This window comes from Enterobacter sp. 4974935, assembly GCF_058661735.1.
Map to the genome: position 1 here is coordinate 223870 of NZ_JBZWGT010000003.1, position 57671 is coordinate 281540.

Consider the following 57671-nt stretch of genomic DNA (forward strand, 5'->3'; position numbering starts at 1 on the left):
AGGGCTTTGTCTTTATCGGAAACCTTTTGTTGCAGTGGAGGCAGGACATTACTCAGTGACTGGCCCTGCTCGATAACCTGCTCAACGGCCTGAGCCGCCATAGTGCGTAGATTTTGTCTTTTCATAACCGTAAAAATAAAAATGCCCGGAAACACCGGGCCTTAAGAATAAATTTGTTCAGGCAAGGCGATTGCCAGGGATGAACCATTCACGACGAGAATTTAATAGATCCTGCGCGCTCATTGCCTTTTTACCGGCCGGTTGCAGCGATTCAAGATTCAGTATCCCTTCTCCGGTCGCAACCTGGATACCGTTTTTGCTGGCGTCGATAATCGTACCGGGCTCTGCCGATGCATTGCCGTTAATAACTGAAGCTTTCCAGACTTTCACTGGCTGCTCATCAATCATCAACCAGCTCATCGGCCATGGATTAAAGGCGCGAATGCAGCGTTCGAGTTGAGCTGCTGACAGAGACCAGTCGATCCGGGCTTCTTCTTTACTCAGTTTCTCAGCATAGGTCACCTGTGCCTCATCCTGCACTTCAGGTGTCGCTGTATTGTCAGCAAGCTGTTGCAGCGTCTCAATCAGCCCCTGCGGGCCGAGATCCGCCAGCTTGTCATACAGCGTGGCGCTGGTATCTTCTGCGGTGATGGGACACGCCAGTTTATACAGCATGTCGCCCGTGTCTAAACCTACGTCCATCTTCATGATTGTCACGCCAGTTTCAGCATCGCCTGCCCACAGAGCGCGCTGAATAGGGGCTGCACCACGCCAGCGTGGGAGCAAAGAACCATGAACGTTAACACAGCCCAGGCGGGGCATATCAAGTACTGCTTTCGGCAGAATGAGGCCGTAAGCCACAACTACCATCACGTCCGCGTTCAGGTCTGCCACTAACTTCTGGTTTTCCTCAGGTCGTAATGACGCAGGCTGGAAAACCGGTAAACCATGTGTTTCTGCCAGTACCTTAACCGGGCCAGGCATCAGTTTTTTACCGCGGCCAGCCGGACGGTCCGGCTGAGTAAATACGCCAACAATCTGATGGCCAGACGTTAACAGCGCGTCGAGATGACGCGCTGCAAAATCAGGGGTACCCGCGAAGATTATACGTAGTGATGTAGACACGTTATTCCTTGTATCCGGGGGCGTTAAGCGCGAGAACGCAAACGATCCAGTTTCTCAACTTTCTGACGAATACGCTGTTGCTTCAGAGGTGAGAGGTAATCGATAAACAGTTTACCGACCAGGTGATCCATCTCATGCTGAATGCAAATCGCCAGCAGATCGTCGGCTTCCAGCTCAAACGGATTGCCGTCACGATCCAGTGCGCGGATTTTAACTTTTTCGGCACGTGGCACCAAAGCGCGCTGTTCAGGGATAGACAGACAGCCTTCCTCAATACCTGTTTCGCCGCTTTTTTCCAGCAGCTCAGGGTTGATCAGCACCAGGCGCTCATCACGATTTTCAGAAACGTCGATCACAATAATACGTTTGTGAATGTCTACCTGGGTCGCGGCAAGGCCAATGCCTTCTTCAGCGTACATGGTATCGAACATATCATCGACGATACGCTGAATTTCTGCATTCACTTCTTTAACCGGTTCCGCGACGATGCGAAGGCGCTCGTCAGGAATATGTAACACTTGCAAAACTGCCATAAATTTCCAGAGTCGTGTTCAGGAGTTGATAAGAATATTACTTCTATTCTAGACAAATCCCCGGTCGATTGACAGCATCAGTGACCAATCGCAAAGATTGCTGAGGCTGCTTATGGCAGGGAAAAGGATGACGTCCACAGAGATATGGTTACGGCTTATAAACATCGGGTCGTTATACGGTGATGCGATGCTGGAGATTGCGCAGAGGCTGCTTCGCCAGGCAACCGTCGATGCTGAAGCTGTCAACGCGTCAGGGCTTTCGCCCAAACATGCCGTAAAGTTTTTTTCGTTCAGCGAGAGTGAGCTTGAACATAGTCTGGAATGGCTGGAACACGCCGACAACCACCTTCTCACGGCGGATGATCCTCGCTTCCCGCCATTGTTGCGTTCTATCCCTGATTTTCCCGGGGCGCTATTTGTGCGAGGCCGCGTTGGCGTGCTTAATAGCATGCAGCTTGCGGTTGTGGGCAGCCGTGCGCCCTCGTGGTATGGCGAGCGTTGGGGGAAAATGCTGAGTGAACAGCTGTCCCAATGTGGCTTTACGATCACCAGTGGCCTGGCTTGCGGCATCGACGGTGTAGCACATCATGCGGCGTTGTCCGCAAAAGGGCGAAGTGTCGCCGTGCTTGGCAATGGTCTTTTTAGTCTCTATCCGCGTCGTCATCATATTCTGGCTGAGCAACTTATTGCTTCAGAGGGGGCAATAGTGTCTGAGTTTTCACTCTCAACACCGCCCAGACCGGGTAACTTTCCACGGCGTAACCGGATCATTAGTGGGTTAAGCCAGGGCGTGCTGGTGGTCGAAGCTGCGATTCGGAGTGGGTCGCTGGTTACCGCAAGGTGCGCACTGGAGCAGGGGCGTGAAGTTTTTGCGCTGCCCGGCCCGTTGGGGAACCCCGGCTGCGAAGGCCCTCACTGGCTGATAAAACAGGGGGCGACGCTGGTGACCTGCAAAGAAGATATCCTTGAAAATTTGCAGTATGGACTGCATTGGTTGCAGGATGATCTCCAAAAGCGACATATTTCATCGGATCAGGAGGCAGTAGCATTGCCATTTCCCAAGCTCCTGGCTAACGTAGGAGATGAGGTAACACCTGTTGACGTTGTCGCTGAACGTGCCGGCCAACCTGTGCCAGTAACGGTAGCACAGCTACTCGAACTGGAGTTAGCAGGGTGGATCGCAGCTGTACCCGGCGGCTATGTCCGATTAAGGAGGGCATGCCATGTTCGACGTACTGATGTATTTGTTTGAGACTTACATCCACAACGAAGCAGAAATGCAGGTGGATCAGGACAAATTAACACGGGATCTGACCGACGCAGGTTTTGAGCGGGAAGATATATATAATGCGTTGATGTGGCTGGATAAGTTGGCTGATTATCAGGACGGCCTCGCCGAACCGATGCAGCTTGCTTCTGACCCATTGTCTGTGCGCATCTATACAGCTGAAGAGTGTGAAAGGCTGGATGCCAGCTGCCGGGGATTCATTTTATTCCTCGAGCAGATTCAGGTGCTAAACCTCGAAACGAGAGAGATGGTGATAGAGCGCGTCATGGCGCTGGATACTGCTGAGTTTGAACTGGAAGATCTGAAATGGGTGATCCTGATGGTTCTGTTCAACATTCCAGGCTGTGAAAATGCCTATCAGCAAATGGAAGAATTACTCTTTGAAGTGAATGAAGGTATGCTGCATTAATTCTATGTGCAACAACAAGAGTTGTTATGGCCAAATCAGCACTCTTCACGGTGCATAAAAACGAGCCCTGCCCACAGTGCGGGGCAGAACTTGTTATTCGGTCCGGGAAACACGGTCCGTTTCTCGGTTGTTCACACTATCCGGAATGTGATTATGTCCGTCCCCTGAAAAGCCAGGCGGATGGACATATCGTCAAAATTCTGGAGGGACAGCTTTGTCCTCTCTGTGGCGGTGAACTGGCGCTGCGGCAGGGGCGGTTCGGGATGTTTATCGGATGCAGCCGCTACCCGGAGTGTGAACATACGGAACAAATTGATAAGCCAGATGAAACGGCAATTGCCTGCCCTCAGTGCCAGCGTGGCCAATTGGTGCAGCGGCGCTCTCGTTATGGCAAGACCTTCCATTCGTGCGATCGCTATCCTGAATGCCAGTTCGTCATCAATTTCAAACCAGTAGCGGGCGTCTGCTCTCATTGCGATTATCCGTTACTTATAGAGAAGAAAACCGCGCAAGGCTTGAAACGCTTTTGCGCCAGTAAACAATGTGGAAAGCCGGTTTCGGCGGATCAAATCAGTGAATAATAACCTGCCATCAGGCTCCATCGCGCAGGCGGTGGAAATCCTGAAAAAAGAAGAAGTCATCGCCTATCCAACAGAAGCCGTTTTCGGGGTCGGGTGTGATCCTGACAGCGAAGTCGCCGTTAACCGTCTGCTGGCGCTAAAACAGCGGCCTGTCGAAAAAGGATTGATTTTGATCGCTGCGAACTACGAGCAGCTTAAGCCTTATATTGATGATTCCATGCTGACACCTGCACAGCGGGAAACCATTTTCTCTGCGTGGCCTGGTCCCGTGACGTTTGTTTTTCCTGCACAGCCGACAACGCCGCGCTGGTTAACCGGGCGTTTCGATTCACTCGCGGTACGTGTCACCGACCATCCGCTGGTGGTGGAGTTATGCCAGGCATTTGGTAAACCTCTGGTTTCAACCAGCGCCAACCTGACCGGGCTTCCCCCTTGTCGGACAACCGAAGAAGTTCTGGCGCAGTTCGGGAATGATTTCCCTGTTGCCGTGGGTGAAACCGGTGGTCGTCTTAACCCGTCAGAAATTCGCGATGCCTTGACCGGCGAACGTTTTCGCCAGGGATAATGTGATGGAAACCTATGCTGTTTTTGGTAACCCGATCGCGCACAGCAAGTCGCCTCTGATCCATCGGCTGTTTGCGGAGCAATTGCATATAGATCACCCGTATGGTCGGGTTCTTGCGCCTGTTGATGCATTTATACCGACGCTGAATAGCTTTTTTGATGCGGGTGGTAAAGGTGCGAACGTCACGGTGCCTTTTAAAGAAGAGGTTTTCGGGCGCGCGGATGAACTGACCGAACGTGCGTCGCTCGCTGGCGCCGTCAATACTCTTAAGCGGCTTGAAGATGGTCGCCTTCTGGGCGATAACACCGATGGGATTGGTTTACTCAGCGATCTGGAGCGATTGTCGTTTATTAAACCAGGCTTTCGGATCCTGCTGATCGGCGCGGGTGGCGCCTCGCGCGGCGTATTGCTTCCTCTTCTTTCGCTGGATTGTGCGGTGACAATCACCAACCGTACTTTCTCCAGAGCAGAAGAGCTGGCGGCGTTGTTCGCACACACAGGCAGCGTAGCTGCGGTAGCACCTGACGATCTCGCGCGTCACGAATTTGATCTTGTGATTAATGCCACCTCAAGCGGTATTAATGGAGAGATCCCGGCGATTCCTGCATCCCTGATTCATTCCCACATCTACGCCTATGACATGTTTTATCAAAAAGGGAAAACGCCCTTTCTGACCTGGTGCGAACAACAGGGGGCAAAACACGTGGCTGATGGTCTGGGAATGCTGGTGGGGCAGGCGGCTCATGCGGTGCTACTCTGGCATGGCGTGTTACCCGCTGTAGAACCGGTGATTGAAAAGCTGAAACAGGAACTGACGGCGTGAATCAGGCGATTCATTTTCCCGACAGAGAAATCTGGGATGAAAACAAGCAAGCGGTTTGTTTCCCGGTGTTGGTGCATGGAATGCAGCTCACCTGTGCGATTAAAGGGGAAACGTTGCTTCAGCGCTTTGGGGGGGCAGATCCGTTAGCGGTCTTTTGCGAAAATCGCTGGGACCTGGAAGAGGATGCCAGCGATTTGATCCGCGATCAGCAGGAAGACGATCAGGGTTGGATCTGGTTATCCTGATCCAGATAGTCATTTTTCCATTTAACGTAATTGTTCGCTGAGTATTTCAATCCTTCGATCTCCGTCTCTTTTAGGGGGCGGATCTGTTTAACCGGGCTGCCTAAATAGAGATACCCACTTTCAAGACGCTTGTTTTGCGGAACAAGACTCCCTGCGCCAATCATTACGTCATCTTCTACAATGACGCCATCCAGCAAAATCGATCCCATCCCAACGAGAACCCTGTTACCGATCGTGCAGCCGTGGAGCATCACTTTATGGCCGACGGTAACATCTTCCCCAATAATGAGCGGGTTGCCCTCAGGGTTATAAGATGACTTATGAGTCACATGCAACACGCTGCCGTCCTGAATATTGGTGCGTGCACCGATTGCAACGTAGTTAACATCGCCCCGGATCGCGACAAGTGGCCAGATGCTGACATCATCGGCCATGCGAACATCACCAATGACCACGCTGCTGGCATCGATCATCACGCGATCGCCTTTTTGGGGGAACAGATCTTTATAAGGACGTAATACTGCAAACATATCTACCTCGATACAGATGAGCGTTATTAAAGAAGACTTTGATCGTATTCCTGGAGCGAGGCAAGGCAAAATGCGTCAATTTTTAAGCGGATCGGGTGGGTTTTCAGCGAAAAGCACGGAAAATCATCAGTTGGAAAAAAAGATCTAAAAAATACTTGTGCTAAAAACTGGGATCCCTATAATGCGCCTCCATCGACACGGCAGATGTGAATCACTTCACAGACAACCCGGTCGGTTGAAGAGAAAAATCCTGAAATAACGGGTTGACTCTGAAAGAGGAAAGCGTAATATACGCCACCTCGCGACAGAGCGCTGAAGCGCGTCGCAACTGCTCTTTAACAATTTATCAGACAATCTGTGTGGGCACTCAAAGTGACATGGATTCTTAATGTCCTCGGACACTAAATGAATACCAAGTCTCAACGAGTGAACACGTAATTCATTACGAAGTTTAATTCATTGAGCATCAAACTTTTAAATTGAAGAGTTTGATCATGGCTCAGATTGAACGCTGGCGGCAGGCCTAACACATGCAAGTCGAACGGTAACAGGAAGCAGCTTGCTGCTTCGCTGACGAGTGGCGGACGGGTGAGTAATGTCTGGGAAACTGCCTGATGGAGGGGGATAACTACTGGAAACGGTAGCTAATACCGCATAACGTCGCAAGACCAAAGAGGGGGACCTTCGGGCCTCTTGCCATCGGATGTGCCCAGATGGGATTAGCTAGTAGGTGGGGTAACGGCTCACCTAGGCGACGATCCCTAGCTGGTCTGAGAGGATGACCAGCCACACTGGAACTGAGACACGGTCCAGACTCCTACGGGAGGCAGCAGTGGGGAATATTGCACAATGGGCGCAAGCCTGATGCAGCCATGCCGCGTGTATGAAGAAGGCCTTCGGGTTGTAAAGTACTTTCAGCGGGGAGGAAGGCGACAGGGTTAATAACCCTGTCGATTGACGTTACCCGCAGAAGAAGCACCGGCTAACTCCGTGCCAGCAGCCGCGGTAATACGGAGGGTGCAAGCGTTAATCGGAATTACTGGGCGTAAAGCGCACGCAGGCGGTCTGTCAAGTCGGATGTGAAATCCCCGGGCTCAACCTGGGAACTGCATTCGAAACTGGCAGGCTAGAGTCTTGTAGAGGGGGGTAGAATTCCAGGTGTAGCGGTGAAATGCGTAGAGATCTGGAGGAATACCGGTGGCGAAGGCGGCCCCCTGGACAAAGACTGACGCTCAGGTGCGAAAGCGTGGGGAGCAAACAGGATTAGATACCCTGGTAGTCCACGCCGTAAACGATGTCGACTTGGAGGTTGTGCCCTTGAGGCGTGGCTTCCGGAGCTAACGCGTTAAGTCGACCGCCTGGGGAGTACGGCCGCAAGGTTAAAACTCAAATGAATTGACGGGGGCCCGCACAAGCGGTGGAGCATGTGGTTTAATTCGATGCAACGCGAAGAACCTTACCTACTCTTGACATCCAGAGAACTTTCCAGAGATGGATTGGTGCCTTCGGGAACTCTGAGACAGGTGCTGCATGGCTGTCGTCAGCTCGTGTTGTGAAATGTTGGGTTAAGTCCCGCAACGAGCGCAACCCTTATCCTTTGTTGCCAGCGGTCCGGCCGGGAACTCAAAGGAGACTGCCAGTGATAAACTGGAGGAAGGTGGGGATGACGTCAAGTCATCATGGCCCTTACGAGTAGGGCTACACACGTGCTACAATGGCGCATACAAAGAGAAGCGACCTCGCGAGAGCAAGCGGACCTCATAAAGTGCGTCGTAGTCCGGATTGGAGTCTGCAACTCGACTCCATGAAGTCGGAATCGCTAGTAATCGTGGATCAGAATGCCACGGTGAATACGTTCCCGGGCCTTGTACACACCGCCCGTCACACCATGGGAGTGGGTTGCAAAAGAAGTAGGTAGCTTAACCTTCGGGAGGGCGCTTACCACTTTGTGATTCATGACTGGGGTGAAGTCGTAACAAGGTAACCGTAGGGGAACCTGCGGTTGGATCACCTCCTTACCTTAAAGAACCTGCCTTTGCAGTGCTCACACAGATTGTCTGATGAAAAGTAAATAGCAAGGCGTCTTGCGATTGAGACTGTACGTCCCCTTCGTCTAGAGGCCCAGGACACCGCCCTTTCACGGCGGTAACAGGGGTTCGAATCCCCTAGGGGACGCCACTTGCTGGTTCGTGAGTGAAAGTCACCTGCCGTCATATCTCAAAACTGACTTGCGAGTCATGTTTGAGATATTTGCTCTTTAAAAATCTGGATCAAGCTGAAAATTGAAACGACACACAGCTCATGTGTGTTCGAGTCTCTCAAATTTTCGCAATCAGAAGTGAAACATCTTCGGGTTGTGAGGTTAAGCGACTAAGCGTACACGGTGGATGCCCTGGCAGTCAGAGGCGATGAAGGACGTGCTAATCTGCGAAAAGCGCCGGCGAGGTGATATGAACCTTTGACCCGGCGATGTCCGAATGGGGAAACCCAGTGCAATCCGTTGCACTATCGTTAACTGAATACATAGGTTAACGAGGCGAACCGGGGGAACTGAAACATCTAAGTACCCCGAGGAAAAGAAATCAACCGAGATTCCCCCAGTAGCGGCGAGCGAACGGGGAGCAGCCCGGAGTCTGAATCAGCTTGTGTGTTAGTGGAACGGTCTGGAAAGTCCGACGGTACAGGGTGATAGTCCCGTACACGAAAGCACACATGCTGTGAACTCGAAGAGTAGGGCGGGACACGTGGTATCCTGTCTGAATATGGGGGGACCATCCTCCAAGGCTAAATACTCCTGACTGACCGATAGTGAACCAGTACCGTGAGGGAAAGGCGAAAAGAACCCCGGCGAGGGGAGTGAAAAAGAACCTGAAACCGTGTACGTACAAGCAGTGGGAGCCTCTTTATGGGGTGACTGCGTACCTTTTGTATAATGGGTCAGCGACTTATATTCTGTAGCAAGGTTAACCGTATAGGGGAGCCGAAGGGAAACCGAGTCTTAACTGGGCGTTAAGTTGCAGGGTATAGACCCGAAACCCGGTGATCTAGCCATGGGCAGGTTGAAGGTTGGGTAACACTAACTGGAGGACCGAACCGACTAATGTTGAAAAATTAGCGGATGACCTGTGGCTGGGGGTGAAAGGCCAATCAAACCGGGAGATAGCTGGTTCTCCCCGAAAGCTATTTAGGTAGCGCCTCGTGAATTCATCTTCGGGGGTAGAGCACTGTTTCGGCTAGGGGGCCATCCCGGCTTACCAACCCGATGCAAACTACGAATACCGAAGAATGTTATCACGGGAGACACACGGCGGGTGCTAACGTCCGTCGTGAAGAGGGAAACAACCCAGACCGCCAGCTAAGGTCCCAAAGTCATGGTTAAGTGGGAAACGATGTGGGAAGGCACAGACAGCCAGGATGTTGGCTTAGAAGCAGCCATCATTTAAAGAAAGCGTAATAGCTCACTGGTCGAGTCGGCCTGCGCGGAAGATGTAACGGGGCTAAACCATGCACCGAAGCTGCGGCAGCGACACTATGTGTTGTTGGGTAGGGGAGCGTTCTGTAAGCCGTTGAAGGTGTCCTGTGAGGGGTGCTGGAGGTATCAGAAGTGCGAATGCTGACATAAGTAACGATAAAGCGGGTGAAAAGCCCGCTCGCCGGAAGACCAAGGGTTCCTGTCCAACGTTAATCGGGGCAGGGTGAGTCGACCCCTAAGGCGAGGCCGAAAGGCGTAGTCGATGGGAAACAGGTTAATATTCCTGTACTTGGTGTTACTGCGAAGGGGGGACGGAGAAGGCTATGTCAGCCGGGCGACGGTTGTCCCGGTTTAAGCATGTAGGCGGAGGTTCCAGGTAAATCCGGTACCTTATTAACGCTGAGGTGTGATGACGAGGCACTACGGTGCTGAAGTGATAAATGCCCTGCTTCCAGGAAAAGCCTCTAAGCATCAGGTAACACGAAATCGTACCCCAAACCGACACAGGTGGTCAGGTAGAGAATACCAAGGCGCTTGAGAGAACTCGGGTGAAGGAACTAGGCAAAATGGTGCCGTAACTTCGGGAGAAGGCACGCTGATGTGTAGGTGAAGTCCCTGCGGACGGAGCTGAAATCAGTCGAAGATACCAGCTGGCTGCAACTGTTTATTAAAAACACAGCACTGTGCAAACACGAAAGTGGACGTATACGGTGTGACGCCTGCCCGGTGCCGGAAGGTTAATTGATGGGGTTAGCGGCAACGCGAAGCTCTTGATCGAAGCCCCGGTAAACGGCGGCCGTAACTATAACGGTCCTAAGGTAGCGAAATTCCTTGTCGGGTAAGTTCCGACCTGCACGAATGGCGTAATGATGGCCAGGCTGTCTCCACCCGAGACTCAGTGAAATTGAACTCGCTGTGAAGATGCAGTGTACCCGCGGCAAGACGGAAAGACCCCGTGAACCTTTACTATAGCTTGACACTGAACACTGGTCCTTGATGTGTAGGATAGGTGGGAGGCTTTGAAGCGTGGACGCCAGTCTGCGTGGAGCCAACCTTGAAATACCACCCTTTAATGGCTGGTGTTCTAACGTAGACCCGTAATCCGGGTTGCGGACAGTGTCTGGTGGGTAGTTTGACTGGGGCGGTCTCCTCCCAAAGAGTAACGGAGGAGCACGAAGGTTGGCTAATCCTGGTCGGACATCAGGAGGTTAGTGCAATGGCATAAGCCAGCTTGACTGCGAGCGTGACGGCGCGAGCAGGTGCGAAAGCAGGTCATAGTGATCCGGTGGTTCTGAATGGAAGGGCCATCGCTCAACGGATAAAAGGTACTCCGGGGATAACAGGCTGATACCGCCCAAGAGTTCATATCGACGGCGGTGTTTGGCACCTCGATGTCGGCTCATCACATCCTGGGGCTGAAGTAGGTCCCAAGGGTATGGCTGTTCGCCATTTAAAGTGGTACGCGAGCTGGGTTTAGAACGTCGTGAGACAGTTCGGTCCCTATCTGCCGTGGGCGCTGGAGAATTGAGGGGGGCTGCTCCTAGTACGAGAGGACCGGAGTGGACGCATCACTGGTGTTCGGGTTGTCATGCCAATGGCACTGCCCGGTAGCTAAATGCGGAAAAGATAAGTGCTGAAAGCATCTAAGCACGAAACTTGCCCCGAGATGAGTTCTCCCTGAGACTTTAAGTCTCCTGAAGGAACGTTGAAGACTACGACGTTGATAGGTCGGGTGTGTAAGCGCAGCGATGCGTTGAGCTAACCGATACTAATGAACCGTGAGGCTTAACCTTACAACGCCGAAGCTGTTTTGGCGAAGAGACAGACACGATTTTCAGCCTGATACAGATTAACAGAATTTGCCTGGCGGCTTTAGCGCGGTGGTCCCACCTGACCCCATGCCGAACTCAGAAGTGAAACGCCGTAGCGCCGATGGTAGTGTGGGGTCTCCCCATGTGAGAGTAGGGAACTGCCAGGCATCAAATTTAGCGTGCTGATATGGCTCAGTTGGTAGAGCGCACCCTTGGTAAGGGTGAGGTCCCCAGTTCGACTCTGGGTATCAGCACCACTTTATACTTAGGTTAAAGTTCGGCAAGAAGTAAAAGAATTTGTCTGGCGGCTTTAGCGCGGTGGTCCCACCTGACCCCATGCCGAACTCAGAAGTGAAACGCCGTAGCGCCGATGGTAGTGTGGGGTCTCCCCATGTGAGAGTAGGGAACTGCCAGACATCAAACAAGTAGAAAGGCCATCCGAAAGGATGGCCTTTTTGCGTTATGCCCTCAGCTAAACCAATTTCCTTATCAGATATTCCAACGAGTGCCGTTAATACCTTACTTGACGTATTAAAGCGTCTTAACCCAGCTATAAATGAATTCACGGAATGCATAATGCTTACTCGCAGCAGCGTTAAATCAATTCAGTGATTCAGACGGAGGTTGTATGGGTAAGGAAATAGGGCTATAAAAAAAACAGGATACTGAATCTAAAAATTATCTGATGATATCTGAGAGGGGAAATATACATCCCTTTGATTAGATAAAATAAAAGCGCGGCGATGGCCGCGCTTTTAAAAGGATTATTTAGTCAGGGCGACAATACCGAGAGTCAGGCCAGCTATTGCTGCGGCGCCACCGGCAATCGCACCTGCTGTTTCCCAGTTATCCTGGGTAGTCCCCTTCATACAGGTATTGGTGTGAACCAGTCGCCCCTGATCGTCGTATACCGGTACACAGGGAGAGTCGTGCGCGCAACCCGCAAGCAGCGCAGCGAGGAGTGCAACGGAAAGGAATCTTTTCATGATGTTACCTCAATATGATCGCTTATTCGCTTAAGAGCCGATGCGGCAATTTACGAATTGATGATTATTTTACCACCGCACTAATACCATACAGCACGGGGAATAATCTCAAATTGTGTGGATTGTAAAAATCATGGAGAAAAAAGAGGGGCGTTGATTATTTATGGAGGAAATGTGAAGAGATGTCTTTTTATTAGAATGCTGACAGGAAATTAAAAAGGCACCAGAGGTGCCTTTATGATTTTCATTAATCCTTATGCTTTGTAAACCGTCTCCGGACAACAACGAAGAAAACAGGAACAAAGAAAATGGCCAGCAGAGTGGCTGACAGCATCCCGCCCATCACGCCCGTCCCGACAGCGTTTTGTGCCCCACTACCTGCGCCACTACTGATGACCAGAGGCATCACACCAAGGATAAATGCCAGAGAGGTCATCAGGATAGGGCGCAGACGCATACGTGAGGCTTCCAGCGTGGCTTCAATAATCCCTTTGCCTTCTTTATCCATAAGATCCTTGGCGAACTCAACGATCAGTATCGCGTTTTTGGCTGATAAACCAATTGTCGTAAGCAGACCAACCTGGAAGTAAACGTCATTGTTCAGCCCACGTATTGATGCAGCCAGAAGCGCGCCGATCACCCCCAGGGGCACAACCAGCATGACCGAGAATGGAATTGACCAGCTTTCATAGAGAGCCGCCAGACACAGGAACACCACAATCAGTGAAATGGCATACAGTGCTGGAGCCTGATTTCCGGAAAGACGTTCCTGATAAGACATCCCCGTCCAGTCGTAGCCAATTCCGGAAGGCAGTTTCGACGCAAGGCTTTCCATCATCTCCATTGCCTCACCGGTACTTTTGCCTGGCGCAGACTCACCGAGGATCTCCATTGATGGCATCCCATTGTAACGTTCCAGACGAGGTGAGCCGTACACCCAGTGAGAGCTGCTAAAGGCAGAGAAAGGCACCATTTCGCCGTTAGCACTACGCACATACAGGTCGTTAATATCTCCTGGTAACATACGGAAGCGAGCATCAGCCTGGACATAAACTTTTTTCACGCGTCCATGATCGATAAAGTCGTTCACATAAGTGCCACCCAATGCTGTTGAGATGGTCTGATTGACATCAGATATGCTCACACCCAGCGCCTGGGCCTTCTCCTGGTCGACATCCAGTTTGTACTGTGGCGTATCTTCCAGTCCGTTAGGACGCACGCGGACCAGTAAGTCAGGATGTTCCCTTACCATGCCAAGCAGTTGGTTACGTGCCTGCGTGAGCTGCGTATGTCCCAGGTTTGCCTGGTCAATCAGTTCAAAGTCAAAGCCTGTTGCGGTACCCAGTTCAATAATGGCAGGGAGGTTAAACGGAAATACAAGACCATCTTTGATCTGGCTAAACGCTTTCGTTGCGCGGCTGACAATCGCCTCAACGCCGTTTTCCTTGCCCGGGCGTTCTTCCCATGGCTTCAGGCTGACGAAAGCGATACCGGAGTTCTGCCCCTGCCCGCTAAAGCTAAATCCGTTTACGGTAAAGACCGATTCAACGTTCGCTTTCTCTTTCGTCAGATAATAGTCCTGAACCTGATCGAGTACCTGCTGGGTACGCATCTGCGTCGCCCCTGCCGGCAGCTGAACCATCGTCATAAACACCCCCTGATCCTCTTCCGGCAGGAAGGAGGAAGGCAGGCGCAGGAACAGTATTGCCATGCCGCCGACGATGATGACGTAAACCAGCAGATAGCGTCCGGTCTTACGTAAAATGCCGCTCACGCTGTTGCTGTAGTGCTCCACGCTCTTATCAAAAAGCGCGTTAAACCAGCCGAAGAATCCACCTTTCTTTTCATGATGGTCGCTGGAAACCGGTTTGAGCAGCGTTGCACATAAAGCAGGCGTTAATATCAACGCCACCAGCACCGATAAGGCCATCGCGGAGACAATGGTCAGCGAGAACTGGCGATAGATAGCCCCGGTTGAACCTCCAAAAAATGCCATCGGAATAAACACCGCTGAAAGCACCATGGCAATGCCCACCAGAGCGCCCTGGATTTGCTCCATCGACTTCTGGGTCGCCTCTTTTGGCGGCAGCTTGTCCTCAACCATGACGCGTTCTACGTTCTCAACCACCACGATGGCATCATCGACGAGCAAACCTATCGCCAATACCATCCCGAACATCGTCAGGGTGTTAATGGAGAAACCAAACGCAGCCAGTACCGCGAAGGTACCCAGTAGCACCACGGGCACGGCAATAGTCGGAATAAGGGTCGCCCGCAGGTTTTGCAGGAACAAGTACATCACCAGGAACACGAGAACGATCGCTTCAAACAGCGTCTTCACCACTTCATGGATTGAGATCTTCACGAAAGGTGTGGTGTCGTACGGATAAACGACTTTCAGGCCCTGAGGGAAGAAGGGCTGCAACTGCGCCAGTTTACTCTTAATGGCGGCAGCGGTATCCAGCGCGTTTGCGCCAGTCGCCAGCTTGATCCCGAGCCCCGTTGCTGCCTGGCCATTGATTTTGGTGACCATGTTGTAGTTTTCGCCACCCAGCTCAATGCGGGCCACATCTTTCAGGTGGACCATTGAACCGTCCTGGTTCACCTTCAGCGTCACACGGCCAAACTCCTCCGGTGATTTCAGGCGCGTTTGAGCAATAATTGAGGCGTTCAGTTGCTGCCCTGGTACGGACGGCGTTCCTCCCAACTGGCCCGCAGCAATCTGGTCGTTCTGCGTTTTCAGTTGGTTAATGACATCCAACGGCGTGAGCTGATATTTATTCATCGCGTTGCTGTCCAGCCAGATGCGCATTGCATACTGCGCACCGAACAGCTGCACATCACCGACGCCGGAAGTACGGCTGATCGCATCTTTTACGTTAGAAGCGACATAGTCGGAGATATCATCCTGAGTGAGGTTTTTATTATCCGACACAAATCCCGCGACCAGCAGGAAGCTGCTGCTGGATTTTTCCACGCCGATCCCCTGTTGCTGTACTTCTTGCGGTAGCAGCGGCATAGCGAGCTGGAGTTTGTTCTGAACCTGCACCTGCGCGATGTCAGGATCCGTACCCGACTCGAACGTCAGGGTGATGGTGACGTTACCGGCAGAATCACTGGTGGACGACATGTACATCAGATTGTCGATTCCGTTCATGTTCTGTTCGATAACCTGCGTCACGGTATCCTGGACCGTCTGGGCATCAGCGCCAGGGTAGGTCGCTGTCACCGCAACTGCTGGCGGCGCAATGGTTGGATATTGCGCCACCGGCAGTTTTAAAATGGCCAGCCCGCCCGCAATCATCAGAATGATGGAGAGCACCCAGGCGAAAACAGGCCGTTGAATAAAGAAATTAGCCATCTCGTTATCCCTTAACTGGCTGGAGTCGCGGCGGTATCAGGAATAGCCACGGCGGTGACGCCAGGGCGAACTTTTTGCAGGCCGCTGATAATGACGCGGTCGCCATTTTTCAGACCTTCCGTGATCAACCACCGATCGCCAATCGCCTGCGGTGCAACGACAGTGCGAGATTCCACCTGGTTTTTATCGTTTACCACAAGCACGGTTGCATCACCGCGAGGTGTACGGGTTACCCCCTGCTGGGGAACAAGGATGGCATCAGGCTGTGTGCCTTCGTCAATGCGTGCACGGACAAACATACCCGGTAACAGCATATGCTGAGGGTTAGGGAAGAGAGCGCGAAGGGTGATTGAGCCGGTACTTTCATCTACCGTGACATCAGAGAACTGGAGCGTTCCTTTCAGCGGATAAGGCTGGCCATTTTCCATCAGCAACTCAACGCTGCTGGTGTCTCCCTTTTGCAGGCTCGTCTGCTGCTTTAGACGCATAAAATCGCTGCTGGATTGCGTTACATCGACATAAATGGGATCGAGCTGCTGAACTGTCGCCAGTGCGGTTGACTGACCATTAGTGACTAACGCCCCTTCAGTGACGCTGGATTTGCCAATGCGCCCGTTGATTGGCGATGTGACTTTCGTATAAGCAAGATTGATCCGCGCGCTTTCAACGCCAGCTTTCGCGGCAACGACGCTTGCATCCGCCTGCTGGGCGGTTGCCACCGCCTGATCATACTCCTGCTTGCTCACATATTGCGTACCGACCAGCGGAAGGTAACGTTTTACCGTCAGATGGGCTATGTTTGCCGCAGCCTGCGCTTTTACCAGTTCACCTTTCGCATTGTCGTAGGCTGCCTGATAGGTGGCCGGATCGATCTGATAAAGTGATTCACCCGCTTTGACGTCGCTGCCTTCGGTAAAATTACGGTGCAGAATGATACCACTTACCTGGGGACGAACCTCCGCTACACGATAAGCGTCAGTTCTGCCTGGCAATTCCGTCGTTACGGCCAGTGGCGCGCTTTTGACAATATGAACACTGACCTGAGGAGCTTGCCCATGCTGCTGTGGGTTTTCTTGCCCATCGCACCCGGCGAGCAGTGCAGCACAGACAATGAAACCGGATAAGGGTAAGCGTCTGAAGTGATTCGTCATTACTGTTCCTTAAACTACCCTTGAACCGATATATGCCATAAGTCGGTGAAAGGGTGTGAGGCAAAAAAAGAAATGTAGCTGCGTATAATAATGAGGGTATTCAAGGTTTTTTAATTTATAAGTGCTGATGGAGGCAATAAAAAGCAAAATCAGATTCTGAACCAGTGTATTCGAAATCCGGCTTCTGTCAGGATAATCAACGGAATACTTATGAGTAAATACAAACTATTTATTTAATGAATTTGATTCGCTCAATTTATTCGTATGAATTATAAATTAAATGAATTGACTTTTTTTGTGCAAAACTAAAACGGGTTATGGTGAATACTTTGACTTACACGACCCTTTAATAACGTTTGATGTCGTATCAACCGTATAAGTAATGAGTAGCAGGCTATGGCGCGTAAAAAGAAAGAAGAGGCTCAAAAGACCCGGCAGCAGCTGATTGAAGCCGCTATCGGGCTATTCGCGACACGTGGCGTGGCTAATACCACGCTTACCGACATCGCCGATGCTGCTCAACTTACTCGCGGGGCGGTTTACTGGCATTTTTCGAGTAAAGCGGAAATATTTAACGCCATCCGGGAACAGCAATTGCCGCTGCGTGAAATGATTCGTGACAGGTTAATACTTTCTGAAAAAGATGACCCTTTGTTAATGCTTCGTGAACAGTTTATTGTCGCGCTGCAATATATTGCGAGCGAGCCACGTCAGTATGCTCTTTTACAAATTCTGTATCATAAGTGTGAATTTCATGACGATGTGATTTCAGAATGTGAAATACGCAAGCGGATCGGTTTAAACGATACTTATCTTCGCAGGACGTTGAGACAATGCGTTGCGCGTAGCATTATTTCTTCCCAAACTAATATTGAACTGGCGCTGATTGTTTTCCACGCATTTTTTAGCGGAGTCATTAAAAACTGGTTAATGGATAGCAACAGTTTTAATCTGTACAAACAGGCGCCGGCGCTGGTGGATAATATTCTTGCGACACTAAATATCACTCGAGTGGCGCCAGTGTTCTACGATACAGCCTCATGATTGCATACGGGATGGTGACATCTCCCCGTGCTGGCACTGTTCCATAATAGCCTGCGCGGTAATCGGTTTGCCCAGCAGATAACCCTGTAGCGTATTGCATCCCAGTTCTGTCAGAAAGGTCTGCTGCGCTGCGGTTTCGACCCCTTCTGCCACGACCTTCAGATTCAGCGTTTTTGCCAGGGCAATAATCGCCGAGACGATCGTCGCATCTTCACTCTCTCCACTTAACTCTTTTACAAAAGCACGATCGATTTTCAACTCGCAGGCAGGGAGTCGCTTAAGATAAAGAAGGCTTGAATAACCTGTACCAAAATCGTCTATCGAGGCTTTTACGCCCGCATCCGTCAGCGCTGTCAGGACACGAACGCTTTCGTCCGGATTGCTCATCGCCGTGGTTTCGGTCACCTCCAGGATCAACATGCCGGGCGGTACGCTATGGCGCGTCAGACAATCGAGAACCGTTTTAACCAGCGACGGCTGTTCGAACTGCAACGTAGAAAGATTCACCGCCATTGACCAGTCCGTGTGGCCCTGAAGGTGCCATTCTCGAAGCTGGCGGCAGGCCTCGTCGATTACCCAGTTTCCAATTGGAATAATCAGCCCGGTTTTCTCTGCAAGCGGTAGAAACAGGTCGGGGGGCAGTAATCCCTGTTTGGGATGCTGCCAGCGTAACAGCGCTTCGAATCCGATGACCGGCCCGGCAGGGGCGTGGAATTTAGGTTGATAAAGCAGACGTAACTCATTACGGTCGATGGCCTGCCACAGATCATTCATCAGCTGAAGATGCGTCTGCGCCAGCGTATTCATTGACGGCTGAAAGAAGTGATAACCGTTACGACCCATATGTTTCGTGTGGTACATCGCAGCATCAGCGTTAAACATCAGTTCACGATCGGTTTTGCCATCGTGTGGATAGAGCGCAATGCCAATGCTCAGGGTGACCATCAATTCGTAAGGATCGAGATGGAACGGGCTATCAATGACGCGTACCAGTGAATTTGCCAGTGAGGCAGCATCATCCGGGGTAGTGGTTTCGGCCAGCAGGACAAATTCATCCCCACCGATACGCGCCAGCGTGTACTGACCTTTCAACTGCAACAGCAAACGCTGAGTCACCGCAACCAGAAGATTGTCACCGACATCATGGCCATAGGCATCGTTGACGGTTTTAAAGCCATCAAGATCCATAAACATCAGCGCGAAAGGGCTTCCTTCGCGATCGGCCTTGCTGATGGCCTGATCGAGGCGATCCTCAAGCAGAATACGATTGGGTAAGCGCGTCAGCGTATCATGCAACGCCAGCTGTGCGAGTTCACGGTTAGCTTCTGCCAGGGATGAGGCCAGCAGCGAGGTACGAGCCTGAAGGCGGGCATCGAACATCGACACCAGCAGCGTAATCCCCAGAATAGCGAGCGCGACCACGCTAACCAGTATCGCCAGCCAGCTCCCGTTAATACCATGATGGTGGACCATCGTCGACATTGGAAATTGTGCTGCTTCCATGCCGGCGTAATGCATGCCAGCGATAGCGATGCCCATGGTGATCGCCGCCCCCAGACGCATCAACGCCATTCGTGCAGCTTCCTGACGTAAACGGAACGTCAGCCAAAGAGCGGCCAGTGAAGCGGAAAGGGCTATGCCCACAGAGATAGCCATCCACGTTTTATCCCAGACAATACCCGGAGTGACCTCCAGGGCAGCCATACCGGTGTAGTGCATGGTAACTATGCCTGCACCCATCACGACGGCGCCAGGCAGCAGTCGGCGCAAATGTAGCTGCTCGCCGCTAACGAGCCACAGGGCGAACATTGACGAGCTGATGGCGATAATCATCGAAAGCACGGTCAGGGTCGCGTTGTAACTCATGCTCATGGAAAGATCCATCGCCAGCATACCGATGAAATGCATCGCCCACACGCCAATCCCCATCGAAACACCGCCACCTGCCAGCCAGACGCGTGCAGCGACGCCCTGGCTTCCGGCAACGCGCGCAGCCATATTCAGCGCGGTATAGGCGGCAAGAATGGCGACAATAAAGGAGATGACGACGAGGATTTGGTTGTATTGGCTAACCAGCATGGTCTGTTCACTCGTTGTGAGACGTTAAGCAAGAGCGGTTGGAAAGGGCACAGACATTATCATCGTCAGGAAATGACGAAAAGTGATTTAAGTCCCTGTTTTTATTGGGTGATAACAGAGGGGTACAGGATGGAAGAGGCTAGTCCAGCTCTGAGCAGTTGACCAGTTTTAGCGGGTTCACGGAATTCATATTGCGACATTTATCGGTTTCGGTGCTCATCAGTTCAATCCACTGCATCAGCAGCGCATCGAAAATGAAAACAGAGACAGCAAAAACGACCAGCCACCAGTATTTACGAATCATGTGTCATTCCGCGAAAAGAGAGCCTGTAAGGTGGTGGAAATATACACGAAAAGCGGGCGTTGAAAAGTGGGGAAGGAGAAGGTTTACAAAGCGTTGACGGTCGCTCATCCGGGCAATAAAAAAGGCGCTTCCCCATGCCGAAGAGCGCCTTTTTAAACAAGCATTTAACTGATTAGTATCAGTTCATGCCGTATTTTTTCAATTTCTTACGCAGGGTACCACGGTTGATGCCCATCATCAGGGCAGCGCGGGTTTGATTACCACGGGTGTATTGCATCACCATGTCCAACAGTGGCTGTTCAACTTCAGCCAGTACCAGCTCATACAGGTCATTAACATCCTGACCGTTCAGTTGAGCAAAATAGTTCTTCAGTGCCTGTTTAACCGAGTCACGCAGGGGCTTTTGAGTCACCTGATCCTGAGAGTTAACGGTAGAAACGGTCAGTACGTCAGAATTTACGCGTTGTTCGAACATAGTTCTGTCAGCTCTTTATTTCATTACGCAAGATTTTCGAAGTATGCCTCCAACGCCTCCAGCTGTTCGCTGGCATTCTCAATGGCGTTGAATGTGCGCCGAAACTGGTCATTTGGAGCGTGCTCCTGGAGATACCAGGATACGTGTTTACGCGCAATTCGGTACCCTTTTGCCTGGCCGTAGTGGTCATGCAGTTCCCGAACATGCGAACAAAGCAAGCGCTTAACCTCTGCCAGAGGCAGCGGGGCAAGCAGCTCCCCAGTGTCCAGATAATGCTGGATTTCCCGAAAGATCCAGGGTCTTCCCTGAGCGGCACGTCCTATCATCAGAGCATCAGCTCCCGTATAGTCGAGCACAGCTCTGGCTTTAAGCGGGTCAGTTATGTCGCCATTCGCGATAATCGGAATGGAAACTTTCTGCTTAACTGCCCGAATGCTGTCGTATTCAGCTTCACCGTTGAACAAACAGGCGCGAGTGCGTCCATGAATGGTCAGGGCCTGAATGCCACAGTCTTCGGCCAGTTGGGCAATCTCTACACAGTTACGGTGTTCCGGCGACCAACCCGTGCGAATCTTCAACGTAACAGGAACGTCCACTGCGCTGACAACCGCCGTCAGGATTGACTTCACCTGGTCGGGGTATTGCAGAAGGGCTGAACCTGCAAGCTTGCGATTCACCTTTTTGGCCGGGCAACCCATATTGATATCAATAATCTGGGCGCCACTTTCCACGTTAATACGCGCGGCATCTGCCATCTCTTCAGGCACGCTTCCGGCAATTTGCACGGTGCGGATACCTGGCTCATCCACGTGCACCATCCGAAGGCGGGACTTGTCGCTTTCCCAAACCTGCGGGTTAGACGACATCATCTCGGAAACGGTTAATCCTGCTCCCATCTCGTAGCACAGCGTCCTGAACGGCCGGTCGGTAATACCTGCCATTGGGGCTGCGATCAGGCGATTTCTAAGCTGGTGGTGTCCGATGCGCATGAGTTAAGAAATGACCATACTGTGACTGCAAGGCGGCGTATATTACGCATTTTTTGCACGAGATGAAAGGCCAAACTTTGAACAATCCTCTGTTGTAGATCAAGGAATCGCCAGTCATTCTTTTCGGATAAGATTATTCGCTATTTAAATCATTGTGTTATGAAGAAATGAACATTTTGTGGGCGCTTACAATTTCCCGTAACTTCTCATCATTTCTGAATAAATGAATCAATTGGCCGGGATAATCTGCTGCGATATGCAGCAGATTATGGCGCTTCTTTGCGATCTGCGTCGCATTTCAGCACAGGATATCAGCGCAAAAAATCGGCTTATTCAACAACCAGACGGCCATGAAGCGGCTGAACCGGGCGGCTGTTTTCGTGGTGCATAGTGTGAGTGAATTTTTGCAGCTGTTCAGCAGAGACGGTCAGCGGATGCTTGAGCACCAACCATGTCACCCCTTCTGAGCACGGTGGCGTGGTCAGGGAGCCGCTAAAACGCCAGTAGGTTTTATCCGCAGGCAGTAATTTATTCATATCGAGGGTTGGCTTAATTGTAACGTTCTGGTCAACCTGTCCTGGCATCACGCCCCAGAGTTTATCCAGTGCAGCGTTTGCCGCGCCCTGATCGAACATAACGGCAACGACCGTCAGTTCGCCGTCAGCGTTTTTATGGACCAGATGCATTTCCATTGCGTATTTTTTACCGTGCACCGTGTTTTCGGAAGGCGCATGGAAATGGAACTGCTGTAATGTCCAGGTCTGTTTATCAAGCGTGATGCTGTCGCGTGTATCGGCATTTTCACTCGCCTGGATAGTATGGCCGTTGTTTGTCAGTGTGACCGGGCCGTCGATATAGTGCGTTTCCAGCGGAGAGATGTGAGCTTTGACCGTATTATCAATGTTAACCGGCGACTGATACATCCCGCTTTTACACGTCTTGTACGCCTCGTCCAGTTCGCCCCAGTGTTCCGGTGCGCCTTCTCCTTGATAGCTCCAGTGTGAGGCGTAAGTTGAAGCCGAAATCACGCTCAGCGCCAGCAGCGCTGCCTTGCCTGAAATGTGTTTCATCGTATTCTTCCTGTGAATTTTATTATCCAAATCAATGATTAACATTGTGATTTGTGTGGTTATTTTATCGAAGAAAGGATGAAGGGGGGAGAAAAAACCGAAGGAAAAAGGCGTGGTCAGACGACCACGCCAAAGGCTTATTTTTTACGACCGGTGATGCGACACCACTCTTCTTTCTCGACAACCGGGTCGAGCGCAAAGAGATCGGCGTAGGCTTCACAGACGCTGTCTGCCTGGCTGGCAAGGATACCGGACAGGCCCAGCAGACCGCCTTCAACCGGCAGCACGCTGATTAACGGCGCCAGCTCGCGTAACGGGCCAGCCAGGATATTCGCGACCACCACATCGGCTTTCATGGCCTCTGGCTGTGCATCAGGCAGATACAGTTCAAGGCGATCGGAAACGCCATTACGCTCGGCGTTATCACGGCTGGCCTGAATCGCCTGCGGATCGATGTCGATCCCGATGGCTTTTGCCGCGCCCAGTTTCAGCGCCGCGATAGCGAGGATCCCGGATCCGCAACCGAAGTCGATCACGGTTTTGCCTTCCAGATCCAGGCCATCCAGCCATTGCAGGCACAGGGAGGTTGTCGGGTGGGTACCGGTGCCGAACGCCAGACCCGGATCCAGCATTACGTTGACCGCATTTTCATCGGGAACGTCGCGCCAGCTTGGGCAGATCCACAGACGCTGACCAAACTGCATCGGATGGAAGTTGTCCATCCACTCGCGTTCCCAGTCTTTGTCTTCCAGCTGTTCGATTTTATGCGCGAAACCCGCGCCCAGCAGCGGATGGTTTTCCAGAATCGCCACGACCTCTTTCATGTCGGTTTCTGCATCGAACAGGCCGATAACGTCCGTATCACCCCACAGGCGCGTTTCGCCTGGTAGCGGCTCAAAGACCGGCGTGTCATGCGTGTCCTGGAACGTGATAGAGACCGAACCGGCCTCCATCAGCGCATCACTCAGTTCTTCGGCGTTCGCGCCGGTTGTGTTCAGTTTCAATTGGATCCACGGCATGGCAAAACTCTTTATTTATCAGTAGAAATCAGGGTGGCGGGTGGAACGGGACGGCCAAAACGGTTACCCACCACAAACGCCAGTAAACTTAACAGTAACGAAGGCACGATCGGGTGAAAGCCAAGATACTGAATTTTCAACGTGGCGAGAACGGCATACAGGACGCCCCCGACAATCATGCCGCTTAATGCACCCGCGGCATTCGCGCGTTCCCAGTACAGCCCCAGCACCAGCGGCCACAGGAAAACGGCTTCCAGCCCGCCAAAGGCGAGCAGGTTCAACCAGATGATCATCTCCGGTGGACGCCACGCGGCCAGCAGCAGCAACGCCCCCAGCACCAGGGTAATCACCGCCGACATGCGCTTGAGGCGTCGCTCATTTTCGACCTGTTCAGGGCGCAAATTCAGATAGAGATCTTTAATGATCGTAGCGGAACTTTGCAGCAACTGAGCGTTGATGGTCGACATAATGGCCGCCATGGGTGCGGCGAGGAAAATTCCGGCGGCAAACGGCGGAAGTACTTTCACCATCAGGGTTGGAATGACCAGATCCGGTACGGTAAGGTCAGGGATCACCGCGCGTCCCAGCGCGCCCGCCAGGTGCATACCAAACATCAGGATTGCCACCACAATTGTCCCGATAATAATCCCGCGGTGTACCGCTTTGCTGTCTTTATATGAGATGCAGCGCACGGCGGTATGCGGCAGGCCAATCACGCCAAAGCACACCAGCACCCAGAACGAGGTCATAAAGGTTGGAGAGAGGATGTCATCCGCCCCCTGCGGCGAGACCAGTTTCGGATCGATCGCTTCCAGGGTTTCAACCGCATGGCTCAGGCCCCCTGCGGCATGCACGATACCCACCAGCAGAACGAGAGTGCCAATAAGCATCACCATTCCCTGCATCGTATCGTTCAGAACGCTGGCACGGAACCCGCCAAACGCGGTGTACAGCGCGATACTCACACCGAAAATGACCAGACCCGTCTCGTAGGGGATCCCGGCTGCCGTTTCCAGCAGACGTGCGCCGCCGATAAACTGCACCGTCATCGCACCAATAAACGCCACCAGCAGACTCAGGCTTGCCAGCCATACCAGCAAGCGACTCTGATAGCGGGCAAACAGCATATCGTTCAGCGTCACGGCATTGTAGCGACGGGCCAGAATGGCAAACTTTTTACCCAGTATGCCCAGAGAGAGCCAGATGGCAGGCAGCTGGATCATGGCCAGCAGTACCCAGCCCAGTCCGTACTTATAAGCGGCGCCCGGGCCACCGATAAACGAGCTGGCGCTGATGTAAGTAGCGGTCAGCGTCATGGCCAGCACGACGCCACCCATTGAGCGGCTCCCGAGGAAATACTCGTTCAGAAAGGTGCCGGTCGAACGTTTACGCATCGCATAAACCGACAGGCCAAACACCAGGAACAGGTAAGCGACAAGCGGCAGAATGACTTCAAGCTGCATCATCGTCCTCCAGGGAGATATCGCGATAGATGAATTTCACCATCGCCCAGCACAGCACAATAAACACCAGCGGCAGCAGCAGGCAGGCCATTTCAAACCAGTGCGGGAGGCCGGTAATGCCAATCGCTGAATCAGGTAAGTAAGCAGTTACTAACCATGCAGCGAGATAGAGAAGGGTCAGCCACAGCGCCCAGCGCGCTTCTTTATGGGCCTGAACAAAACGTTTGTCCATTTTTTGTCCCTTGTGGATGAAGAAAGCGGGGATTGTACATGATGGGGCTTTGCGATCCCCAGAAATAAAAAAGGCCGGATAATCCGGCCTTTTAGCATCACTGATCTCTTACTTCTCGTTCAGACCGAGTTTTTTCTCCAGGTAGTGGATGTTAGTACCACCATTCTGGAAGTGCTCGTCGCTCATGATGCGCATCTGGAGATCTACGTTGGTTTTGATCCCGTCGATGATCAGCTCCTGAAGGGCGTTCTTCATGCGGGCAATGGCCACGTCACGGTTTTCGCCGTAGCAGATCAGCTTACCGATCATTGAGTCATAATACGGCGGTACGGTGTAACCGGCGTAAATATGGGACTCCCAGCGCACACCAAAGCCACCCGGCGCGTGGAAACGCGTGATTTTACCCGGGCTTGGCAGGAAGGTGTTCGGGTCTTCGGCGTTGATACGGCACTCTACCGCATGGCCTTTAACCACAACTTCTTCCTGTTTGATGGACAGCGGCTGACCGGCTGCGATACGCAGCTGTTCTTTGATCAGGTCAACGCCGGTGATCATTTCGGTAACCGGGTGTTCAACCTGAATACGGGTGTTCATCTCAATGAAGTAGAACTCGCCGTTTTCGAACAGGAACTCAAAGGTACCCGCCCCGCGATAGCCGATATCGACACACGCTTTGGCGCAACGCTCACCGATGTAGCGACGCAGTTCCGGCGTAATGCCCGGCGCTGGCGCTTCTTCGACGACTTTCTGGTGACGACGCTGCATGGAGCAGTCACGTTCAGCCAGATAGATCGCGTTGCCCTGACCGTCAGCCAGCACCTGAATTTCGATGTGGCGTGGGTTTTCCAGGTATTTTTCCATGTACACCATGTCATTGCTGAAAGCCGCTTTCGCTTCCGCTTTGGTCATGGAGATGGACTGCGCCAGTTCAGCATCGCTGCGTACAACGCGCATACCGCGACCGCCGCCGCCGCCAGACGCCTTGATGATAACCGGGTAGCCAATGCGTTTAGCATGGGCGCGGTTAGCATCCATATCGTCGGTCAGCGGGCCGTCAGAGCCCGGTACGGTTGGCACGCCGGCTTTTTTCATCGCGGTGATGGCAGACACTTTGTCACCCATCAGGCGAATGGTGTCGGCTTTCGGGCCAATGAAGATAAAGCCAGAGCGTTCAACCTGCTCAGCAAAGTTGGCGTTCTCAGAGAGGAAACCATAACCCGGGTGAATCGCGACCGCGCCAGTGATTTCGGCGGCGCTGATGATCGCCGGGATGTTCAGATAGCTTTTTACGGACGGAGCCGGACCGATACAGACCGTCTCATCCGCCAGCAATACGTGTTTTAAATCGCGATCCGCGCTTGAGTGCACGGCCACGGTCTTGATGCCCAGTTCTTTACAGGCACGAAGAATACGCAGTGCAATCTCGCCACGGTTGGCGATAACAATTTTATCCAGCATGTTCGCCTCGTTACTCGATGACGACCAGCGGCTCGTCAAATTCTACCGGCTGACCACTTTCGACCAGAATCGCTTTCACAGTACCTGATTTGTCTGCTTCGATCTGGTTCATCATTTTCATGGCTTCAACGATGCACAGGGTATCGCCTACGTTGACTTTCTGACCCACTTCGATGAACGCTTTCGCGTCCGGGCTCGGGGTGCGGTAGAAAGTACCAACCATTGGGGAACGTACGATGTGACCACTGATTTCTGCAGCTGCTGCAGGTGCGGCTTCTGCTGCTGGTGCAACGGCTGCGGAGAGCGCAGGCTGCTGCACTGGCGCAGCATAAGCTTGCTGCATTACCGGGAAGCTAGCGGCTGGGGCTGCACGGCTGATGCGTACAGACTCTTCGCCTTCAGAAATTTCCAGTTCGGAGATGCCTGATTCTTCAACCAGCTCGATCAGTTTTTTAATCTTACGAATATCCATGAGTGGGTTCCGTACTCTTGTTTAGTGTGATTGTGACAAGCGTTTTACCGCTGTCTGTAAAGCGTATGAATAGCCGTCTGCACCCAGCCCACATATCACGCCAGCGGCGATATCTGACAAGTAGGAATGGTGGCGGAACGGCTCTCGGGCGTGCACGTTACTCAGATGGATCTCGATAAACGGGATACTCACCGCGAGCAGTGCGTCGCGTATAGCAACACTGGTGTGCGTAAACGCGGCCGGATTGATCAGGATATAGTCCACAGTGTCTTTAGCCTGATGAATACGGTCGATGATTGCGTACTCCGCGTTTGACTGAAAATGGTCCAAATCCACATTCAGCGAGGCTGCTTCCGTACCCAGACGGTTAACAATTTCGCTCAATGTCAGCGTGCCGTACTTCTCTGGCTCACGGGTGCCGAGCATGTTCAGGTTCGGTCCGTTCAATACTAAAATTTGGAATTTGTCAGCCATTGTGCCGCTATCTCCTGCGATTTTCGGGTAAAAAACAACATATACCCTCAACACGCAATTGTCACCCTTTCAGAGGCCAAAAACCCCTGTCCGGAAAACCGAAGTCGCACATTATAACGATTTCGTAGCATTTGGCAGCTAAATACTGGTCTTATCAGGGAAGATTATCAACCGCTATCCGAAAAAGATTCGCGGCTGATAAATAATCTGCGGGAAAACGCACAGTTTCGTGGACTATCGTACCCACTGGCGGAACTTCTTATAACGCCATGCTAAAAGGGCCAATGCCAGCAGGGTGTAGATGACCGGCTGAGGAGATAATATCTTCACCGACCACAGGTAATGGATGGGCGCGAGGATCGCGGCAAGATAGACGAAGTTGTGCAGCAGTTGCCAGCGCCGTCCCATTTTTCGCTGCGCGTACTGCGTGGATGTCAGCGTCAGCGCCAGTAAAACCAGCCAGCTTACGATACCCAGCGTCAGATAAGGACGCGTAACCAGTTCGCTGCCAAGGAGTGCCAGGTTGTTAATGCCCAGTTCCAGCAGGGCGTAACTGGTGAGATGCAGCGTCGCCCAGGCAAAACACCATAGCCCCAAAAGCCGACGGGTACGTATTAGCAATGGCTGTTTAGCGTAGCGCGCAAGCGGTGAGACGAGCAAGGTCGCCAGCAAAAATTTCAGAGCCATCCGACCCGTAAAATGCTGAATATCTTTAGCCGGATCGGCACTGAACTGTCCCTGGCTGGCTGCCCAAAAGAGCCAGATAAAGGGGAGCAATCCGGCTAAATGCAGGAGTACCTTCAGCCAGGTTATCTGCTTTGCCGTTAAACGCACTTAGAAGTTCTCCCGTAAATTCAGCCCACGATAGAGGGATGCCACCTCATCTGCATAGCCGTTAAACAGCAGCGTTGGCTGGCGTTTAACATCCAGCGCGCCGCCGGAACCGATAAAACGTTCCGTCGCCTGCGACCAGCGTGGATGATCAACGTGCGGGTTAACGTTGGCAAAAAAACCATACTCATCTGGCGCTGCGAGGTTCCAGGTGGTGGGTGGGCGTTCACGGGTGAGCTTAATGCTGACGATCGATTTGATGCCCTTGAAACCGTATTTCCACGGTACGGTCAGGCGAATGGGCGCCCCGTTTTGCGGCGGCAGCGCTTTGCCGTAAACCCCGACGGTGAGCAGCGTAAGCGGATGCATGGCTTCGTCGAGACGTAAACCTTCAACGTAGGGATACTCCAGCCCGCCGCCGATAAACCGATCCTTCTGGCCTGGCATCTCGTCCGGGGCATAGCGCGTCTGGAAGGAAACATACTTCGCGTTGCTGGTGGGCTCAACCAGCGCCAGCAGTTTATGCAAAGGGAAACCTACCCACGGCACCACCATCGACCAGGCTTCCACACAGCGCATACGGTAAATGCGTTCTTCAAGTGGGAAGCGGGTGGTGAGGTCATGATGATCCAGCGTCAGCGGCTTTGCCACTTCGCCATCAATCTTCAGCGTCCAGGGATCGGTTTTCATGCTCCCGGCGTTGGCGGCAGGATCGGCCTTATCGAGGCCAAACTCATAGAAGTTGTTATAGCCGGTGACTTTATCTTCCGGCGTCAACGTCAGTTTATTCTGCCACTGCGCCGGTTTCGTGAAGTTAAGCGGTGCGCCAGAGGGGGCTTTCGGGCGGTCGTTGCCCTTAAACCAGTCGAGCAGATCGGCGTGGGCCGCAGGGGTGAGCGTCAGGGCAGTGGCGCTGATGCCAAGCATTTTCAGGATCTGGCGACGCTGTAGCATAAAGACAGACTCGGACGTTACGTCTGCTTCCGTCAGTTTTCGGGTTTTCATGGCATCCTCCGTCAGGCGTTTTTCTAAGCATGACGGAGGAGGAGGGTTAGCGCGAATATGTCACGAAAATTTGAAGATTAGGCGATTTTAACCAGCGCACGACCGTGGAACTGGTTGTCCATGATTTTATTGGCGTACTCTGGCGCCTGGCTCAGGGTAATCTCAGTGGCGCTCTGCTTATAGAATGAGGCTGGCAGATCCCGCGCCAGACGTTCCCAGGCCTCAGCCCGCCGCTCGGCTGGGGTCATGACCGAATCGACACCCTGAAGACGCACGTTACGCAGAATAAATGGCATCACCGTCGTCGGCAGGGCAAAACCACCCGCCAGACCACAGGCCGCCACGCAGCCACCGTAATTCATTTGCGCCAGTACCTTCGCCAGCACTTTGTCGCCGACGGTATCTACAGCGCCAGCCCAGACCTGTTTTTCCAGCGGACGGGTCTCGGCGAATTCGTCGCGGCTCAGAATACGGCTTGCGCCCAACTGACGTAGATAATCATGCGTACTTTCGCGGCCAGAGACGGCGGCGACCTGGTACCCCAGCTTGTGCAGCAGCGTGACGGCCGTGCTGCCCACGCCACCGCTGGCGCCGGTCACGACAATTTCGCCAGAGTCAGGACGGATCCCGGCCTCTTCCAGCGCCATCACGCAGAGCATGGCGGTGAAACCTGCCGTGCCGACGATCATCGCCTTACGGCCGTCCAGGCCTTTCGGCATCGGGACCAGCCAGTCACCTTTTACGCGCGCCTGCGCTGCCAGTCCTCCCCAGTGGTTTTCACCTACGCCCCAGCCGGTGAGCAGCACCTGCTGTCCGGCGTGAAAACGCGGATCTTCACTGGTATGCACGCGGCCAGCCAAGTCGATGCCTGGCACCATTGGGAAATTTCGGATGATTTTACCTTTTCCCGTAATGGCCAGTGCATCTTTATAGTTCAGGCTTGACCAGTCGATATCTACGGTCACGTCGCCCTCCGGCAGGCGGCTCTCGTCAATGGCTTGCACCGAGGCAACGGTTTTGCCGTCCTGCTGTTCTAAGATCAAAGCCTGCATACAGGGTCCTCACTAGGATTGATGATGGGAAAATATGTACTGAAGACTATACTCGCTCAATGAAACGCATTGCCGATTTAACGCAATAAATTGCCAGATACACCAGGTTTGGTAGTATGCCGCATTTGAAATGCAAGTTAGCGCTCACTTGCGACCCCTTCAACCCACGGAGTAATCTCAAGGATGCGATTAACGACGAAGTTCTCAGCTTTTATCACCTTGCTGACGGGACTGACCATATTTGTCACGCTAATCGGCTGCTCGCTGAGCTTTTATAATGCCATCCAGGATAAGCTGGTTAACCGGGTAGAATCGGTTGCATCGGTTATCGACACTCGCCTGATTACAACCTCTTTCCCGGCACTTTCGCGTGAACTGGATGAGTTAATGGTGCCTGTGGATATCGTGCAGATCGACATTAAACAGGGGAAGCAGACCGTTTTCAGCCATACCCGTCAGGGCAGCTACCGTCCTGCCGGCACGGTAGATCAGTATCGGGACATAACGGTACGCTCACTTAAACATCCGGGTATGACAATCCATCTGATGTACCAGGATCCGATGAGCAACTATTTACGCTCGCTCATGACCACCGCGCCCTTAACCATCGCCGTTGCCTTGATCGTCCTGCTGATTTTCCTCGCCGTTCGCTGGCAGCGTCGTCAACTTTCCGGCCAGGAACTGCTGGAAACACGCTCGGTGCGAATACTGAATGGCGAGCGGGGTCCGCAGGTACGGGGATCGGTTTATGAATGGCCATCACGTACCAGTAGCGCCCTGGACGTGCTGCTCTCCGAAATCCAGTTTGCCAGCGATCAGCGTAGCCGTATGGACACGTTGATTCGCTCCTACGCCGCGCAGGATAACAAAACGGGCCTTAACAACCGTCTCTTCTTTGATAATCAGCTGGCTACGCTTCTTGATGATCCCGAAAAGGTGGGGACGCATGGCGTGGTAATGATGATTCGCCTGCCCGACTTCGATCTGCTCCGTGATACCTGGGGCCAGCGCGTGGCGGAAGAGAACCTCTTCACGCTGATTAACCTGCTATCCACCTTTATTATGCGTTACCCCGGCGCGTTACTGGCACGCTACCACCGCAGCGATTTTGCCGTCTTGCTGCCGCATCGCACCTTAAAGGAGTCCGAGAGTATCGCCAGCCAGCTGCTGAAAGCCGTCGATGCGCTGCCCCAGAGCAAAATGCTCGACAGAGACGATATGGTGCATATGGGCATCTGTGCCTGGCGCGGCGGTCAGTCGACGGAGCAGGTGATGGAACATGCGGAAGCGGCCACGCGTAACGCCGTATTGCAGGGGGCGAACGGCTGGGCAGTCTATGATGATACGCTGCCGGAGAAAGGGCGCGGCAACGTGCGCTGGCGAACCCTGATTGAACAGATGCTGAGCCGGGGCGGACCGCGCATCTATCAAAAACCGGCGGTCATGAAGAATGGTCATGTTCATCATCGTGAGCTGATGTGCCGTATTTTTGATGGCACTGAAGAGGTTATCTCCGCGGAATATCTGCCCATGGTGTTGCAATTCGGATTGTCCGAAGAGTATGACCGCCAGCAAATCACCCGCCTCATTCCGTTTTTATCGTACTGGCCTGAAGAAAATCTGGCTTTACAGGTGACCGTCGAATCGCTGATCCGTCCGCGTTTTCAGCGTTGGTTACGTGACACGTTAATGCAATGCGAAAAATCGCAACGCAAACGCATTATTTTTGAACTTGCAGAGGCAGATGTAGGTCAACACATCAGCCGGTTGCGCTCGGTTGTGCGGTTAATCAATGCGCTTGGGGCTCGCGTGGCGGTAACACAGGCGGGTCTTACCCTGGTCAGCACCAGCTGGATCAAAGAGCTGGATGTCGAATTATTGAAGCTGCATCCGGGTCTGGTAAGGAATATCGAAAAGCGCACGGAAAACCAGCTGCTGGTACAAAGCCTGGTGGAGGCGTGCAAAGGAACGCAAACGCAAGTATTTGCCGCAGGCGTACGTTCACGCAGTGAATGGCAGATGTTGACAGAGCGCGGCGTGACGGGCGGTCAGGGGGATTTTTTTGCCGCCTCTCAGCCGCTTGACACCAATGTGAAAAAATATTTGCAAAGATACTCTGTTTGACCTGCCGTTTACTTTGTTTTCACGTAGAATATCGCGCCTGTAGCTTTGAGTAAGACGAGCATAAAAGCCAGTGAACGACCTTTTATAGGTTACAAGTGAAAGTGAGGGACGCTGCTGTTTACTCAGCCCTGAGGGATTCAGGGGATGAATTTGTAACAAAGGAAACGTGCTGCACTAATTTTCACCGTAGCAGACGATTTTTGCGCCTTGTCGCTGCTGCGTGTGGTTGGTAAAGTAAGCGGATTTTGTTTTCCGCCCCAGCTTTCAGGATTATCCCTTAGTATGTTGAAAAAATTTCGTGGCATGTTTTCCAATGACCTGTCCATTGACCTGGGTACCGCGAATACCCTTATCTATGTAAAAGGACAAGGCATCGTATTGAATGAGCCTTCCGTTGTGGCCATTCGTCAGGATCGTGCTGGCTCGCCAAAAAGCGTGGCCGCAGTAGGCCATGATGCGAAGCAGATGCTGGGCCGTACGCCGGGCAACATTGCCGCGATCCGCCCAATGAAAGATGGCGTTATTGCTGACTTCTTCGTGACCGAAAAAATGCTTCAGCACTTCATCAAGCAGGTTCACAGCAACAGCTTCATGCGCCCAAGCCCGCGCGTACTGGTGTGTGTGCCGGTTGGCGCAACCCAGGTTGAACGCCGTGCAATCCGTGAATCCGCTCAGGGTGCCGGTGCGCGTGAAGTGTTCCTGATTGAAGAACCGATGGCTGCGGCAATTGGTGCGGGTCTGCCGGTTTCTGAAGCAACCGGTTCTATGGTGGTGGATATCGGTGGCGGTACCACTGAAGTGGCCGTTATCTCCCTGAACGGCGTGGTGTACTCCTCTTCCGTGCGTATCGGCGGCGACCGTTTCGACGAAGCCATCATTAATTACGTTCGCCGTAACTACGGCTCTCTGATCGGTGAAGCGACCGCAGAGCGCATCAAGCATGAAATCGGTTCTGCCTATCCGGGTGATGAAGTTCGCGAGATCGAAGTTCGCGGTCGTAACCTGGCAGAAGGCGTGCCACGCGGATTCACCCTGAACTCCAACGAAATCCTGGAAGCGTTGCAGGAGCCGCTGACCGGCATCGTGAGCGCGGTGATGGTAGCGCTGGAACAGTGCCCGCCAGAGCTGGCCTCCGATATCTCCGAGCGCGGTATGGTTCTGACCGGTGGTGGTGCGCTGCTGCGTAACCTCGACCGCCTGTTAATGGAAGAGACAGGTATTCCTGTCGTAGTTGCAGAAGATCCACTGACTTGCGTCGCCCGTGGTGGTGGCAAGGCGCTGGAAATGATCGACATGCACGGCGGCGACTTGTTTAGCGAAGAGTAGTCGGGTGTGAGAGGGTAGCAAATGGCTACCCTTTCTCTCTGACGCGAGAATACGCATAGCCTATGAAGCCAATTTTTAGCCGTGGCCCGTCGCTACAGTTTCGCCTGATCCTGGCGGTTCTGGTGGCGCTCGGGGTCATTATTGCCGATAGCCGCCTCGGTACGTTCAGCCAGATCCGAACGTACATGGATACCGCCGTCAGTCCTTTCTACTTTATTTCAAATGGTCCCCGTGAACTGCTCGACTCCGTGTCGCAAACGCTTTCATCGCGTGACCAGCTCGAACTCGAAAACCGTGCATTACGCCAGGAACTGCTGCTGAAAAACAGCGAGCTACTGATGCTGGGGCAATATAAGCAGGAAAACGCGCGTCTGCGGGAACTGCTTGGCTCGCCGCTGCGCCAGGATGAACAGAAAATGGTCACCCAGGTGATCTCCACCGTAAACGATCCATACAGCGATCAGGTGGTGATTGATAAAGGCAGCGTGAACGGCGTATACGAAGGTCAGCCTGTCATCAGCGATAAAGGCGTTGTGGGCCAGGTCGTGGCGGTTGCCAAACTGACCAGCCGTGTGCTGCTGATTTGCGATGCCACCCATGCACTGCCGATTCAGGTGCTGCGTAACGATATTCGCGTAATTGCCGCCGGTAATGGTTGTACGGACGATCTGCAACTGGAACACCTGCCCGCCAACACGGATATCCGCGTGGGTGACGTGCTGGTGACGTCTGGTCTGGGCGGTCGTTTCCCTGAAGGCTACCCGGTTGCGGTTGTCTCTTCCGTGAAGCTCGACACTCAACGTGCCTACACCGTGATCCAGGCGCGTCCAACGGCTGGCTTGCAGCGTTTACGCTACCTGCTGCTGCTATGGGGCGCCGATCGCAACGGCGCTAACCCGATGACGCCGGAAGATGTGCATCGCGTGGCCAATGAGCGCCTGATGCAGATGATGCCGCAGGTGCTGCCTGCGCCGGATGCAATGGGGCCACCTGCGCCCGTACCGGCTCCGGCGACGGGGTTAACGCAGCCGCTACCGGATGCGCCGCCACCGCCGCAAGTCTCGGGTGGAGGGCAGTAGTGGCCAGTTATCGTAGCCAGGGGCGCTGGGTAATCTGGCTCTCATTCCTCGTTGCATTGTTGCTGCAAATTATGCCCTGGCCGGACGACATTCTTGTTTTCCGGCCAAACTGGGTATTACTCATTTTGCTCTACTGGATCCTTGCCCTGCCGCACCGCGTAAATGTCGGCACAGGTTTTGTGATGGGTGCCATACTGGATCTTATCAGTGGCTCTACGCTTGGCGTCCGCGCCTTATCCATGAGCATTATTGCGTATCTCGTTGCACTCAAATTCCAGCTCTTTCGTAACCTTGCGCTCTGGCAACAGGCGCTGGTGGTGATGTTGTTGTCGCTCGCTGCGGATATCGTTGTTTTCTGGGCAGAGTTTTTAGTGATCAACGTCTCTTTCCGACCGGAAGTGTTCTGGAGTAGTGTAGTAAACGGTGTGCTCTGGCCGTGGCTGTTCCTGCTGATGCGTAAAATTCGCCAGCAGTTTGCCGTGCAATAAAAGGTTTCTATGACGTCTTTGTATCTTGCCTCCGGTTCTCCGCGTCGCCAGGAACTGCTTGCGCAGTTGGGTGTATCCTTCGAACGCATCGTTACCGGTATCGAAGAAAAACGTGCTGAGGGCGAAAGCGCTCAGCAGTATGTCTCCCGTCTGGCGCGTGAAAAAGCGCAGGCGGGCGTTGCATGCGTGCCGCGTGACTTACCGGTGCTGGGGGCCGATACCATCGTCATTCTCAATGGTGAGGTGCTTGAGAAACCCCGCGACGCAGACCATGCTGCGCGGATGCTGCGTAACATGTCCGGGCAAACCCATCAGGTGATGACGGCGGTAGCGCTGGCAGACAGCCAGTACGTTCTGGATTGCCTTGTGGTAACGGAAGTGACGTTCAGAGTCCTCACCGACGAGGAGATCGCCGGCTATATCGCCAGCGGTGAACCTATGGATAAAGCAGGTGCATACGGTATTCAAGGGTTGGGTGGCTGTTTTGTCAGGAAGATAAATGGCAGCTATCACGCCGTAGTCGGCTTACCGCTGGTGGAAACGTATGAGTTGCTGAGCAATTTTAACTCACTGCGTGAGGGAAGGGATAATTATGACGGCTGAATTGTTGGTAAACGTAACGCCATCGGAAACCCGTGTGGCCTACATTGATGGTGGCATTCTTCAGGAAATTCATATTGAGCGTGAAGCGCGGCGCGGAATCGTAGGCAATATCTACAAAGGTCGTGTCAGTCGTGTACTGCCGGGTATGCAGGCGGCTTTTGTAGATATTGGGCTCGATAAAGCGGCGTTTTTACACGCCTCCGACATCATGCCGCATACCGAATGCGTGGCAGGCGAAGAGCAAAAACAGTTTGCCGTGCGCGACATCTCTGAGCTGGTGCGTCAGGGCCAGGATCTGATGGTGCAGGTGGTAAAAGATCCGCTGGGCACCAAAGGCGCGCGTCTGACCACCGACATCACCCTTCCTTCACGTTATCTGGTCTTTATGCCGGGGGCGTCGCACGTCGGCGTGTCACAGCGTATTGAGAGCGAAAGCGAGCGTGAACGCCTGAAAAAGGTGGTCAGCGCCTACTGCGACGAGCAGGGTGGGTTTATTATCCGTACCGCAGCGGAAGGGATCAGCGAAGAAGACCTGGCCTCGGATGCGGCCTATCTGAAGCGCGTCTGGACCAAAGTGATGGAGCGTAAAAAACGCAACCAGACCCGCTACCGGCTGTACGGTGAGCTGGCGCTCGCTCAGCGCGTATTACGTGATTTCGCCGATGCGCAGCTCGACCGAATCCGCGTGGACTCCCGTCTGACGTACGAAGCCTTACTGGAGTTTACCGCCGAGTACATCCCGGAAATGCCGGGGCTGCTGGAGCATTACACCGGACGCCAGCCGATATTTGATCTCTATGACGTTGAAAACGAAATCCAGCGTGCGCTGGAGCGTAAGGTTGAGCTGAAATCGGGTGGCTATCTGATCATCGATCAGACCGAAGCGATGACCACCGTCGACATCAACACCGGCGCGTTTGTCGGCCATCGCAACCTCGATGACACCATCTTTAATACCAATATAGAAGCGACGCAGGCCATCGCACGCCAGCTTCGCCTGCGTAATCTGGGCGGTATTATCATCATCGACTTTATCGATATGAATAATGAAGACCACCGCCGTCGCGTGCTGCACTCCCTGGAGCAGGCGCTGAGTAAAGATCGCGTGAAAACCAGCATCAATGGCTTCTCGCAGCTCGGTCTGGTGGAAATGACCCGGAAACGGACCCGCGAAAGCGTGGAACATGTCCTGTGTAATGAGTGTCCAACCTGCCATGGACGCGGAACGGTAAAGACGGTGGAGACGGTCTGCTACGAGATCATGCGTGAGATTGTCCGTGTCCATCATGCCTACGACTCAGACCGTTTTCTGGTCTATGCTTCCCCTGCGGTGGCAGAGGCCTTGAAAGGGGAAGAGTCGCACGCGCTGGCGGAAGTGGAAATCTTTGTCGGCAAACAGGTAAAAGTGCAAATTGAGCCGCTCTATAACCAGGAGCAGTTTGACGTCGTCATGATGTAAACGCAGTTCGCTGCGAGATTTAAGGCTGACAAGGAGAGACGCGTGAGGCGATTGCCGGGGATTTTACTGCTTACAGGGGCAACGCTGGTCGTGATTGTCGCGTTGCTCGTGAGCGGGCTGCGTCTCGCCTTGCCGCATCTGGACAGCTGGCGGCCGCAGATCCTGGCAAAAATCGAATCTGCCACCGGTCTGCCGGTGGACGTGAGCCATATCGAGGCAAGCTGGCAGAACTTTGGCCCGACGCTTGATGCGCGGGATATCAGCGCCAGCCTGAAAGATGGCGGCCATCTTAAAATCAAACGCGTCACCCTGGCGCTGGATGTCTGGCAAAGCCTGCTGCATCTGCGCTGGCAGTTTCGCGATCTCACCTTCTGGCAACTTCAGCTGATGACCAACACGCCGCTGCAAAGCGGCGACAGCGATCGTGGGCTGGAAACCAGCCGTATCAGCGATCTCTTCCTGCGTCAGTTCGATCATTTCGATCTCCGCGACAGCGAAGTGAGCTTTATAACCCTTTCCGGACAGCGCGCTGAGCTGGCGATCCCACAGCTGACCTGGCTAAACGGGAAAGATCGCCACCGCGCCGAGGGGCAGGTGAATCTCTCCAGCCTGAACGGGCAGCACGGCGTTATGCAGGTGCGGATGGATCTGCGCGACGACAATGGCCTGCTGAACAACGGCAGGGTGTGGCTACAGGCGGACGACGTGGACGTGAAGCCGTGGCTGGGTGAGTGGCTACAGCAGAACATGCAGCTGGAAACCGCGCGCTTCAGCCTGGAAGGCTGGATGACCCTGACGAACGGGGCGTTCGCCAGCGGCGATATCTGGCTTAAGCAGGGGGGCGCGAGCTGGAAGGGGGAAAACCATCAGCATCAGCTTTCCGTCGATAACCTCACCGCACACGTGACGCAGGATAAAGGCGGCTGGCAGTTCGCTATTCCGGATACGCGCATCTCCATGGATAACAAACCCTGGCCGCGCGGCGCACTGACGCTGGCGTGGATGCCGGAGCAGGACGTCGGCGGGATAAACGGTAAACGCAGCGATGAGCTGCGTATCCGTGCCAGTAACCTGGATCTGACGGCGATCGAAGGGTTGCGTTCAATGGCCGCAAAACTCTCACCGGAGCTGGGCGAAATCTGGCTGGCGACGCAACCGAGCGGGCAGATAAACCGGCTGGCGCTGGATATTCCGCTCCAGGCCACGGAAAAGACGCGTTTTCAGGCGGCATGGAAAAATCTCGCATGGAAACAGTGGAAGCTGCTGCCGGGTGCCGAGCACTTCAGCGGTAAACTGGAAGGAAGCGTGGAAAACGGCAGGCTGACGGCAGAAATGCAGGAAGCAAAAATGCCGTACGAAACGGTCTTCCGTGCGCCACTGGAGATCGAAAAGGGAAACGCCACCCTCAACTGGCTGAAGAATGACAAAGGTTTTCAGCTCGATGGTCGCGATATTGATGTAAAAGCCAAAGCGGTACATGCCCGCGGTAATTTCCGTTATCTACAGCCTGAAGGCGATGAGCCGTGGCTGGGCATTCTGGCGGGCATCAGCACGGATGACGGTTCGCAGGCGTGGCGCTACTTCCCGGAAAACCTGATGGGGAAAGCGCTGGTAGACTATCTCAGCGGCGCCATTCAGGGCGGTCAGGCGGATAACGCCACGCTGGTCTACGGCGGCAATCCGCACCTGTTCCCGTATAAGCATAACGAAGGCCAGTTCCAGGTTCTGGTGCCGCTACGCAACGCCACCTATGCCTTCCAGCCGGACTGGCCCGCGCTGAAGAATCTGAATATCGAACTCAACTTCCTGAATGACGGCTTGTGGATGAAGACGGACAGCGTTGCGCTGGGCGGCGTAACAGCAAGCAACCTGACGGCAAACATCCCGGATTACTCCAAAGAGAAACTGCTGATTGATGCGGATATTAATGGGCCGGGTAAAGCGGTTGGCCCATATTTTGAAGATACGCCGCTGGATGACTCCCTGGCGGCCACTCTCCAGCAGTTGCAGTTAGATGGTGATGTGAATGCTCGCTTACATCTGGATATCCCGCTCGACGGTGAAATGACCACCGCCAAAGGCGACGTTCGTCTGAACAATAACAGCCTCTATATCAAGCCGCTGGACAGCACGCTGAAAAACCTTAGCGGTCAGTTCAGCTTTGTTAACGGCAATCTGAAAAGTAAGCCGCTGAAAGCGACCTGGTTCAATCAACCCGTCAATATCGATTTCTCCACCACCGAGGGCGATAAAGCCTACCAGGTGGCGGTCAATATGGACGCGAACTGGCAGCCGTCACGCATGGATGTTCTGCCGAAGCCGATTGAGAATGCGGTGGACGGCGCGGTGTCATGGAATGGCAAGGTCGCCATCGACCTGCCTTATCATGCCGGTGCGCGCTATAACGTCGACATTACGGGCGATCTAAAAAACCTCAGTAGCCAGCTTCCCGCACCGCTGAACAAGAAAAGCGGTGAAGCACTGCCCGTCAACGTTAAGGTTGCGGGCAACCTTAACAGCTTCGATTTAACCGGAAACGCTGGCGGAACAAACCACTTCAACAGCCGCTGGCTGCTTAACCGCAAGCTGACGCTGGACAGGGCGATCTGGACGACGGACAGCCGTACCACGCCGCCGCTGCCGGAGCAGGCGGGCATTGAACTGAATCTCCCGCCGATGGATGGCGCAGAGTGGCTGGCACTGTTTCAGAAAGGTGTCGGGCAAAACGTCGACCAAACGGCGCAGTTCCCGCAGTCCATTACCTTGCGCACGCCTGCGCTGACGCTGGGTGGGCAGCAGTGGAACAACCTGAGTATTGTCTCCCGGCCGACGGTGAACGGCTCAAAGGTCGAGGCGCAGGGGCGTGAAATTAACGGTTCGTTGACGATGCGCGATAACGCGCCATGGCAGGCGGCTATCCGTTATCTCTATTACAACCCGACCTTTACGGCGTCTAAAACACAGTCGACAAGTACGTCTCCTTTCAGCAGCAGTGGAACGTCGCGCGTGGATTTCAGCAACTGGCCCGATCTCCAGCTGCGCTGTGCGGAGTGCTGGCTGTGGGGACAGAAATATGGCCGTATCGACGGTGATTTTGCTATTCAGGGCAATACGCTGAGCCTCTCTGGTGGGCTGGTGGATACCGGCTTTGGCCGCATGACCGCCGCTGGCGAGTGGGTGAACAAACCGGGTGAACAGCGCACCTCGCTGAAGGGCGATATTAAAGGCAACAAGCTGGACTCCGCGGCTAACTTCTTTGGGATCAGCACGCCGCTTCGCGGATCGTCCTTCGATGTGAATTACGATCTGCACTGGCGCGCGGCACCGTGGCAGCCGGACGTTGCCTCGCTGAACGGTATCCTCAGAACCCGTTTTGGTAAGGGACAAATTGCCGATGTTAGCACCGGTCATGCAGGGCAAATACTGCGCCTGCTGAGCTTTGACGCGCTGCTGCGCAAGCTGCGCTTCGATTTCAGCGATACCTTCAACGACGGTTTCTATTATGACTCCATTCGCGGAACGGCCTGGATCAAGGACGGCGTGATGCATACCGATGATACGCTGCTGGACGGCCTGGAAGCGGACATCGCCATGAAAGGATCAGTGAACCTCGTGCGCCGGGAGCTGGATATGGAAGCGGTTGTTGCCCCGGAAATCTCCGCTACAGTGGGTGTTGCTACCGCTTTTGTGGTCAATCCGATAATCGGCGCGGCGGTATTTGCCGCCAGCAAAGTGCTGGGGCCGCTCTGGAGCAAAGTCTCGATTCTGCGCTACCGCATTACGGGCCCAATCGATAAACCGCAGATTAATGAAGTGCTGCGCCAGCCGCGCAAAGAAGCACAGCAATGATTTGACGTGGGCAGGTAATTGCCTCACTCTCAATAATATTGATTTTATACCGCCACTGGCGGCAACGAACGAGTAGCAATACGATGAGTCTGAACCTGGTAAGTGAACATTTGCTCGCAGCGAACGGCCTGAGCCATCAGGACCTGTTCTCCATTCTTGGTCAACTGACCGAACGCCGCCTCGACTACGGCGATCTCTATTTCCAGTCGAGCTATCACGAATCCTGGGTTTTAGAAGACAGCATCATTAAAGATGGTTCTTATAACATTGACCAGGGCGTCGGCGTGCGCGCCGTCAGCGGCGAAAAAACCGGTTTTGCTTATGCAGACCAGATAAGCCTGGCCGCGCTGGAGCAGAGCGCGCAGGCGGCGCGAACCATTGTGCGTGATACCGGCGACGGTCGCGTGAAAACCCTGGGTGAAGTGCAGCACGCTGCGCTTTATACCAGCATCGACCCACTGCAAAGCATGAGCCGCGAAGAGAAGCTGGACATCCTGCGTCGCGTGGACAAAGTGGCTCGCGCGGCGGATAAACGCGTGCAGGAAGTTTCTGCCAGCCTGAGCGGTGTTTATGAACTGATCCTGGTGGCGGCGACGGACGGTACGCTGGCCGCCGACGTGCGTCCGCTTGTGCGCCTCTCTATCAGCGTGCAGGTGGAAGACGACGGCAAGCGCGAGCGCGGCTCAAGCGGTGGCGGCGGTCGTTTTGGCTACGACTGGTTCCTCGGCGACGTTGACGGCGAAGCGCGCGCGGATGCGTGGGCAAAAGAAGCCGTGCGCATGGCGCTGGTCAACCTGTCTGCCGTGGCGGCACCTGCCGGTACGCTGCCGGTGGTTCTGGGCGCAGGCTGGCCTGGCGTGTTGCTGCACGAAGCGGTCGGTCACGGCCTGGAGGGGGATTTCAACCGTCGCGGGACGTCCGTATTCAGCGGTCAGATGGGGCAGCTTGTCTCCTCCGAGCTGTGTACCGTGGTGGATGATGGCACCATGCTCGACCGTCGCGGCTCGATTTCTATCGACGATGAAGGCACGCCGGGCCAGTACAACGTGCTGATCGAAAATGGCGTACTGAAAGGTTACATGCAGGACAAGCTTAACGCGCGTCTGATGGGCGTTGCGCCAACGGGTAACGGTCGTCGCGAATCCTACGCGCACCTGCCGATGCCGCGCATGACCAACACCTACATGCTGCCGGGTAAATCCACGCCGCAGGAGATTATCGAATCCGTTGATTACGGTATCTTCGCGCCGAACTTTGGCGGCGGCCAGGTGGATATCACCTCCGGTAAATTTGTCTTCTCTACCTCAGAGGCGTATCTGATTGAGAAGGGCAAAGTGACCAAAGCGGTAAAAGGGGCGACGCTGATCGGATCCGGGATTGAAGCAATGCAGCAGATCTCCATGGTCGGTAACGATCTGAAGCTGGATAACGGCGTGGGCGTCTGCGGCAAAGAGGGTCAGAGCCTGCCGGTAGGCGTGGGCCAGCCTACGCTGAAGGTTGATAACCTGACGGTGGGCGGCACGGCGTAATTTTTTCATTTTCCCCTCACCCTAACCCTCTCCCCAACGGGGAGAGGGGACTGCTCCGTGCCGTCTTTTCTCCCTCGCCCCTTTGGGGAGAGGGCCGGGGTGAGGGGGGAGGCCTACTCTTTCCTTCTTCCCCGCATCCCCTGAAACAGCTCTGCCACTTCCACAAAATAGTCCGTCAGATAGTTAATACAGACCTGCACCTTCAGCGGCAGCTTGTCCTTTTCGGTATAGAGCGCGTACACCGGGCGCGGATCCGACTGGTAGCGCGGGAAGAGGATCTCCAGTTCGCCGCTGTTGATCTCGTTGATCACCCACATCAGCGGCACGTAGGCGATCCCGGCCCCGGCCACCAGCCAGCGTGAGATGGTCATCGGATCGTTGGTCACGAAGCGGCCTTCAGGCAGCAGTTTGGTGGAAAGCCCTTCTGGCGCGATCAGTTCAAATTCGTTATCTGGGCGAACGCTGTATTCCAGCCACGAGTGGTTGCTCAGGTCAGCAGGTTTTTCCGGTACGCCATACTGTGCCAGATAGCTTTTCGAAGCGCAGACCACCATCGGCATGCTGCCCAGTCGACGCGAGAACAGGCTCGAGTCCTGCAATGCGCCAACGCGGATCACCACGTCTAACCCATCGGCAATCAGATCCGGTGCCGGAATACCCGTTACCAGATTAACGGTTAAACCGGGATACTCTTTCAGCATTTCCGCCGTCATGGCAGCGAGAACATTTTGTGCCATAGTTGAAGAACACCCGATACGCAGCGTGCCGATAGGCGTGTTGTTAAAGGCGTAGAGCTGCTCGTGAACATCCTGCACTTCATGCAGCATTCGACGGCAGCCCTGATAGTAAATTTTACCCGCTTCCGTCAGCCCAATGCTGCGGGTGCTGCGGTTGAGCAGCTTCACCTGGAGCTCATCTTCCAGTTTTGACACTGTCTGGCTAATGGATGAGACGCTCATTTGTAGCTGACGTGCTGCGGCGGTAAAAGAGCCTTGCTCAACCACTTTCGCAAAGACGGACATGCGTTTTAGACGTTCCATTATTCACTCTGGCTTAAAAGTGATTTAGATCACATATGATAGATAACAGCATAACAGTTACGTTAATATATTATTAATTACATAACGGCTGCGCCACTCTCGCCCGGCAATTCATGCTCTCCTGCGGCGGCGTGAGCTTAATAATCCAGTAACCTGCATCTCTTTAATCAAGGTCAACATGAGTCTGTTTCCCGTTATCGTGGTGTTCGGTCTGTCGTTCCCACCGATATTTTTCGAGCTTCTTTTATCACTGGCGATCTTCTGGCTAGTGCGCAAGGTGCTGGTCCCTACCGGGATTTATGATTTCGTCTGGCATCCTGCATTGTTTAATACCGCGCTGTATTGCTGCCTGTTCTATTTAATATCGCGCATGTTTGTCTGAGGTTGATGTGAAAACGCTAACAAGAAAAATCTCCCGCACTGCCATCACTATGGCGCTGGTCATCCTGGCGTTCATCGCTATTTTTCGCGCCTGGGTTTATTACACCGAATCCCCGTGGACGCGCGATGCGCGTTTCAGCGCGGAGGTGGTCGCGATAGCGCCCGATGTCGCCGGTCTCATTACGGCGGTCAATGTCCACGATAACCAGCTGGTGAAAAAAGATCAGGTACTGTTCACTATTGACCAGCCGCGCTATCAAAAAGCGCTGGAAGAAGCGGAAGCCGATGTAGCGTATTACAACGCGCTGGCCGCTGAAAAACGCCGTGAAGCAGGACGTCGTAACAAGCTGGGCATCCAGGCCATGTCCCGGGAAGAGATTGATCAGTCCAATAACGTGCTGCAAACCGTGCTGCATCAGCTGGCAAAAGCGCAGGCGACGCGCGATCTGGCGAAGCTCGATCTGGAACGTACCGTTATCCGCGCCCCGTCCGATGGCTGGGTAACCAACCTCAACGTCTATGCGGGTGAGTTTATCACGCGCGGCTCCACCGCCGTGGCGCTGGTGAAACAGAACTCCTTCTACGTCCTCGCCTATATGGAAGAGACCAAGCTGGAAGGCGTGCGTCCGGGCTATCGCGCCGAAATCACGCCGCTCGGCAGCAACCGGGTCCTGAAAGGAACCGTGGACAGCGTGGCCGCGGGGGTGACCAACGCCAGCAGTACCAATGATTCAAAAGGGATGGCGACCGTCGATTCTAACCTCGAGTGGGTTCGTCTGGCGCAGCGCGTACCGGTACGCATTCGTCTGGATGAGCAGCAGAGCAACCTCTGGCCCGCAGGCACCACGGCGACGGTAGTGATCACCGGTGAAAAAGACCGTGATGCCAGCCAGGATTCTATCTTCCGTCAAATCGCCCATCGCCTGCGCGAGTTTGGTTGATCGCTATGGGCATTTTTTCCATCGCCAGCCAGCACATCCGCTTCGCCGTGAAGCTGGCATGCGCCATTGTGCTGGCGCTGTTTGTTGGCTTCCATTTCCAGCTTGAAACGCCGCGCTGGGCTGTTCTGACCGCCGCGATCGTCGCCGCCGGTCCTGCCTTCGCGGCGGGTGGCGAGCCTTACTCCGGGGCAATTCGCTATCGCGGGATGCTGCGTATTATCGGTACCTTTATCGGCTGTATCGCCGCCCTGACCATTATCATCCTGATGATCCGCACGCCGCTGCTGATGCTGATTGTATGCTGTATCTGGGCGGGTTTTTGCACCTGGGTCTCTTCGCTGGTGAAGGTGGAGAACTCGTACGCCTGGGGCCTGGCGGGATATACCGCGCTGATTATTATCATCACCATTCAGAGTGAACCGCTGCTTGCTCCGCAGTTCGCCGTGGAACGTTGCAGCGAGATTGTCATTGGTATCGTCTGCGCGATTGTCGCCGATCTGCTCTTCTCTCCGCGATCCATCAAGCAGGAAGTCGATCGTGAGCTGGACGCGCTGATTGTTGCCCAGTACCAGCTCATGCAGCTGTGCATTAAGCACGGCGACAGCGAAGAGGTCGACAAGGCCTGGAGCGCGCTGGTGCGCCGCACGCAGGCGCTGGAAGGGATGCGCAGTAATCTCAATATGGAGTCTTCCCGCTGGGAGCGTGCCAATCGTCGTCTGAAAGCGATCAATACCGTCTCGTTAACGCTGATCACCCAGGCGTGTGAAACCTACCTGATTCAGAACACTCGCCCCGAAGTGGTAACGGATACCTTCCGCGAACTGTTTGATGAGCCTGTGGAGACGGTGCAGGACGTGCATCGACAGCTTAAACGCATGCGTCGTGTGATTGCCTGGACGGGCGAACGGGATACGCCAGTCACTATTTATACCTGGGTTGGCGCCGCAACGCGCTACCTGCTTCTGAAACGCGGCGTGATTAGCAACACCAAAATCAGTGCGGCGGAAGAAGAGGTGTTACAGGGCGAAGTGGTGATCAAACCGGAATCCGCCGAGCGTCATCATGCGATGGTTAACTTCTGGCGTACCACCCTGGCCTGTATACTCGGCACGCTGTTCTGGCTGTGGACCGGCTGGACGTCCGGCAGCGGCGCGATGGTGATGATTGCCGTCGTTACCGCGCTGGCGATGCGTCTGCCCAACCCGCGCATGGTCGCTATTGATTTTCTGTACGGCACCATTGCGGCGTTACCCATTGGCGCGCTCTACTTCCTGGTAATCATCCCCTCGACGCAGCAAAGCATGCTTTTGCTCTGTATCAGCCTGGCGGTGATGGCGTTCTTTATCGGGATTGAGGTACAAAAACGCCGTCTGGGATCGTTAGGTGCGCTGGCGAGTACGATTAACATCCTCGTGCTGGATAACCCGATGACCTTCCATTTCAGCCAGTTCCTGGATAGCGCATTAGGCCAGCTGGTGGGCTGTTTCCTGGCGATGATGGTGATCCTGCTGGTGCGGGATAACTCTCAGGCGCGGACAGGGCGCGTGCTGCTCAATCAGTTTGTGTCGGCCGCCGTATCGTCCTTGACCACCAACACCGCGCGGCGCAAGCAGAACCACCTTCCGGCTCTTTACCAGCAACTGTTCCTGCTGTTGAATAAATTCCCGGGCGATGTCGCTCGCTTCCGTCTGGCGTTAACCATGATTATCGCGCACCAGCGTCTGCGGAACGCGCCAGTGCCGATCAACGACGATTTGTCCGCTTTCCACCGCCAGCTACGGCGAACGGCGGACCATGTGATATCGGCATCCAGTGATGACAAACGTCGCCGCTACTTTAAGCAACTGCTGGAGGAGCTGGATATCTACCAGGAGAAACTGCGAGTCTGGGAAGCCCCGCCGCAGGTTACCGAGCCGGTAGAGCGGCTGGTGTTTATGCTGCACCGCTACCAGAATGCGCTGACAGACAGCTAACGAAGAGAAAACCGACGCCAAAAGCGTCGGTTTTTTTGTGGCTATACTTATTCTTGCAGGTTCAAACATTCAGGAAGGGAGGACACATGACAACCCAGGCTCTTCAGGACAGTATTCTTTTTCAGACCGGGTATCTGGTTAACGGTATCTGGAAAACACTCGACACCACGTTTGATGTGCTAAACCCGGCCACGGGCGAGGTGGTTGCGAAAGTGGCGAAAGCAGGGAAAGCCGAAACCGAAGAGGCCATTGCGGCCGCGACGAAAGCCTTTCCCGCATGGCGCGCAAAAACGGCAAAAGAGCGTTCCGCGATCCTCTATCGCTGGTATGAACTGATTATCGAGAACAAAAGCTGGCTCGGGCGGCTGATGACCACCGAGCAGGGCAAGCCGCTGAAAGAGGCTGAGGGCGAGGTGGACTACGCTGCCAGCTTTATTCAGTGGTTTGCGGAGCAGGCCAAGCGCGCTAACGGTGAAATCATTCCTCCGGTTAAACCCGGCTCCCGTATTCTGGCCACTCGTGAACCTGTTGGGGTGGTTGCTGCTATCACGCCATGGAATTTCCCGATGGCTATGCTCACCCGTAAGCTCGGCCCGGCGCTGGCAGCAGGATGTACCGGCGTCATCAAGCCTGCAAACAACACGCCGCTGAGCGCCTTTGCGCTGCTGACGCTGGCGAAGCAGGCCGGTGTGCCGGATGGTGTGCTGAATGCGGTCGCGGGGAGCACCTCAGAAATTAGCGACGCCATTATGGCCAGCCATGACGTGCGCAAAATCTCGTTTACGGGGTCAACCGCCGTCGGGAAAACGCTGGTTCGCAATTCCGCTGAGACCATGAAAAAGGTATCGATGGAGCTGGGCGGCAATGCGCCGTATATCGTTTTCGAGGACGCGGATATTGAGGCCGCCGTCAAAGGCGCCATCGCCAATAAATTCCGTAACGCCGGGCAGGTCTGCGTCAGCGTAAACCGTTTCTATATTCAGGAGACGGTCTATGACAAGTTTGTCAATCAGCTTGCCGATGCGGTGAAGGCGCTGAAGGTGGGTAACGGTCTGGACGAGGGCGTCGTTGTCGGCCCGCTGATTGAGCCTTCGGCTGTCGAGAAAGTCCGTGAGCACGTCGAAGATGCGGTAGCGAAGGGGGCCACGGTGCTGGCTGGGGGTAAACCGCACGAACTTGGCGGCAACTTCTGGATGCCAACCGTACTCGGTGACTGCCATGAAGGCATGAAGCTGGCAGAAGAAGAGACCTTTGGTCCCGTTGCCGCCTGCTTCCGCTTCACGTCGGAAGACGAAGTGGTTATGCGCGCTAACAATACGCCTTACGGGCTGGCGGCCTACTTTTATACCCAGAATCTCTCGCGCGTGTTCCGCGTCTCACAGGCCATTGAGAGCGGCATGATCGGAATTAATGAATGTGCGGTCTCGACCGAGCTGGGTCCGTTTGGGGGCGTAAAAGAGTCCGGGCTGGGACGCGAGGGGTCTGTGCTGGGGCTGGAGGAGTTTCTGGAAGTTAAAACCCTGCATATCGGGGGCTTATAATAGACAGGGCGGCATCTGCCGCCCGCCTGTACCGGGTGGCTGGCAATGAAAATTTATACCTTTGATTTTGACGAAATTGATAGTCAGGAAGACTTCTACCGCGAGTTTATCCGGGCGTTCGACCTGGAGCGGGGCAGCGTAAACAATCTTGATATGCTGTGGGATGTGGTTACCGGCGACAGGCTGCCGTTACCGCTGGAGATCGAATTTACCCATCTGCCTGAAAAACTGCGCAGACGCTTTGGCGCATTGATTTTATTGTTTGATGAAGCGGAGGAGGAGCTGGAAGGGCAACTGCGTTTCAACGTGCGCCAGTGATAAAAAAGCCCCTGACCGGGAGGTCAGGGGCAAGTCGTATGATGAGATACGACGAGGGTTTATTTGTACAGTTCTGCGGTAGCGTGCCAGTGGTCGCCACTGCGCGCTTCGATGATGCGATAAGATGACGCACCCTGTTCTTCCGCTTTTTTGTTCAGCATTTCGTGCATGTCCATCGGAGAAGTACCGATGGCACCAACAGAAACGGTCCCGATAGCCTGACGGGATTGTGCCTGTTCGGCGTTAATAGTGTCGGCTGCAAACGCACCGAATGACAGGACTGACAGTACGCTCAGGGCAGCTACAGTGGTTTTAATTTTCATGATTATTTACCTCGTCAATTATTTTACTGGGGTCTTTGTTCTGTGACCCTCATCACAAAATCAAGTATACACTAATCACGGAAAAAATTAATACCAGACTAATGGTTTCGCCTGTTATTACGTGTTAAAAACATCATTTTTTATAACGGGAATGAATAAAAAAGGGCGTTACTCTGCAGGTGTTATGATTTTTTATTATGTAAATCAATTGGATAGGCGGCTTTGATTTTTAGTGCGATTTTACGGCAGATCATTCACTGAATGAATGTTAACAGGCGGTAAAAAGCACTATTTGCAAAAGCAGCAGGCAGAGAAAAGCAGGGTAAAACGAGGCGGCCGCAGAATGATCCCCGTAGCCAGGCGCTACGGGGCAGAAGATTACAGCTCCTGTTCGAACAGGACCAGAATCGCTTCGTAGAGGTCTTTCACCGAGAAACCATTTGCCGGGGTCGTAAAAATGGTGTCATCGCCGGCGATGGTCCCGAGGATCCCCTCTGCTTTACCCAGCGAGTCCAGCAGGCGGGCAATCAGCTGGGCTGCACCCGGGCTGGTGTGGATCACGACCACGGCATCGTTATAGTCAATGTCCAGAACCAGGTTTTTCAGCGGGCTGGAGGTCGTTGGCACGCCAAGTTCAGCAGGCAGGCAATAAACCATCTCCATTTTGGCGTTGCGCGTACGCACTGCACCAAACTTGGTTAACATGCGGGAGACCTTCGACTGGTTGATGTTGTCGAAGCCTTGCTCCTGCAACGCCTGAACAATTTCTCCCTGAGAACTGAATTTCTCTTCTTTGAGTAGCGCTTTAAACGCTTTCACTAATTCTTCTTGCTTAGACGAGCTTCGCATAAGTCACCCGGAATATGACGATAGAAACAACATTATTATGCATGTGGATGAATTTTTATGCAAATTATCTACCTGGCACCAGGCTGAAATAATGTTATGAAAGGGAGAGATTTTATCAGATTTCGTTATCAGAAAACATGCCTGGGTCACGCCGCGCAAATAAGCTTAAAAGTAAATTAAATGTTATCAAAATGATGTTGTTTTGGTGGCGTGGCAGGGTGTATTGTAACCCCCTCTTAATTCGTTGTTGCCCACAGCCTGATAGCATTCGGGTGAAGGTCAAAGACGTGCGACCTCAAATTCTTTAGCGATGAAAATTGTAATTAATGACGTGCTGAATTATGGTCGCCGCAACGGAGTTACAGATACTTAAGTTAACCATAATAAGGAGTTTAGGATGAAAGTCGCAGTCCTCGGCGCTGCTGGTGGTATCGGCCAGGCGCTTGCCCTACTACTGAAAACCCAACTGCCTTCAGGCTCAGAACTCTCCCTGTACGATATTGCTCCGGTAACCCCAGGTGTGGCGGTTGACCTGAGCCACATCCCGACAGCTGTGAAAATCAAAGGCTTCTCCGGTGAAGATGCGCGTCCTGCGTTGCAGAATGCCGATGTGGTGCTGATCTCCGCGGGTGTTGCGCGTAAACCGGGTATGGATCGTTCAGACCTGTTCAACGTCAACGCGGGCATCGTGAAAAACCTGGTTCAGCAGATCGCTGAAACCTGCCCGAAAGCGTGCATCGGTATCATCACCAACCCGGTGAACACCACCGTTGCCATCGCAGCAGAAGTGCTGAAGAAAGCGGGCGTTTACGACAAGAACAAACTGTTCGGCGTAACTACGCTGGATATCATCCGTTCCAATACCTTCGTGGCTGAGCTGAAAGGCAAGCAGCCAACGGAAGTGGAAGTGCCGGTTATCGGCGGACACTCTGGCGTGACCATCCTGCCTCTGCTGTCGCAGATCCCGGGCGTGAGCTTCACCGAGCAGGAAGTGGCTGACCTGACTAAACGTATTCAGAATGCAGGCACCGAAGTGGTGGAAGCGAAGGCGGGTGGCGGTTCTGCAACCCTGTCTATGGGCCAGGCGGCGGCGCGTTTCGGCCTGTCTCTGGTTCGCGCGCTGCAGGGCGAGAAAAACGTGGTTGAATGCGCTTACGTAGAAGGCGACGGTGAACACGCGCGCTTCTTCTCTCAGCCGCTGCTGCTGGGTAAAAACGGCGTTGAAGAGCGTAAGTCTATCGGCACGCTGAGCGCGTTTGAGCAAAACGCGATGGAAGGCATGCTGGATACGCTGAAGAAAGACATCACGCTGGGCGAAGAGTTCGTTAACAAGTGATCTTGTCCCGGTAAAAAAAACGGAGCGCTAAGCTCCGTTTTTTTATGCCCGTCAGTTAGTGGCCGGGTATTCCTGGATGGTGACCTGAATCGTGAGCTTCTTGTCATTACGCATGACTTCTACGGGGATGATAGAGCCCGGTCGAATTTCCGCCACCTGGTCCATCGTTTCCAGCGCAGAGACCGCCGGCGTGCCGTTGACGGAAAGAATAACGTCGTTCACCTGGATACCTGCATTGGCCGCCGGGCCGCCAGGCGCCACTTCGTTGACCACAATCCCCTGGATCTGATCGATACCACCGCCCTGCGTATGCATCGGCGCGATTTCACGCCCGCCAATACCGATGTAGCCACGGATCACGCGGCCATCGCGGATCAGCTTGTCCATGATCTTGGTCGCCAGCTGGAACGGAATGGCAAAGCCAATCCCTTCCGGTGTTTCACCATCGTTGCTCTTGTCAAAGGAGAGGGTGTTAATGCCCATCAGTTCGCCCAGAGAGTTCACCAGCGCACCGCCGGAGTTACCGTGGTTGATCGAGGCATCGGTTTGCAGGAAGTTCTGCCGCCCTGACGGGTTCAGTCCAATTCGACCTGTCGCGCTGATGATCCCCTGAGTGATGGTCTGGCCCAGGTTGTACGGGTTACCGATCGCCAGCACCACATCGCCGATGTGCGGCGTTCGTTTGCGATTAATCGGGATAGTCGGCAGACCGCCCGTGGCGTTGATCTTCAGCACCGCCAGATCGGTCAGGCTGTCCGACCCCACCAGCAGGGCTTCAAACACGCGGCCATCCTGCAAGGCGACGATAATCTGGTCGGCATCGTTGATCACGTGTTTATTGGTGATGATGTAACCCCGGTCATCCATGATCACACCGGAACCAAGCGTGCGGATCTCCAGCTGGTTATGAGCGGAACTGTTAAGCCCGCGGTTATAGACGTTAACCACGGCGGGGGCGGCACGGCGTACCGCCTGATTGTACGTTGCAGGCGTTTCATCCGTGCTGTCGAACTGAGGAGCCGACAGTTTGTTGAACTGGCGTAAAGATGGCATAGCCACCAGCAGCAGACCGGCAACGATCAAACCAATGACAATTGAACGAAAGAGCTTTAAAAGCATGATGCGTGTGTCGTTAAAAAAGGAACGGTTTGCAGCATAACATGAGTTATCCGGACATCACACGCAGCGGCGATGCCCGGAGTCGCAAATGGTTAACGCAGTAAAATGTAGAGGGTGTCGTTGCCACGGATAATTTGCAGGGCAATGACCGCCGGTTTACTCTCCAGCACCTTGCGCATTTCGGCAATAGACTGCACGCGAGTGCGGTTCACGCCCACGATCACGTCGTCCTGATGTAAACCTGCCTGCGCGGCTGGACTGCTTTTCTCAACGGCAGTGACAGAAATGCCTTTCGTGCCGTCTTTAAGCTGACCGTCGCTCAGCGTTGCGCCCTGTAGCGCCGGGGAGATCTGTTCTGCACTGGCGGAAGAGGAAGTGCTCTTGTCCAGTGTCACTTCCACGGTCAGCGGTTTGCCCTCGCGGATCAGGCCCAGCTTCACTTTAGCGCCAGGCTCCGTGGTGGCAATACGCGAACGTAATTCAGCGAAGCTGCTCAGCGGTTTATCGTTCAGGCTGACAATAACGTCACCGGATTTCACGCCCGCTTTCGCAGAGCCTGAGTTGGGCAGCACTTCGCTGACAAACGCCCCGCGCTGGACGTTGAGCTTAAAGGCTTTGGCGATATCGGCGCTCATCTCCATGCCTTTAATGCCCAGCAGCCCGCGCTTAACCTCGCCAAACTGTATCAGCTGTTGAGACAGGGTTTTCGCCATGTTACTCGGAATGGCAAAACCAATTCCGATGCTGCCGCCGCCTGGTGCGAGGATAGCGGTATTAATGCCGATCAGTTCGCCGTTCAGGTTAAGCAGCGCACCGCCGGAGTTGCCCCGGTTGATGGAGGCATCGGTCTGGATGAAATTTTCCAGCCCTTCGAGATTCAGGCCGCTGCGCCCCAGGGCAGAGACAATCCCGGAGGTGGCGGTCTGCCCTAAACCGAACGGATTACCGACCGCGACGGCAAAATCACCCACGCGCAGCTTATCGGAATCGGCGATGGCGATCTGGGTCAGGTTGCTGGGGTTTTGCACCTGTAGCAGGGCGATATCACTCTGATCGTCACCGCCGATCAGTTTGGCGTCAAACTCCCGGCCATCGTTCAGCTGAACGCTGATTTTATCAGCCTGGCTGATCACGTGGTTATTGGTCAGGATATAGCCTTTGGCCGCGTCGATAATCACGCCCGAACCAAGGCCTTCAAACGGCTGAGCCTGCTGATCCGGCACCTCTTCGCCAAAATATTTCTTCAGCTCTTCGGGAATACGCTGGCTTTGGCGTGCCGTCCCTTCCACCTGAACGCTGACTACCGCAGGCAGGACTTTTTCAAGCATCGGCGCAAGGCTGGGAATGGCTTCTTGTCCTGGCACCTGCGAAGGTAGTGCCGCACTGGCGGGGAAGGACGCCGAGAGAGATAACCCGACACTTAACGCTAAGGCGCTCAACAGCTGGTTTTTTTTCTTCATCGATGCTGACTCTCGTATCCTGGAATGAAAAAGAACGGCCCCAAAAACATCTTGATGTTATTGAATTTTCAACCGCTGAACAATGAGGTGTTTGACTAAATAATAGCTGGGGACGGGAAGAAAGGACGGGCGCATAAGGTGCGCCCGTAAAATTTATTCAGGTTGTGCGATTAATCGCGTTTTACGCCACCGCGCAGCAGGCCGGACGCGCCGTCTGAATAGTCGCGTGGCATCTGAACCGGTGCCTGATCGTTACCGGCCTCAGAGTCCGCCAGACGATTGCGGAAGGGGTTGCTCTCCGCTGTCATTTCCGGCAGCAGGCTGCTGGAGCTTTTCGCCATGTGCTGGTAGAGCTGGCGATAATCTGTCGCCATGTTGTCCAGCAGCTCAGCGCTACGGGCAAAGTGGCTGACCAGCTCTTCGCGGTATTCTTCCAGTTCGGCTTTGTTCTTTTCCAGTTCGTATTGCAGTGACTGCTGCTGACGCAATTTGCGGTTACCGAAACGCATGGCCACAGCACCAATGATGATGCCGACGACTAAACCGATTAGCGCATATTCCCAGGTCATGAACTTCTCCCGTTGTCTTGTTGTTCCGTAGGGTGTTGGCTCGGCTCCTGCCTGTGCCTGATTATGCCACTATAACCGCTATTTCCGCAGAAGTGGAATCCTGACGTATCATCGCGTAGTGTAGAACGGCCTTTTTTTCTTCAGCCACGACCGCTGATGAGGTTTAACTAAAGGAATAACAATAACATCATGCAAAACCTGTCCCCATCATCGCGTTACCAACTCGCCCTGAGTGAGGGCACACACCAGCCGGATGATGTCCAGCGTGAAGCGGTAAACCGCCTGGACACGATTTACCAGGAGCTTCTGGCGAAACCCGCCGATGCGGTGCAGAGCAGTGGGCTGAAGGCGGCATTCGGCCGTTTACTGGGCAAAAAAGAGCCCACGGTAAACGCACCGGTTCGTGGCTTATATATGTGGGGCGGCGTTGGGCGGGGTAAGACCTGGCTGATGGACATGTTCTACCAGAGCCTGCCCGGCACGCGTAAGCAGCGTCTGCACTTTCACCGTTTTATGCTGCGGGTTCATGAGGAGTTGACGGCGCTCCAGGGCGAAACCGACCCGCTGGAAATCGTGGCGGACCGCTTCAAGGCGGAAACGGACGTACTCTGCTTCGACGAATTCTTTGTTTCCGATATTACGGACGCGATGCTGCTGGGGGGGCTGATGAAAGCGCTGTTTGCGCGTGGGATCACCCTGGTGGCGACCTCAAATATCCCGCCGGATGAGCTTTATCGCAACGGTCTCCAGCGGGCGCGTTTCCTGCCAGCCATAGATGCCATTAAGCAGCACTGCGACATCATGAATGTCGACGCTGGCGTCGACTATCGTTTGCGCACGCTGACGCAGGCGCACCTGTGGCTTTCACCGCTGAACGCCGACACAGCCAGCGAGATGGATAAACTCTGGCTGGCGCTGGCAGGGGCGCCGCGGGATAACGCACCAGCGCTGGAGATTAATCATCGTCCGTTGCCGACGCTTGGCGTAGAGAACCAGACGCTGGCCGTCTCGTTTGCAACGCTCTGCGTGGACGCCCGCAGCCAGCATGACTACATTGCGCTTTCGCGACTGTTCCATACCGTTATGTTATGGGATGTGCCCGTCATGACCCCTCTCATGGAGAGCGAAGCGCGCCGCTTCATCGCGCTGGTGGACGAGTTTTATGAGCGCCACGTCAAGCTGGTAGTCAGTGCCGAGGTGCCTTTATATGAGATCTATCAGGGCGAGCGCCTGAAGTTTGAGTTCCAGCGCTGCCTGTCGCGCCTGCAAGAGATGCAGAGCGAAGAGTACCTCAAGCGTGAGCATATGCCATAAATGCTACCCTCTCCCCGTGGGAGAGGGGCTGGGGGTGAGGGCACCAAGCCTTAACAAACGCTACCCTCTCCCTGTGGGAGAGGGGCTGGGGGTGAGGGCACCAGACCGCACAATACGCAACCCCGAAAAACCCATCCCAAATCACATTTAAGGGTCGATCTTTGACCTCAACTTCTCTATAATCTTGCGACCCCACGTTACGAGAAGGTTTTTTTCCCGAAACTTTCTATGTGTCGGCATGTGCTATTCGAAGGGGTAGGTTTGCCGGACTTTGTCGTGTGAACCTCAACTGACTAAACGTTTGGGTGTTCACCAACGTGTAACTTATTATTTGGGTAAGCTTTTAATGAAAACTTTTACAGCTAAACCAGAAACCGTACAGCGCGACTGGTATGTTGTTGACGCGACCGGTAAAACTCTGGGCCGTCTGGCTACTGAACTGGCTCGTCGCCTGCGCGGTAAGCATAAAGCGGAATATACTCCGCACGTTGATACCGGTGATTACATCATCGTTCTGAACGCTGACAAAGTTGCTGTTACCGGCAACAAGCGTACTGACAAAATGTACTACCACCACACCGGCCACATCGGTGGTATCAAAGAAGCGACCTTTGAAGAGATGATTGCCCGCCGTCCTGAGCGTGTGATTGAAATCGCGGTTAAAGGCATGCTGCCAAAAGGCCCGCTGGGTCGTGCTATGTTCCGTAAACTGAAAGTTTACGCAGGCAACGAGCACAACCACGCGGCACAGCAACCGCAAGTTCTTGACATCTAATCGGGATTATAGGCAATGGCTGAAAATCAATACTACGGCACTGGTCGCCGCAAAAGTTCCGCAGCTCGCGTTTTCATTAAACCGGGCAGTGGTAAAATCGTAATTAACCAGCGTTCTCTGGAACAATACTTCGGTCGCGAAACTGCCCGCATGGTAGTTCGCCAGCCGCTGGAACTGGTTGATATGGTAGAAAAACTGGATCTGTACATCACCGTTAAAGGTGGTGGTATCTCCGGTCAGGCAGGTGCGATCCGTCACGGTATCACCCGCGCGCTGATGGAGTACGACGAATCCCTGCGTTCTGAACTGCGTAAAGCTGGCTTCGTTACTCGTGACGCTCGTCAGGTTGAACGTAAGAAAGTGGGTCTGCGTAAAGCACGTCGTCGTCCACAGTTCTCCAAACGTTAATCTATTCTGCTTACGCAGAA

At 53.9% G+C, this 57671-nt stretch carries 51 protein-coding genes, 2 tRNA genes and 4 rRNA genes (1 of these 57 running past the window's edge); 30 read left to right on the forward strand and 27 right to left on the reverse strand.

What is annotated here, in order from left to right; genetic code table 11:
• The 3 genes in view from rsmB to def are tightly spaced (at most 52 nt apart) and all read right to left on the reverse strand, a layout consistent with a single transcriptional unit that may run on beyond the window.
• Positions 1-125: the 5' portion of a 16S rRNA (cytosine(967)-C(5))-methyltransferase RsmB gene (gene rsmB, locus AC4OVS_RS02245; protein ID WP_026080642.1), read on the reverse strand. Its footprint begins 1162 nt before the window's first position; the window shows 125 of its 1287 coding nt (coding positions 1-125); it begins with the start codon at positions 123-125; its stop codon lies beyond the left edge, outside the window.
• 52 nt (positions 126-177) lie between these two features.
• Positions 178-1125, reverse strand: a complete 948-nt coding sequence (gene fmt / locus AC4OVS_RS02250) for a methionyl-tRNA formyltransferase (protein ID WP_023298756.1) — start codon at positions 1123-1125, stop codon at positions 178-180.
• Positions 1126-1148: 23 nt separating this feature from the next.
• Positions 1149-1658 (reverse strand): peptide deformylase, encoded by a 510-nt coding sequence (gene def, locus AC4OVS_RS02255; RefSeq protein WP_006812188.1) that lies wholly within the window; start codon positions 1656-1658, stop codon positions 1149-1151.
• A 127-nt stretch (positions 1659-1785) separates the two neighbouring features.
• Here def and dprA point away from each other — a divergent pair, with 127 nt between their 5' ends.
• Genes dprA through AC4OVS_RS02285 form a run of 6 tightly spaced genes read left to right on the forward strand, consistent with a single transcriptional unit; the run spans position 1786 to position 5569 of the window.
• Positions 1786-2910: a DNA-protecting protein DprA gene (dprA, locus tag AC4OVS_RS02260; RefSeq protein WP_491922154.1), complete on the forward strand. Its 1125-nt coding sequence runs from the start codon at positions 1786-1788 to the stop codon at positions 2908-2910.
• Positions 2882-3355, forward strand: coding sequence for a DUF494 family protein Smg (gene smg, locus AC4OVS_RS02265; protein ID WP_000460665.1), 474 nt, complete (start codon positions 2882-2884; stop codon positions 3353-3355). Before dprA ends, smg begins: the two co-directional genes overlap by 29 nt.
• 26 nt (positions 3356-3381) lie before the next feature.
• On the forward strand, positions 3382-3936 hold the full coding sequence (locus tag AC4OVS_RS02270; RefSeq protein WP_023298754.1) for a DNA topoisomerase family protein: 555 nt from the start codon (positions 3382-3384) through the stop codon (positions 3934-3936).
• Entirely contained in the window at positions 3929-4501 is a 573-nt protein-coding gene (gene tsaC / locus AC4OVS_RS02275; RefSeq protein WP_022649580.1) for an L-threonylcarbamoyladenylate synthase type 1 TsaC, read from the forward strand. The genes AC4OVS_RS02270 and tsaC overlap by 8 nt, the downstream gene beginning before the upstream one ends.
• A gap of 4 nt (positions 4502-4505) precedes the next feature.
• On the forward strand, positions 4506-5324 hold the full coding sequence (aroE, locus tag AC4OVS_RS02280) for a shikimate dehydrogenase (protein WP_491922155.1): 819 nt from the start codon (positions 4506-4508) through the stop codon (positions 5322-5324).
• On the forward strand, positions 5321-5569 hold the full coding sequence (locus AC4OVS_RS02285) for a DUF1488 family protein (protein ID WP_022649578.1): 249 nt from the start codon (positions 5321-5323) through the stop codon (positions 5567-5569). Before aroE ends, AC4OVS_RS02285 begins: the two co-directional genes overlap by 4 nt.
• Here AC4OVS_RS02285 and AC4OVS_RS02290 read toward each other — a convergent pair.
• The gene (locus AC4OVS_RS02290; RefSeq protein WP_023298752.1) at positions 5545-6099 is read right to left on the reverse strand and encodes a gamma carbonic anhydrase family protein; all 555 of its coding nucleotides are present in this window, start codon (positions 6097-6099) and stop codon (positions 5545-5547) included. The two genes, AC4OVS_RS02285 and AC4OVS_RS02290, sit on opposite strands and share 25 nt — an antisense overlap.
• Before the next feature lie 476 nt (positions 6100-6575).
• On the opposite strand from AC4OVS_RS02290, the gene AC4OVS_RS02295 reads away from it, so the two are divergent.
• The 6 genes from AC4OVS_RS02295 to rrf (AC4OVS_RS02320) all read left to right on the forward strand — a co-directional run bounded on the left by AC4OVS_RS02295 (position 6576) and on the right by rrf (AC4OVS_RS02320) (position 11798).
• Positions 6576-8117: ribosomal RNA gene (locus AC4OVS_RS02295) — 16S ribosomal RNA — on the forward strand.
• Positions 8118-8201: 84 nt separating this feature from the next.
• Positions 8202-8277, forward strand: a tRNA-Glu gene (locus AC4OVS_RS02300).
• A gap of 182 nt (positions 8278-8459) precedes the next feature.
• Positions 8460-11364, forward strand: a 23S ribosomal RNA gene (locus AC4OVS_RS02305).
• A gap of 69 nt (positions 11365-11433) precedes the next feature.
• Positions 11434-11549 (forward strand): 5S ribosomal RNA (gene rrf / locus AC4OVS_RS02310).
• Between the two features lie 14 nt (positions 11550-11563).
• Positions 11564-11639 (forward strand) — tRNA-Thr (locus AC4OVS_RS02315).
• A 43-nt stretch (positions 11640-11682) separates the two neighbouring features.
• A 5S ribosomal RNA gene (rrf, locus tag AC4OVS_RS02320) occupies positions 11683-11798 on the forward strand.
• Together the 16S, 23S and 5S rRNA genes with 2 tRNA genes alongside form the textbook arrangement of a ribosomal RNA operon.
• Before the next feature lie 348 nt (positions 11799-12146).
• On the opposite strand, the gene AC4OVS_RS02325 is transcribed toward rrf (AC4OVS_RS02320), so the two are convergent.
• The 3 genes from AC4OVS_RS02325 to AC4OVS_RS02335 form a co-directional block, all read right to left on the reverse strand.
• Complete coding sequence (locus AC4OVS_RS02325; RefSeq protein ID WP_003860364.1) at positions 12147-12368, reverse strand: lipoprotein; 222 nt, start codon at positions 12366-12368, stop codon at positions 12147-12149.
• A gap of 247 nt (positions 12369-12615) precedes the next feature.
• Complete coding sequence (locus AC4OVS_RS02330) at positions 12616-15729, reverse strand: efflux RND transporter permease subunit (protein WP_048206623.1); 3114 nt, start codon at positions 15727-15729, stop codon at positions 12616-12618.
• An 11-nt stretch (positions 15730-15740) separates the two neighbouring features.
• A complete protein-coding gene (locus AC4OVS_RS02335; RefSeq protein ID WP_022649575.1) occupies positions 15741-16880 on the reverse strand; it encodes an efflux RND transporter periplasmic adaptor subunit in 1140 nt (379 codons plus the stop codon).
• Between the two features lie 396 nt (positions 16881-17276).
• On the opposite strand from AC4OVS_RS02335, the gene envR reads away from it, so the two are divergent.
• Positions 17277-17924, forward strand: a complete 648-nt coding sequence (envR, locus tag AC4OVS_RS02340) for an acrEF/envCD operon transcriptional regulator (protein ID WP_491922156.1) — start codon at positions 17277-17279, stop codon at positions 17922-17924.
• Here the strand turns inward: envR and AC4OVS_RS02345 are convergent.
• The 14 genes from AC4OVS_RS02345 to acuI form a co-directional block, all read right to left on the reverse strand.
• Positions 17919-20003, reverse strand: coding sequence for a putative bifunctional diguanylate cyclase/phosphodiesterase (locus tag AC4OVS_RS02345; RefSeq protein ID WP_491922157.1), 2085 nt, complete (start codon positions 20001-20003; stop codon positions 17919-17921). The genes envR and AC4OVS_RS02345 overlap by 6 nt on opposite strands.
• Positions 20004-20142: 139 nt before the next feature.
• Positions 20143-20307, reverse strand: a complete 165-nt coding sequence (locus tag AC4OVS_RS02350) for a DUF2556 family protein (RefSeq protein ID WP_003860373.1) — start codon at positions 20305-20307, stop codon at positions 20143-20145.
• Between the two features lie 178 nt (positions 20308-20485).
• The gene (fis, locus tag AC4OVS_RS02355) at positions 20486-20782 is read right to left on the reverse strand and encodes a DNA-binding transcriptional regulator Fis (RefSeq protein ID WP_000462905.1); all 297 of its coding nucleotides are present in this window, start codon (positions 20780-20782) and stop codon (positions 20486-20488) included.
• A gap of 23 nt (positions 20783-20805) precedes the next feature.
• Complete coding sequence (gene dusB / locus AC4OVS_RS02360; protein WP_276349596.1) at positions 20806-21771, reverse strand: tRNA dihydrouridine synthase DusB; 966 nt, start codon at positions 21769-21771, stop codon at positions 20806-20808.
• Between the two features lie 329 nt (positions 21772-22100).
• Complete coding sequence (locus tag AC4OVS_RS02365) at positions 22101-22841, reverse strand: carbonic anhydrase (protein ID WP_023298748.1); 741 nt, start codon at positions 22839-22841, stop codon at positions 22101-22103.
• 137 nt (positions 22842-22978) lie between these two features.
• Positions 22979-23860 carry a 50S ribosomal protein L11 methyltransferase gene (gene prmA, locus AC4OVS_RS02370; protein WP_022649571.1) on the reverse strand — a complete coding sequence of 294 codons (882 nt, stop codon included), beginning with the start codon at positions 23858-23860 and terminating at the stop codon, positions 22979-22981.
• An 11-nt stretch (positions 23861-23871) separates the two neighbouring features.
• Positions 23872-25323 carry a sodium/pantothenate symporter gene (gene panF, locus AC4OVS_RS02375; RefSeq protein WP_022649570.1) on the reverse strand — a complete coding sequence of 484 codons (1452 nt, stop codon included), beginning with the start codon at positions 25321-25323 and terminating at the stop codon, positions 23872-23874.
• Positions 25313-25555: a YhdT family protein gene (locus tag AC4OVS_RS02380; protein ID WP_022649569.1), complete on the reverse strand. Its 243-nt coding sequence runs from the start codon at positions 25553-25555 to the stop codon at positions 25313-25315. The genes panF and AC4OVS_RS02380 overlap by 11 nt, the downstream gene beginning before the upstream one ends.
• 108 nt (positions 25556-25663) lie before the next feature.
• Positions 25664-27013, reverse strand: a complete 1350-nt coding sequence (gene accC, locus AC4OVS_RS02385) for an acetyl-CoA carboxylase biotin carboxylase subunit (RefSeq protein ID WP_003860388.1) — start codon at positions 27011-27013, stop codon at positions 25664-25666.
• A gap of 10 nt (positions 27014-27023) precedes the next feature.
• Positions 27024-27485, reverse strand: a complete 462-nt coding sequence (gene accB, locus AC4OVS_RS02390) for an acetyl-CoA carboxylase biotin carboxyl carrier protein (RefSeq protein WP_010436174.1) — start codon at positions 27483-27485, stop codon at positions 27024-27026.
• A gap of 21 nt (positions 27486-27506) precedes the next feature.
• Complete coding sequence (gene aroQ / locus AC4OVS_RS02395; protein ID WP_022649568.1) at positions 27507-27959, reverse strand: type II 3-dehydroquinate dehydratase; 453 nt, start codon at positions 27957-27959, stop codon at positions 27507-27509.
• A gap of 234 nt (positions 27960-28193) precedes the next feature.
• Positions 28194-28793: a protein-methionine-sulfoxide reductase heme-binding subunit MsrQ gene (msrQ, locus tag AC4OVS_RS02400; protein WP_491922158.1), complete on the reverse strand. Its 600-nt coding sequence runs from the start codon at positions 28791-28793 to the stop codon at positions 28194-28196.
• Complete coding sequence (msrP, locus tag AC4OVS_RS02405; protein WP_032626457.1) at positions 28794-29795, reverse strand: protein-methionine-sulfoxide reductase catalytic subunit MsrP; 1002 nt, start codon at positions 29793-29795, stop codon at positions 28794-28796.
• A 77-nt stretch (positions 29796-29872) separates the two neighbouring features.
• Positions 29873-30847, reverse strand: coding sequence for an acrylyl-CoA reductase (NADPH) (gene acuI / locus AC4OVS_RS02410; protein ID WP_063150260.1), 975 nt, complete (start codon positions 30845-30847; stop codon positions 29873-29875).
• Positions 30848-31030: 183 nt separating this feature from the next.
• Between acuI and csrD the strand changes: the two genes are divergently transcribed.
• The 8 genes from csrD (at position 31031) to tldD (ending at position 43304) form a co-directional block, all read left to right on the forward strand.
• Positions 31031-32971, forward strand: a complete 1941-nt coding sequence (csrD, locus tag AC4OVS_RS02415) for an RNase E specificity factor CsrD (protein WP_491922159.1) — start codon at positions 31031-31033, stop codon at positions 32969-32971.
• Between the two features lie 282 nt (positions 32972-33253).
• Entirely contained in the window at positions 33254-34297 is a 1044-nt protein-coding gene (gene mreB, locus AC4OVS_RS02420; RefSeq protein ID WP_000913396.1) for a rod shape-determining protein MreB, read from the forward strand.
• A 62-nt stretch (positions 34298-34359) separates the two neighbouring features.
• Complete coding sequence (gene mreC, locus AC4OVS_RS02425) at positions 34360-35376, forward strand: rod shape-determining protein MreC (protein WP_003860400.1); 1017 nt, start codon at positions 34360-34362, stop codon at positions 35374-35376.
• Positions 35376-35864, forward strand: a complete 489-nt coding sequence (gene mreD, locus AC4OVS_RS02430; RefSeq protein WP_003860402.1) for a rod shape-determining protein MreD — start codon at positions 35376-35378, stop codon at positions 35862-35864. The genes mreC and mreD overlap by 1 nt, the downstream gene beginning before the upstream one ends.
• Positions 35865-35873: 9 nt before the next feature.
• Positions 35874-36467: a Maf family protein gene (locus tag AC4OVS_RS02435; protein ID WP_003860403.1), complete on the forward strand. Its 594-nt coding sequence runs from the start codon at positions 35874-35876 to the stop codon at positions 36465-36467.
• Positions 36457-37926 carry a ribonuclease G gene (rng, locus tag AC4OVS_RS02440; protein WP_003860405.1) on the forward strand — a complete coding sequence of 490 codons (1470 nt, stop codon included), beginning with the start codon at positions 36457-36459 and terminating at the stop codon, positions 37924-37926. Before AC4OVS_RS02435 ends, rng begins: the two co-directional genes overlap by 11 nt.
• Positions 37927-37968: 42 nt before the next feature.
• Entirely contained in the window at positions 37969-41775 is a 3807-nt protein-coding gene (gene yhdP / locus AC4OVS_RS02445) for an AsmA2 domain-containing protein YhdP (protein WP_048966787.1), read from the forward strand.
• Between the two features lie 83 nt (positions 41776-41858).
• Positions 41859-43304: a metalloprotease TldD gene (tldD, locus tag AC4OVS_RS02450; RefSeq protein WP_022649562.1), complete on the forward strand. Its 1446-nt coding sequence runs from the start codon at positions 41859-41861 to the stop codon at positions 43302-43304.
• 113 nt (positions 43305-43417) lie between these two features.
• On the opposite strand, the gene aaeR is transcribed toward tldD, so the two are convergent.
• Positions 43418-44344, reverse strand: a complete 927-nt coding sequence (gene aaeR / locus AC4OVS_RS02455; protein ID WP_022649561.1) for an HTH-type transcriptional activator AaeR — start codon at positions 44342-44344, stop codon at positions 43418-43420.
• 178 nt (positions 44345-44522) lie between these two features.
• Here aaeR and aaeX point away from each other — a divergent pair, with 178 nt between their 5' ends.
• The 5 genes from aaeX to AC4OVS_RS02480 all read left to right on the forward strand — a co-directional run bounded on the left by aaeX (position 44523) and on the right by AC4OVS_RS02480 (position 49498).
• Positions 44523-44726, forward strand: coding sequence for a p-hydroxybenzoic acid efflux pump operon protein AaeX (gene aaeX / locus AC4OVS_RS02460; protein ID WP_003860416.1), 204 nt, complete (start codon positions 44523-44525; stop codon positions 44724-44726).
• Between the two features lie 7 nt (positions 44727-44733).
• Positions 44734-45666, forward strand: coding sequence for a p-hydroxybenzoic acid efflux pump subunit AaeA (aaeA, locus tag AC4OVS_RS02465; RefSeq protein ID WP_023298740.1), 933 nt, complete (start codon positions 44734-44736; stop codon positions 45664-45666).
• A 5-nt stretch (positions 45667-45671) separates the two neighbouring features.
• Complete coding sequence (gene aaeB / locus AC4OVS_RS02470; RefSeq protein ID WP_023298739.1) at positions 45672-47639, forward strand: p-hydroxybenzoic acid efflux pump subunit AaeB; 1968 nt, start codon at positions 45672-45674, stop codon at positions 47637-47639.
• An 86-nt stretch (positions 47640-47725) separates the two neighbouring features.
• Complete coding sequence (locus AC4OVS_RS02475; RefSeq protein ID WP_022649558.1) at positions 47726-49180, forward strand: NAD-dependent succinate-semialdehyde dehydrogenase; 1455 nt, start codon at positions 47726-47728, stop codon at positions 49178-49180.
• Between the two features lie 45 nt (positions 49181-49225).
• Positions 49226-49498, forward strand: coding sequence for a barstar family protein (locus AC4OVS_RS02480; RefSeq protein WP_022649557.1), 273 nt, complete (start codon positions 49226-49228; stop codon positions 49496-49498).
• A gap of 59 nt (positions 49499-49557) precedes the next feature.
• Here AC4OVS_RS02480 and yhcN read toward each other — a convergent pair whose 3' ends face one another.
• A complete protein-coding gene (yhcN, locus tag AC4OVS_RS02485; RefSeq protein ID WP_006812160.1) occupies positions 49558-49821 on the reverse strand; it encodes a peroxide/acid stress response protein YhcN in 264 nt (87 codons plus the stop codon).
• Positions 49822-50199: 378 nt separating this feature from the next.
• Complete coding sequence (argR, locus tag AC4OVS_RS02490) at positions 50200-50670, reverse strand: transcriptional regulator ArgR (RefSeq protein WP_003860428.1); 471 nt, start codon at positions 50668-50670, stop codon at positions 50200-50202.
• Positions 50671-51067: 397 nt separating this feature from the next.
• Here argR and mdh point away from each other — a divergent pair, with 397 nt between their 5' ends.
• Positions 51068-52006, forward strand: a complete 939-nt coding sequence (mdh, locus tag AC4OVS_RS02495; protein WP_022649556.1) for a malate dehydrogenase — start codon at positions 51068-51070, stop codon at positions 52004-52006.
• A gap of 51 nt (positions 52007-52057) precedes the next feature.
• Here mdh and degS read toward each other — a convergent pair whose 3' ends face one another.
• From degS to zapG, 3 genes are all read right to left on the reverse strand, one after another.
• Positions 52058-53125 carry an outer membrane-stress sensor serine endopeptidase DegS gene (gene degS, locus AC4OVS_RS02500; RefSeq protein ID WP_003860430.1) on the reverse strand — a complete coding sequence of 356 codons (1068 nt, stop codon included), beginning with the start codon at positions 53123-53125 and terminating at the stop codon, positions 52058-52060.
• A gap of 92 nt (positions 53126-53217) precedes the next feature.
• The gene (gene degQ, locus AC4OVS_RS02505; RefSeq protein ID WP_491922160.1) at positions 53218-54585 is read right to left on the reverse strand and encodes a serine endoprotease DegQ; all 1368 of its coding nucleotides are present in this window, start codon (positions 54583-54585) and stop codon (positions 53218-53220) included.
• A gap of 170 nt (positions 54586-54755) precedes the next feature.
• Positions 54756-55154 (reverse strand): Z-ring associated protein ZapG, encoded by a 399-nt coding sequence (gene zapG, locus AC4OVS_RS02510; RefSeq protein WP_022649554.1) that lies wholly within the window; start codon positions 55152-55154, stop codon positions 54756-54758.
• A 189-nt stretch (positions 55155-55343) separates the two neighbouring features.
• On the opposite strand from zapG, the gene zapE reads away from it, so the two are divergent.
• The 3 genes from zapE (at position 55344) to rpsI (ending at position 57651) form a co-directional block, all read left to right on the forward strand.
• Positions 55344-56468, forward strand: a complete 1125-nt coding sequence (gene zapE, locus AC4OVS_RS02515) for a cell division protein ZapE (protein WP_022649553.1) — start codon at positions 55344-55346, stop codon at positions 56466-56468.
• A gap of 346 nt (positions 56469-56814) precedes the next feature.
• Positions 56815-57243 carry a 50S ribosomal protein L13 gene (gene rplM / locus AC4OVS_RS02520; RefSeq protein ID WP_003860434.1) on the forward strand — a complete coding sequence of 143 codons (429 nt, stop codon included), beginning with the start codon at positions 56815-56817 and terminating at the stop codon, positions 57241-57243.
• Between the two features lie 15 nt (positions 57244-57258).
• On the forward strand, positions 57259-57651 hold the full coding sequence (gene rpsI / locus AC4OVS_RS02525) for a 30S ribosomal protein S9 (RefSeq protein WP_003860436.1): 393 nt from the start codon (positions 57259-57261) through the stop codon (positions 57649-57651).
• The last annotated feature ends 20 nt before the right edge of the window (positions 57652-57671 follow it).

Coding starts and splice junctions, on each gene's coding strand:
- csrD (WP_491922159.1), top strand. CDS start 31,031: ATGCGATTAACGACGAAGTTCTCAGCTTTTATCACCTTGCTGACGGGA.
- aaeB (WP_023298739.1), top strand. CDS start 45,672: ATGGGCATTTTTTCCATCGCCAGCCAGCACATCCGCTTCGCCGTGAAG.
- AC4OVS_RS02380 (WP_022649569.1), bottom strand. CDS start 25,555: ATGGACAAACGTTTTGTTCAGGCCCATAAAGAAGCGCGCTGGGCGCTG.
- msrP (WP_032626457.1), bottom strand. CDS start 29,795: ATGAAAACCCGAAAACTGACGGAAGCAGACGTAACGTCCGAGTCTGTC.
- accB (WP_010436174.1), bottom strand. CDS start 27,485: ATGGATATTCGTAAGATTAAAAAACTGATCGAGCTGGTTGAAGAATCA.
- AC4OVS_RS02435 (WP_003860403.1), top strand. CDS start 35,874: ATGACGTCTTTGTATCTTGCCTCCGGTTCTCCGCGTCGCCAGGAACTG.
- smg (WP_000460665.1), top strand. CDS start 2,882: ATGTTCGACGTACTGATGTATTTGTTTGAGACTTACATCCACAACGAA.
- acuI (WP_063150260.1), bottom strand. CDS start 30,847: ATGCAGGCTTTGATCTTAGAACAGCAGGACGGCAAAACCGTTGCCTCG.
- zapE (WP_022649553.1), top strand. CDS start 55,344: ATGCAAAACCTGTCCCCATCATCGCGTTACCAACTCGCCCTGAGTGAG.
- AC4OVS_RS02345 (WP_491922157.1), bottom strand. CDS start 20,003: ATGCTGGTTAGCCAATACAACCAAATCCTCGTCGTCATCTCCTTTATT.
- AC4OVS_RS02365 (WP_023298748.1), bottom strand. CDS start 22,841: ATGAAACACATTTCAGGCAAGGCAGCGCTGCTGGCGCTGAGCGTGATT.
- mreC (WP_003860400.1), top strand. CDS start 34,360: ATGAAGCCAATTTTTAGCCGTGGCCCGTCGCTACAGTTTCGCCTGATC.
- mdh (WP_022649556.1), top strand. CDS start 51,068: ATGAAAGTCGCAGTCCTCGGCGCTGCTGGTGGTATCGGCCAGGCGCTT.
- def (WP_006812188.1), bottom strand. CDS start 1,658: ATGGCAGTTTTGCAAGTGTTACATATTCCTGACGAGCGCCTTCGCATC.
- degS (WP_003860430.1), bottom strand. CDS start 53,125: ATGCTTTTAAAGCTCTTTCGTTCAATTGTCATTGGTTTGATCGTTGCC.
- AC4OVS_RS02325 (WP_003860364.1), bottom strand. CDS start 12,368: ATGAAAAGATTCCTTTCCGTTGCACTCCTCGCTGCGCTGCTTGCGGGT.
- AC4OVS_RS02350 (WP_003860373.1), bottom strand. CDS start 20,307: ATGATTCGTAAATACTGGTGGCTGGTCGTTTTTGCTGTCTCTGTTTTC.
- AC4OVS_RS02330 (WP_048206623.1), bottom strand. CDS start 15,729: ATGGCTAATTTCTTTATTCAACGGCCTGTTTTCGCCTGGGTGCTCTCC.
- rplM (WP_003860434.1), top strand. CDS start 56,815: ATGAAAACTTTTACAGCTAAACCAGAAACCGTACAGCGCGACTGGTAT.
- zapG (WP_022649554.1), bottom strand. CDS start 55,154: ATGACCTGGGAATATGCGCTAATCGGTTTAGTCGTCGGCATCATCATT.
- panF (WP_022649570.1), bottom strand. CDS start 25,323: ATGCAGCTTGAAGTCATTCTGCCGCTTGTCGCTTACCTGTTCCTGGTG.
- mreB (WP_000913396.1), top strand. CDS start 33,254: ATGTTGAAAAAATTTCGTGGCATGTTTTCCAATGACCTGTCCATTGAC.
- AC4OVS_RS02480 (WP_022649557.1), top strand. CDS start 49,226: ATGAAAATTTATACCTTTGATTTTGACGAAATTGATAGTCAGGAAGAC.
- prmA (WP_022649571.1), bottom strand. CDS start 23,860: ATGCCGTGGATCCAATTGAAACTGAACACAACCGGCGCGAACGCCGAA.
- tldD (WP_022649562.1), top strand. CDS start 41,859: ATGAGTCTGAACCTGGTAAGTGAACATTTGCTCGCAGCGAACGGCCTG.
- AC4OVS_RS02475 (WP_022649558.1), top strand. CDS start 47,726: ATGACAACCCAGGCTCTTCAGGACAGTATTCTTTTTCAGACCGGGTAT.
- degQ (WP_491922160.1), bottom strand. CDS start 54,585: ATGAAGAAAAAAAACCAGCTGTTGAGCGCCTTAGCGTTAAGTGTCGGG.
- argR (WP_003860428.1), bottom strand. CDS start 50,670: ATGCGAAGCTCGTCTAAGCAAGAAGAATTAGTGAAAGCGTTTAAAGCG.
- rpsI (WP_003860436.1), top strand. CDS start 57,259: ATGGCTGAAAATCAATACTACGGCACTGGTCGCCGCAAAAGTTCCGCA.
- rng (WP_003860405.1), top strand. CDS start 36,457: ATGACGGCTGAATTGTTGGTAAACGTAACGCCATCGGAAACCCGTGTG.
- accC (WP_003860388.1), bottom strand. CDS start 27,013: ATGCTGGATAAAATTGTTATCGCCAACCGTGGCGAGATTGCACTGCGT.
- dusB (WP_276349596.1), bottom strand. CDS start 21,771: ATGCGCATCGGACACCACCAGCTTAGAAATCGCCTGATCGCAGCCCCA.
- aroQ (WP_022649568.1), bottom strand. CDS start 27,959: ATGGCTGACAAATTCCAAATTTTAGTATTGAACGGACCGAACCTGAAC.
- aroE (WP_491922155.1), top strand. CDS start 4,506: ATGGAAACCTATGCTGTTTTTGGTAACCCGATCGCGCACAGCAAGTCG.
- fis (WP_000462905.1), bottom strand. CDS start 20,782: ATGTTCGAACAACGCGTAAATTCTGACGTACTGACCGTTTCTACCGTT.
- dprA (WP_491922154.1), top strand. CDS start 1,786: ATGACGTCCACAGAGATATGGTTACGGCTTATAAACATCGGGTCGTTA.
- aaeR (WP_022649561.1), bottom strand. CDS start 44,344: ATGGAACGTCTAAAACGCATGTCCGTCTTTGCGAAAGTGGTTGAGCAA.
- yhcN (WP_006812160.1), bottom strand. CDS start 49,821: ATGAAAATTAAAACCACTGTAGCTGCCCTGAGCGTACTGTCAGTCCTG.
- AC4OVS_RS02290 (WP_023298752.1), bottom strand. CDS start 6,099: ATGTTTGCAGTATTACGTCCTTATAAAGATCTGTTCCCCCAAAAAGGC.
- AC4OVS_RS02335 (WP_022649575.1), bottom strand. CDS start 16,880: ATGACGAATCACTTCAGACGCTTACCCTTATCCGGTTTCATTGTCTGT.
- AC4OVS_RS02270 (WP_023298754.1), top strand. CDS start 3,382: ATGGCCAAATCAGCACTCTTCACGGTGCATAAAAACGAGCCCTGCCCA.
- aaeX (WP_003860416.1), top strand. CDS start 44,523: ATGAGTCTGTTTCCCGTTATCGTGGTGTTCGGTCTGTCGTTCCCACCG.
- envR (WP_491922156.1), top strand. CDS start 17,277: ATGGCGCGTAAAAAGAAAGAAGAGGCTCAAAAGACCCGGCAGCAGCTG.